The following is a 56,935-nucleotide window of genomic DNA, read 5'->3' as shown; positions in this document are numbered from 1 at the left end:
GGTCCCACCGGTAGACGCGCAGCGTCCGGACGTCCTCGTCGGCCGCCGACTCGGCGGCGATCTCGTCGAGCGCCATGTTCATCGGGCCCGAGCGGGACTCCTCGGTGATCAGCCGCCACTCCCGGTCGGCCAGGTCCATGCGCGCCCTTGGAGCAGTGCCAGGAAATGGGTTGCGTTGCGGACGAGTCAGGACCGGCGAGTCCCCAGAGCGACCGCGACCGCCAGCGCGCCACACAACGCGAACGGGACGGCGACCAGCGGGTGGGTCAGCCGCGAGAGCGCGAACTCGGCGAACTGGAAGAGGAACGGCTGGGCGACCTCGAACCCGAACCAGCGGGCCAGTTCGCCCGTCGTCCGGTCCGTCGAGACACCGGGGACAGGCCGGTGAAGCGGGAGCAGTCGTCGCCCGTACGGCAGGTACAGCAGGAACGTGACGACCAGGGCCGCGAGCAGGCCACCGACGGCCCGGCCGAACGCTCGCAGGACCCAGTCACGCTGCCCCCAGTCGCGCCGTCCCCGGACGCGTGCCGGCGTTCGCGATCGCATTGCTGTACTGAACGTGTCGGCGAGCGGTGATAAGTGCTCGGCCCGGCCGGGTCAGAACGGGCCGGTCGAGACGACGTTTCGCATGACCGAGCGCTCGGCGCGGCGGAGCAGTTCGGCGGCCGTCCCCGGCGCGCAGTCGAGGCGCTCGCCGACCTCCGCGACGGTCCCCTCGCTGGGCGTCTCGTAGTAGCCACAGTCGACCGCGGCCGCGACCGCCTCGAACTGCCGGTCGGTCAGGTCGCTGCCCGCGTCCAGCCGGCGGGCGTCGTACTCCCCGATCTCCAGGACCTCGACGTCCATCCCCTCGGGCGTCTCCTCGACGGCGGTCTGGATCGTCTCAGCCGGCCCCACCGCGGTCAGCCGCACCGTCCCGTCGGCGCGGTACTCGATCGGCATCACCCCGACCAGCCCGGGCTGGGAGAACGCGCCGACGAACTCCCGGCTGTGCTCGGGGATCTCCTCGCGGACGTAGAGGTAGAACGTGTCGTCGGGACAGCGGGATATCTCGTATTCGAGCACGCTGTCGACGGACGCCAGCGCGGGTTCGTAGGGGTCGGGATCGCCGTCGACGTGAAACAGGAACGCCGACCCGCCCTCCCGGACGGGTGTGAACTGGAGCAGTCGCGAGACCGAGTACCCCTCGTGCTCGACGACGTACTGGTGCATCGGGTGGCGTACCGTCGGTTCCTGGTGGACTGCGGCCCGCAGGTAACGCATGGATCGACCGATTCCGAGCGGCCGCATATAAATCCGGCCCACTGGTGAGGCCCAACGGCGAATGGGCGGCCCCGCCAACTCCGCGTATGGCCACGCAGGAACAGGTGGGAACGGGCGCGGGCGAACCGGCCGGAGCGTCGCTCCTCGACGCGGCCCTCGCCGTCGTTCCCGACGACGCCGTGACCGACACCGAACAGCACCTGAACGCCCCCGCGCTGGTCGTCCGCGCGGACCGGGTTCGGGCCGCCCTGACCGCTCTGCGCGACGAGGCCGGCTTCGACCACTGCGCCTGTGTCACCGGCCAGGCGTACGGCGACCGCTACGAGTCTATCTACCACCTCCGGAGCTACGACGACCCGACGCGCGAACTCTCCGTGGTCGTCCCCGTCCCCGCCGACCGGCCGGTCAGCGAGAGCGCCGCGCCGGTGTATCCGACCGCCGACTGGCACGAACGGGAGGCCTACGACCTCGTCGGCGTCGAGTACGAGGACCACCCGGACCTCCGTCGGATCCTCCTGCCCGAGACCTGGCAGGGCCACCCGCTGGACCCGGACTTCGACCAGACCGAACCGCAGATCGTCACCTTCCGCGAACACGAGAACCCGCTGGCCGACGACCACCGGGACGGGGACACCCTGTTCGTCAACGTGGGGCCCCACCACCCGGCGACCCACGGCGTCCTCCACCTCGGCGTCGCCCTCGACGGCGAGTACGTCGCCGACGTGACTCCCGACCTCGGGTACATCCACCGCTGCGAGGAGCAGATGTGCCAGCAGGGCACCTACCGCCACCAGATCATGCCCTACCCCGACCGCTGGGACTGGACCGGCGCCGGCCTCTGCAACGAGTGGGCCTACGCCCGCGTCGCCGAGGACCTGGCCGACATCGAGGTTCCCGAGTACGCCCAGGTCGTCCGGACGATGAGCGCCGAACTCTCGCGGATGCTCGGGCACTTCCTCGCGGTCGCCACCTACGCGCTCGACGTGGTCGGCGAGTTCACCGCCGCGTTCATGTACGGCATCCGCGACCGCGAGATCGTCCAGGACGTCCTCGAAGACCTGACCGGCCAGCGCCTCATGTTCAACTACTTCCGCCTCGGCGGCGTCGCCTGGGACCTGCCCGAGCCCCGCGCGGAGTTCTTCGAGTCGATCCGGGAGTTCGTCGACGGCCTCCCCGCCAAACTCGCCGAGTACCACGACCTGCTGACCGGCAACGAGGTCTTCCAGCTCCGGACCGTCGACACCGGGGAGCTACCCCCCGAGACCGCGAAGGAGTACGGCTGTACCGGGCCGGTCGCCCGCGGGTCGGGCATCGACTACGACCTCCGGCGGGACGACCCGTACGGCTACTACCCGGAACTCGACTGGGACGTCGTCACCGAGGACGGCTGCGACAACTACGCGCGCGTGCTCGTGCGCCTGCGCGAACTGGAACAATCGGCCCGCATCGTCGAACAGTGCGTCGACCTCCTGGAGGACTGGCCCGAGGACGACCGGACGGTCCAGGCGAACGTCCCACGGACGCTCCGCCCGGACCCCGACACCGAGATCTACCGCGCCGTCGAGTCCGCCAAGGGCGAACTCGGCATCTACATCCGCTCGGACGGCACCGACAAACCCGCCCGCTTCAAGATCCGCGGTCCATCGTTCTCGCACGTCTCCGTCCTCGACGAGATCGCTCGCGGCGAGCTCGTTCCGGACCTGATCGCCACCGTCGGCAGTCTCGATCCCATCATGGGCGACGTGGACCGCTGATCCGCTATCGAGGACTTCCACGATCTGGACCGCTGGGCCGTCGTCGGGCGTCCGCCTCGGATCCGGTCGGCCGTCCGCGACGGGTCCGGGCGGCCGCCCGCGGCGGATCCAGTCGGCCGTCCGCATCGAATCCGATCGGCCGCGATCTCGTCGTCTGTCGTGAGGCGACTGCCGTTCACTGCGACTCTCGCCGGTCGGTCTTCCGGACCGGTTCGACCACCGAGTGCCATCTTGCAACGATGACCACGATCGTCGAACGACAGTGCATAATCTGTCGTGAGACCGGTTCTGGACGCTGAAACGCGCCTTTGATCCACCAGCCGACATATAACCCAACGTGAACGATAGGCGGGTATGCGACAGGTTATTGTCACAGTGGCGGTGGTCGCGCTGGTCGTCGTGGCCGGCTGTTCGAGCAGCGGAGGGAGCGCCGACGTGGCGGTCGGCGACGGCGGCGACGGCGGCGGCGCGATAGGCGGAGGTGACGGGGCCAGCGGTGCGATGGGCGGAGGCGACGGCGGCAGCGGAAGCGTCGGCGTCACCGCCGGCGGCGCGCAGGACGCCAACGCCTTCCGGACGAACGTCGAGGAGGGGTACGTCCCGCAACCGACGGACCTCACCTACGAGGGGCTGTTCCACGACTACTACTTCGACACCGGCCAGGACCGGCCGTGCGAGCAGCTGTTCTGCCCGTCCTACAGCACCGCAGTGACGCGCGACCCGCTCTCGAACGACACCGAGCGGTTCGTCACCGTCGGGCTGAACTCGGGCCTCTCGAAGCGCGACTTCGAGCGCAAGCCGCTGAACCTCGTGGTCGTCGTCGACACCTCGGGGTCGATGGAGAGCCAGTTCGACGACTACTACTACGACGGCGGCGAGCGGAAGGAAGTCGAGGAGAACCAGGCCAAGATGGACGCCGCCGGTGACGCCGTCGTCTCGATGCTCGGGAAGCTCGACGGCGACGACCGCGTGGGCGTCGTCGGGTACGACGATACCGCGCGAACCGTCCAGGGGCTCCGGCGCGTCTCCGAGATCGACCGCGGCGACCTGCGGAGCGACGTGCGCAGTCTGAAGGCCGGGGGCGGGACGAACCTCGACGCCGGGATGAGCGAGGCGCGCGACATGCTCGACGAACACGGCAACGACAGCGAGCGCGAGACGCGGGTCGTCTACGTCACCGACGCGATGCCCAACCTCGGCGACACGGACGGCGACTCGCTGGAGTCGCGGCTTCGATCCCAGGCGAATCAGGGGATCCACTCCACGTTCGTCGGCGTCGGCGTCGACTTCAACTCCCGGCTGACCGAGACCATCTCGACGGTCCGGGGCGCGAACTACTACTCCGTCCACTCGCCCGCGGCGTTCGAGGAGCGCATGGACGAGGGCTTCTCGTACATGGTGACGCCGCTGGTGTACAACCTCTCGCTGCGAGTCGCCGGCGACGGCTACGAGATCGAGAACGTCTACGGGTCACCCCAGGCCGACACCGCCAGCGCCCGGTTGATGGAAGTGTCGACGCTGTTCCCCTCTCGGCGCGAGGGCAACAAGACCGAGGGCGGCGTCGTCCTGCTGGAAGTCGAGCGGACCGGCGAGGATCCCACCCTGGGGCTCGTCGCGAGTTACGAGGAACCCGGCGGGAACGCCCACCGGGTGGTCAGGAACGTCTCGTTCGAATCCCGGGAAGCGCCGTACTACGAGTCGACGGGAGTGCGCAAGGCCGTCGCGCTCAGCGAGTACGGGACGCTCATGCGCAACTGGATGGCCCACGAGCGCGCCGACGGCGGGGAGGGCGCGACCGCCGTCGAGCAATCCATCGAGTACCGCGAGTACGACAGCCAGTGGGAGCAGGGATCGGTCGACCTCAGCGTCTCCGAGCCCTACGGCGGCCGGATCGACCGCTTCCTCGAGTACTTCCGCGCCCAGCAGTCCGCGCTCGGTGCCGACCGGATGGACCGCGACGACGCCGTGCTCGAACGGCTCGCTTCGGCGGACGGCGGGGCGGCCGGAGAGGAGGCCGCTGACGACGTCCGGACAGACGTGAGCACCGACCGGACGACGGACGACCGCGAGGCCGTCGCGCCCGCGGACGAGGGCGGCCGGAACGCCGACGCGTCGTCGAACGCCGGGCTGTGGAACCTGTTCGGCGGCAACTTGCCCGTGTTCGGCGCCCTTAACCTGCTCGTCACTCTCTGCGTCGCCGCCTTCGGGATCAGGCAGAAGCGGCGGTCGCGGTCACACGGCGAAGACGCCGTTCGGTGACGGAACGCGGAGGCAGCGGCGTATCCGGTGCGAGCGATCGAGAGTGCGCCCGCGGGCCGCCGGACGCCAGGGGGTTTAAGAGCGGACAGTCCTTGACGAACGAACACGAATCGAGGGGAGCGACCCCGCGACACTCCCGACGATGGAAGGAACACTCTGGCAGGTGCTGGCCGGGACGCGAGGCGGCACCAACCGGGCGCGTATCCTCCGGGCGCTCGAGGAGCGCCCGCGCAACGCCAACCAGCTCGCGGACGCGCTCGATCTCGACTACAAGACGGTCCGTCACCACCTCGACGTCCTCTGCGAGGAAGACCTGATCCGCCGGAGCGGCGACGGCTACGGCGCAATCTACCTGCCGACGGACCGACTGCGGGGGTGCTGGGACACCGCGGAAGAGATAATCGACCGCGTCACCGCGCAGTGACCGTCAGAAGAGGCCGATCCCGACCGCGTAGGGCCAGGCCTGGCCGCCGAGGGCCACGAACGCGAGCGTGCCGCCGGCCAGCGCGACGTTCTTGAGGAACTGCGTCATCTCGGTCTGGGCCTGGTCGTCGGGGACCGCCCAGAAGTCGTGGAACGTCACCGCCGACACCAGCAGGAAGACCGCCGCCGCGCCCGCCGCGATGACTGGCACCACCCCGAGCACGATACCCAGCCCGCTGAAGACGAGCAGGACGCCGGACGCGACTACCGCGAGCTTCGGCGCGGGCAGGCCCTTCGCCCCGGCGTACCCGGCCATCCCCTCGACGTCCGAGAAGTGGTTGAGCCCCGTGAACGCGAGCACGCCCCCGAGCAGCACGCGCGCGAGGAGGAAGAGTATCCCCCCGGCCGCCGTCTCGACGACCATCAGGCGACCGCCCCCGTTCGCGTCCGGCCGTTCAGTTGATCGCTCGGATCGGATCCGTACGGATCTCGTACCACTGTCATCGGTACTCCATACGCCCCCGCCACACATATACGTTATCTGACATTGGTGTCACCGGGAGGCGTGAGTGTTACCACCGGCTGTCGGTATCACCTCGGGGAGACGACGGAGCCGCGACGGCGAACGGGCCCACCGCAGGTGAAGAGGACAATCCGGTTTCGTCGTGATACCCGGTTCGTCAACGAACCACCTAAGTAGCTGCCGGCGGTACAGATATCCATGGCAACGAACGCGGACGCAGAGGCGGCGAACCCCGAGGCGTGTCCGGTGGTCGACTCGCTCGAACAGATCGGTTCCCAGTGGCGGCTGGTCGTCCTCTACGACCTCCAGGGCGACGAGAAGCGGTTCAACGAGCTCAAACGTTCGACCGGCGCCAGTTCGCGGACCCTCTCGCGCGTCCTCGACGACCTGCAAGAACTCGATCTAGTGGACCGGCGCCTCGAAGAGGACGCGCCGGTCGCGACCTTCTACTCGCTGACCGCGAAGGGCGAGTCGCTCTGCCCCGTCTTCGACGCCATCGAGTCGTGGGCCGACGAGTGGCTCGGCGGGGACGCCGACGAGACCGAGGCCATGGCCGCGGTCGAAGCCGTCGCCAACGAGTGACTCGCTCGACGCCGTAGGTTCCGGGGGTCGGCCCATCCCGAGTGCGGTTGCCGTCTCACCTTCTCGCAGAGAATCCCACACGTACCGGCTAGCTCGGCTTGTCTCGACCGATCGAGGCGACCTGCGTTCGGCTGACCTCGCCTGATTTTATATCGCGGTATTCGATTTATCGGCGGTCGATACCCGACGCGTCGGGCTTTTCCCTATCGACGGAGTACGACCGAGTAATGGTCCAGAACGTCGCATCTGTGATAGCCGACCTCGAAGCCGAGGACTTCTATCTCCTCTCGGGGGTCGAACAGGGGATGCGCTTCTCGGAGTACGTCAACCGCGAGAAGCTCCCCGAGTACACGCGCCTGTCGGCCGAGGACGTCGACTACCGGCTGGACCGCTGCGAGGACCGCGGGCTGGTCGAGCGAAAGACCATCCAGTACGAGGGGTTCAAGCTCACCTTCGAGGGGTACGACGCGCTCGCGCTCCACACCTTCGCCGAACGGGAGACCTTCGACGGCGTCGGTGCCCCCCTCGGCGTCGGCAAGGAGAGCGACGTGTACGAGGTGCGCTCGTATCGCCCGCTCGCGCTGAAGTACCACCGCGAGGGGTACACCAACTTCCGGGAAGTGATGAAAGAGCGCGACTACACCGCCGACCGCGACCACGTCTCCTGGCAGTACACCGCGCGCAAGGCCGCCGAGCGCGAGTACGAGGCCCTGGAGTCGCTCTACCCCGACGTGTCTGTCCCCCAGCCGATCGACCACAACCGCCACGCGCTGGTTATGGAGAAGGTCGACGGCGTCGAGCTCTCGCGGACGAAACTCACCGACGAGCAGGTGGTCCCCGTCCTGGAACTGGTGCTCGACGAGATGGCGACGGCCTACGCCGAGGGGTACGTCCACGCCGACATGAGCGAGTACAACGTCTTCGTCACCGAACAGGGGGTCGTCGTCTTCGACTGGCCCCAGGCCGTCCCGACCGACCACGACAACGCGCGCGAACTCCTCGAACGCGACGTCGAGAACGTCGTCGGCTATTTCGGCCGCAAATACCCGAGCCACGTCGACGGGGTCGACGTCCCCGCCCTCGCCGAGGCGCTCGCCGACGACTCCTTCGACTCGGTCGCCGAATTCGCCGAGTGAACCCGATTTCGGGCGATCCATCCTTTTCTGACCATTGTGAAGCAACAGGACCCCAGGATCGTTTCGTACTCGTAAATCACATAACGCGATATCAAATCTACCCCTACTCGGGATCGAACGCGCACGAAATCGGTCAACGCCGACGGGTCGCACTGAACGCAAGCGATTTACAGGACGGCTGAGAGGAATCGGGCACGCATCCTCCACAGATGGGAGACCACTCGCCGGCACCGGACCGCATCGTCGAACTCGTCGAGACCGGATCGGACGAAGCCCGACCCGCGCTCGAACGCCTGGCGGACGCGCCGGCGGCCGAGCGGAACGAGACGCTCCGGACGCTCCGCGCGCTCGCGGACGAGCGGGCCTCCCCGTTGAGCGAACTGCTCCCGGCAGTCGCGCCGTTCCTGACCGACGACGAGCGGTCGGTCCGGCTCGCGACCGCGAAGCTGTTCGTCGCGGTCGCGGAGACCGATCCCGAGGCCGCCGTCCCGACCGTCCAGCCCCTCGCTGACCGCCTCGCCGACGACGACGAGTTCTACTACGTGCGCGCCCGATCGGCCGAGGCGCTCGGGTACGTGGCTCTCGAACGCCCGGACGCGGTGGCCTCGCCCGACCTCCTCGCCGACCTCCGCGTCGGGCTGGCGTTCGACGAACCGGAGGTCAGGGAGAAACTCGCCAAGGCGCTCGAGTTCGTCGCGCTCGGCGACCCCGAACGGCTCCGCCACCAGGTCCCCAGGCTGGCCGAACGGCTGGACGACGAGAACGACCTCGTCAGGTACCACCTCTCGACTGCGCTGGTCGCCGTCGGCTGTGCGGATCCGGACCGCCTGGCCGACGCCGCCGCCGAACTCGACTCGCGGCTCGACGACTCGAACTCGTTCGTGCGGGGACGAGCGGCCGAGGCACTGGGGCTGCTCGGTGCAGCGGACGCCGACGCGCCGGTCCCGACCGGGAGAATCGCTGAACTCACGGACGACGAAGCGGCGTTCGCCGCCGATCGCGCGCGGTTCGCCGCGTCAGTTCGCGACGACGGCGGCACCGGCGGCGACCCGGACGAAGCGGGGATCGGATCGCTGGACGGCGTCCGCGAAGCGACGGCGACGGCCATCGAAGAACTCACCGCGCCGGACGCCGAGGGCGAGTGCCCCCACTGCGGGCTCGAACTCCCGGAGAGCGGGTCGCCGATGTGTCCGCGCTGCGGAGCGCCGCGGTAGCACTCGACGCTCACGACCCGTCTGCGCAGACACCGGCGGTGTCCCGCGGGTACCCGCTCGCCGAGCCCGCATGACAGCGCGGACGACATCGTACGGGACTGTCAGCATTTTTGGCTAGCCTAAATTCCGGAAACGCTTTATGTGATTTAGGTGAGCCTAAATCCATGGTGCGTGATTCCGGCGCGGACGGTGGACCGACGCGCAGAGACTGCGTGAAGTACGGTGGGACGCTCGTGGGTGGCGGGCTTCTGGCCGGTTGCCTGGACGGCGAGGCTGACGGGTCGCCCGAGGGAGACGACACGGGAAGCACCTCGACCCGGGCCGAGACCGGTTCGCCGACGGCGTCGGGGACGTCGGCGAGCGAACCGGACCGGTCCGAGACGGCCACGGCAACCGGCGGCCATTCGGCGGAGATGGCGCCGGTCGGCACCGTCGAGTTCGAGTCGGTCCCCGAGAGCTTCGTCGGCGGGTGGGGCTTCGAGGCCGACGTCATGACGGCGCTCGGCGAGAGCGACAAGCTCGTCGCCGCCGAGGGCAACCAGTTCTGGTACACCGGCTTCTACGACCAGCTTCCGGGAGTGTCCGTCCCCGAGCCCGACTCGGTCGAACTCGTCAGAACGGACGACTGGAGCCTCCGGGAGGAGTTCCTCTACGAACTCGACCCCGACCTGTTGGCGACCGACCCGAATCGCTACGTCTCCTACTACGGGGTCGGCGAGGAGGAGATAGCGGAGCTCCACGACTCCGTGGCGCCGTTCTTCGGCAACTCCAGCCGACGCAAACGCGGCGACGGGTGGCCGACGTGGCCCGGCGGCGAGTCCTACGCCTACTACTCGGTCCCGGAGTTCCTCTCGCGCTACGGCGACGTCTTCCGCAAGTCCGCACAGGCGACGGCGTTCAACGAGTTCTATCGGACCGCCCTCTCGGCGATGCGCTCGAAGGTCCCCCCGCGGGACGACCGACCGGAGGTCGCGCTCCTGAACGCCCAGATAAACCCCGAGACGCAGGGCTTCTTCCGGGCGTACAACCCGCGGACCGCGCTCGACCAGACCTACGGGAAAAAGCAGTACCGCGACCTGGGCGTCGTCGACGCCTTCGCCGGCCAGTACGGCGGCCAGCCGGGGATCAAGGTCGACTACGAGGCGCTGCTGGACGTCGACCCCGACGCTATCGTCTTCCACTTCGGGCTCAACTACCGCGACTGGAACGGCGAGAACGCGCTCCGGAAGAGGGTCGAGGGAATGCGAGACAGCTCACTCGGTACCCAGCTGTCGGCCGTGCAGGACGACGAACTGTACGTCGGCGGCTCGGCGTACCAGGGCCCGATCATCAACCTGTTCCAGACGGAGATGCTCGGGAAGCAGCTCTACCCCGAGGCGTTCGGCGAGTGGCCCGGCGCGGTCACCGACGCCGACCTGCCGGAGATCCCCCCCGGGGAGCGACTGATCGACCGCGAGCGGATGGCTGCTATCGTCAGCGGAGCGTTCTGAAATGGGAGAGAAAGACACAGAGACGACCGACGGACCGAGCCGCAGAGACTACCTGCAGTACGGCGCGGCCCTCGGGGCCGGGCTGGTCGCCGGCTGTACCGGCGGCGGATCCACGCCGACCGACGGTACTGGGGAAGGCGCAGACGACCCCGAGACGGCGTCGCCGTCACCGACCCCGACGGCCACGCCGACGCCCACGACCGGGGACGCCGAGACGGCGGCGACGGACTCGCCGACGCCGACTGACGGCACTCCATACACCGTGGAGATGGCGCCGATGGGCGAGGTCACCTTCGAGGAGGTCCCCCAGACGATCTTCACCCGCCTGACCCACCTCGCGGGGATGGCGTTCGCGGTCGGTCGCGGGAACGACGTGAACGCGATGCACGCGCCGGACTACTACCACGCGCTGTGGAACCAGTTCACGCCGCGACTCCCCGGCGTCGAACTCGACTGGTCGGGGCTGTACTCCTCGTGGGAACCGACGAAAGAGCGGCTCTACGAGCTGGACAGCGACGTCCACCTCGCCGATCCGGCGAGCGTGCTCTCGCTGGGGAGCTGGAACGCGGCCGACGTCGAGGAGGTGCGGGAGAACATCGGGCCGTGGTTCGGGAACCACTACAGCAACCGACACCTCTCGCCGCCGGACGAGTACGCCGACCGCTATCGCTACTACGGCCTCTGGGAGATGTTCGAGAAGGTCGCGCAGGTGTTCCGGGCGGGCGACCGGTACGAGGCGCTCGCGGAGGTGCACGCGACGGTGCGCGAGACGATCGAAGCGAACCTGCCCCCGAAACGCGAGCGACCCACGGCGCTGATGGCGGGGCTGACGGACGTCGAGAGCCCGTGGGTGTACAAGACCGACGCGCCGGGGTTCCTCGCGGCGCACGTCAGACCGCTTGGGGCGCGCGGTGCCCTCGGCGAGGACGTCAGTTCCGGCAGCCAGATCGACATGGAGGGACTGCTGGAGGCCGACCCCGACGTGATCTTCGCGCTCGGCGGGATGCACCCCGACACCGACATGGCGAGGATCCGGCAGGACCTCGAAGACCACTCGGTCGGGAGCCAGATCTCCGCGGTCGAGAACGGCCGCGTCTACGCGCAGGGCGCGCGCTACCAGGGCCCGATCCTGAACCTGTTCCAGCTGGAGATGACCGCCAAGCAGCTGTATCCGGAGACGTTCGGCGAGTGGCCCACCTACGTCGACGGGCCGTACCCGGAGATCCCCGCGGAGGAGCAACTGTTCGACCGCCAGCGCGTCGCGGACGTCATCAACGGAGACATCTGACATGCACGACGACACGAATTCGACGACGGAATCGACGCGGCGAGCACATCTCAAGGCCGTGAGCGCGCTCGTCGCGGGCGCGTCGATCGCCGGCTGTGCCGGCGACGACGGCGCGACGGACGAGCCGGACGGGGCGGACGCGACCGGGACCGGGCCGACTGAGACGGCGGAGGGGTCACAGCGCGCGACGCCGACGCCGGACCCGACCGCAACCGAGACGCAGGCAGAGACGACGGCGATGGCGGAGTCGACGCCCCCGTCGGCGTCCTACTCGGTCACGATCCCGCCCGCGGGGACGGTGACGTTCGAGTCCGTCCCGGAGACGTGGGTCGCTGAGAACGCCAGTTGGGCGGACATGGGCGTCGCGCTCGGGCTGGGCAAGCCCAGCGCGGTCGTGCTCACCGGCGAGTACCGGACGTGGCAGTACGAGGACATCCCGGGACTCTCGACGAGCAAGTCCGGGATGACCTCGCTGTGGCAGGACGGCATCTCGAAGGAACTGCTCTACGACATCGACGCCGACGTCCACTTCATCGACCCGAACTACATGATCAACCTCATCCCCAACTGGGACGAGGCGGACGTCGCGGAGGTGAGCGAGGGCGTCGGGCCGTTCTGCGGCAACACGAGCTTCTCGACGTACCCCTGGCACGAGGGGTACCCGTACCTGAGCCTGTACGAGGCCACGGAGAAAGTTGCGCAGGTGTTCCAGCGGACGGACCGTTACGAGGCGCTCCGGGCGCTCCACGACGAGGTGATCTCGGGCGTGGACGAGCGGCTCCCGCCCGAGAGCGACCGGCCCGCGATCGGGCTCGTGTCGCCGGCGTCGACCGAGCCCGAGGAGTTCTACCCGTACCGCCTCGGGGAGACGACGGCCTACAAGCACTGGCACGACCTCGGCGTCAGCGACGCCTTCGACGGCACCGACATCGCGAGTTTCACGTCGGACCGCGGCTCGATCGACTACGAGTCACTCCTGGAGGTCGATCCGGAGGTGCTGGTGCTGTACACCGACCAGCACCGGCCGCGCTCGGACTTCCGGTCGACGTACCTCGAGTTCATGCGCGAGCACAGCGCGGCGGGCCAGCTCACCGCCGTCCGGAACGGGGACGTCTACCCGGCGGGCGGGATGTACCAGGGACCGATCGCCAACCTCGCGAAGACCGAGCGCGCGGCGGCACAGCTGTACCCCGACGAGTTCGGCCGCGACGAACGGCTCTACGACCGACAGCGGATCGCGGACATCGTGGCCGGGCGACACGGCGAGAACTGAGCGGTCGGGGGACTGCCGTCCGGCGCCCCTCGTTTTGGCGTGCCTAAAAACCGGCAGCTATTTATGCATTTTAGGCTAGCCGAAAACTATGGCACGAGACTCCGGCCCGCGCGGCGGATCGACGCGCAGGAGCTATCTCGGACGCGCCGGCGCGCTCGTCGCCGGCGGGCTGCTGGCCGGGTGTATCGGCGGGTGCGGTCACCGCAGGGAGGACGAGACACGATGATAGGCACGACGCTCACCGACATCCGGGAACGCATCGAGGCGCTCGCCACCGAGGACGGGTCGTACTACGTGGTCTGCGGGCGGACCGGCGAACGACCGGTGCCCGCGGCCGGGCTGCGGTTCGACACCCGCACGGCGGCGCGAGCCGCCGTCCACGCCACCGAGCAGTACCGGAGCGCGCTCAGGCGCTACGATCCGCGGACGCCGCGCTACGACCTGATCGTCTGCGAGGAGGGGGACTCGCTCGACCTGCCCGACGGACTGTCCGAGAGCGATCCGGACGCCGGGGGGACGGCGCCGGGACCCCTCCGCGACGGCGAGGAGCGCCAGCCGGCGCGCCGTCGCCGGATCGAGTTCTGTCACCGGGTCGCCGCCGCGACCTTCGAGACGCTCTCCGACGGGGAGTGCGAGGGCGTCGAGACAGCGATCATGGACACGTACTTCGAGCGCGCGGAGACCGTCGAGGACCCCGACGACCTCTGTCTGTGCCTGCTGGAGAGCATGGCGACCGAGATCGACGAGCGGCTCAGCCCCCGCCGCCAGGCGGACGTGCTGTCGGCCACGGCGGCGCAACTCGGTCCGGGAGAGCGCGCGGACGAGCCCGTGACCGCGGCGCTGCGAGCGCTCCGCCGCCGCGGGCTGGTCGGCGAGTTCACGTGCGCTCCGGCGGCCATCGACCGAGCGAGCGGCGCCCGGTCGGTCCGCACGACGCTCTCGGAGTACGCGCTCTCGCCGCAGGGCGACCGCCTGCCGGTACTCCCGGTCGCGGTCGAACTCTACCGGCACCGGCCCGCGATGGCACCGGCGGCGCTGCGCGTCGCCGCCGCGGACGAGGGGTGGCGAATCACCGTCGAACTCGGCGCCGAGGGGGAACCCGACGGGCTGGCGAGCGCCCCGATCCGTCCGAACGCGTAGCATGTCCGCCGAATCGCACGGTCATCGCGCACACGAGCGCGCCCGGAGCGAACGCGCCGCCTTCGACGCGAAACTGGACACGCCCCGCCTCGTTCGGAGGGCGTGAGTCCCGTGTCCCGACGCCCTGGGCCGGCACGAGCGGAAAGGAGACGGTCCGCACGAACGGAAGGGGTGCCGCCGTGACCGGGGAGGCCCAGTACCTGGTCGCGCTCTACCGCGCCGAGCGGGAGCTGTCCCCGCCGATCCCGCCGAGCCGCGTCGCCGAGACGCTGGACCGGTCGCCCGCCGCGACGACGGAGATGTTACAGCGGCTGGAAGCGCGCGGCCTCGTCTCGCACGAACCGTACGAGGGCGCGACGCTGACGGCCGAGGGCCGGGCGACCGCCGCCGACCTCCACGACACCTACCGGACGCTCGCCCGCTTCTGCCGGGAGGTGCTCGACCTCGACGACTACGAGGAGGAGGCGATGCGGCTCACCGGCAACGTCAGCCCGACGGTTGCGGAGCGACTGGCCACGACGCTCCTCGCAAGCGAGGGCACCGCCGACCAGGAGGTCCCCCCGCAGTCACCGCGGTCCGAGTGACCCGCGACGGCGCTCCGGTACCGATTCGCCCATCGGCGTCCGGCCGGGGCCGCCGCCCCGGCGAACCGAGCCCTTTTTATTTTAGGTGTGCCTAAACACCGCTAATGGCCGCTGGCAGCCAGTCACACACGCGAGAGGGATCCGGACGGGAGCAGACCGACCAGCCCGAGATAACCGTCTGCGAGAGCGCCCCGGGGAGGTCGGTCTTCCTCGAATCGGGGAACACCGACGGGTGGATCGCGAGCGACACGACCCTCGAGGTGTGGCGGTGACGAGACGATGACGGGGGACGCCGAGGACGAGCGGACGACCATCAGAACCGGCAGGGAGTTCGAGCAGGAGTACCGACTGGACGCGAGCGAGGCCGGCGAGTTCCTGATCGAACTGGGCGAACAGCTCCGCGACGGCGACGAGCTCACGATCACCGACGACGAGTGGGAGCTCCCGTTCGCCTTCGGCGAGCCCGTCGAACTGGAAGTGGACTTCGACGGCGTCGGCGAGCCGGAGCTCGAGATCGAACTCGAACTGCCGGGTCGAACCGACGAAAAAGCGCCGCGTATCGAGTGACCGCAGCGGTCAGTTTCTCGGACGGTCTTCGTTATTCGAGCGCGGCCTCGGTGACCAGCGAGTCGTCCTCGAGGTAGTGGTCGAAGTGGTGGGCGTGGTCTTCGAGGTGTTCGAGCTGTTCGCGGAGCATCTGCGCGGTGGCGTGGTCGCCGAGGCCCTCCGCGAGTTCGATGTGCTCGCGGTAGCTCTCGATGACGTCGCCGTACATCTCCAGGTCGTTGGCCAGCGACGTGCGGATGTCGTAGACGTCCTCGTCCTCGGGCTCGACCGTCGCGGCCTCGGAGAGCGCGTCCATGCTCGCGTGGGGAACGCCGCCGAGGGCCTGCAGTCGCTCGGCGATCTCGTCCGCGGCCTCCTCGACCTCCTCGTAGGCCTCCTGGAGGAAGACGTGGATGTCGAGGAACTCCGCGCCCTCGACGTTCCAGTGGTGCTTGTGGAGCTGGTGGTACAGCACGTACGCGTCGGCGAGGTCGGCGTTCAGCGCTTCGATGACCTGTCGGGCCTTCTCCTCGTCGAGCCGAACGGGGTTCGAGCCGACGGTTCCGGCCTCCTGGCGGACGGTCTTCTGGGTGTTCATTACGCACGGTACTCGGTCGCCCAGCGGCTTATAACTTTTCAACACTCGGACAGTTTTCGCCTCGCCTAACTTTTGCTCCGGACCGCGTCGCCCGGACGGCGAGCCGGAAGTGGATCCCGGATCCGGATTCGGCCGTGTAGGGCGCGATCGAGGCCACCACTGGACGCCCCGGGATAGGTTTTGGCACGCCTAAAATCCGGAACGACTAAGTAGTATTTAGGCTAGCCTAAAACATGGCGCGAGACGCCGACACGACGGGAGAACCGACGCGCAGAGAGTTCGTGACCTACGGGACCGCGCTGGTGGGCGCGGGAGCGGTCGCGGGCTGTGCGGCAGACGAGGCGCCGACCGACGCGGCGGACGGCGGTGGCGGCGGCGCCGACGTCGAGGGGGGCACCGACAGCGGGTCCGGCGGCACCGCGACGCAGACGGGCACCGCGACGGACGCGACGACGCCGTACTCGGTGACGATGGCGCCGGTGGGGGAGGTCACCTTCGACGCGGTCCCCGAGGCGTGGATCGCCTACTGCGGCGAGTACGCCGACATGGGCGTCGCACTCGGACAGGCCGACGGGATGACGGGCATCGGCGGCGTGGACCGGTACCACACGGACGTCTACGACGAGTTGCCCGGCGTGAGCGTCGACCGCGAGCCCCTGGAGCGCCACCCCGAGGTCAGGACCAAAGAGCAGTTCTACGAACTGGAGAACGACGTCCACCTCTACGACCCGGGGATGCTGATCAACTGGTTCGACTGGGACCAGTCGGACGTCGACGAGATCGCCGACAACGTGGGGCCGTTCGTCGGGAACCTGATCTTCCGCCGGTCCGACGAGTGGCACGACTACCGCTACTACACGCTCTACGAGGCCTTCGAGAAGGTGGCGACCGTCTTCCAGCAGCGCGAGCGCTTCGAGGCGTTCGAGCGGTTGCACGACGAGTTCATCGCCGATCTGCAGCGCCGGCTCCCGCCCGCGAGCGACCGGCCGAACGTGTTCCTGACCTTCGAGGGCACGAACGAGCCGGAGACCTTCTCGCCGTACCGGCTCAACGACCGCGGGACGAGCAAGAAGCAGTGGCGCGACCTCGGTGTCGCCGACGCACTTGCGGGGACCGGCGTCGAGAACCTCAGCACCGAGAACCGCGGCGAACTGGACTACGAGAACCTGCTGGAGGTCGACCCGGACGTGCTCCTGATCCGCGGCCACGAGCGCAAGTCCGCGACCGAGTTCCGCGACACCGTGGTGGCGTTCATGGAGGACCACCCCGTCGGGAGCCAGCTCTCGGCCGTCCAGAACGGGCGGGTGTACCGCGGCGGCTACCTCCACCAGGGGCCGATCCACAACCTCTTCCTGACCGAGCGGGCCGCGAAGCAGCTCTACCCGGACACCTTCGGAAAGGTGACCGGCGACGCCGAGCTGTTCGACCGCCAGCGGGTGGCCGACATCGTGAACGGCGAATTCGGCGGCGAGTGACGACGCGACGGCGACGGCGGCGTCCGTCCCTCTCGTCTTCGAACGGTCCCGGGCCGACCGCGGCCGGGTCAGTTGGGGACCCGGTAGGTCAGGTCGACCGCGTCGAGCAGGGGGTCGTTCCGGTCGAGGTTCGTCTCCAGTTCGACGTGCAGCGAGTCGAGCATGGTGTCGACCAGATCCTGACGCTCGGCGCTGCTCGACCAGGCGTCGCCGGAGACGGGCGTCCCGATCTCCATCGCGACGCTCTGGTTCGGGTAGATCGTCCGCATGTGGTACGGCTCGTCGTGGTTGGCCAGTCGGACCGCGTACGCCGACAGGCCCTCGTAGTCCGGGTGGAGCACCTCGATGACGTCGCGCTGGGGGTGACCCAGCGACGAGCTCGGGCGGTGAGGGTTGTTCCAGTGGCCGTCGGCCAGGTTCGCCCCGTCGCCCGAGGGGCCCAGCCACCAGATGACGGCGCCGTCCTGGAAGTACGGCACCTCGCTGGTGTTCGTGAGCCGGATGTACTGGTTGAGGTACCCGCCGCCCTGGTCGTGGATCCGGACCTCCGCCTCCATCGGCGCGTTGGCCGTGAATCCGTCGCCCATCGACTCGCCGGTGACGGGGTGGATCTTGTCGGCCGCGGCGTCGAGCACCGGGTTGTCCTCGTTGGTGAGGACGGAGTCGGGCAGGGGCGCCGCGCTCCCCCACTCGCGGCTGTCGTCGTACTGGGGCTGGTCGTGGATCCGGTCGCGCACGCGGACCTCGTCGGGCTGGTACGTCCGCGCGTCCGTCGGCCAGCGGTCCTGGATCAGCTGATCCGGGTCGTTGGTCGCGGCCGTCGGTCCCCCGGTCTCCGCCCAGACGCTCTGGGGCTCGTCGTGGGTTCCCGGGTCTTCGGTCTCGTCGGGCAGCAGCGCCAGCCGCGGGAGGAGTTTGACCGTCGCGTGCGCGGGGAAGTCGTTCTCCGCCAGCTGCTGGACCATCGGTAGCGCCTGGGACCCCAGGTCGCCGAGGGTCAGCGAGCCGTCCTGGACGTTGTTCCGGACCGCCTCGACATCGTAGCCGAACTCCGCGGCCTTCTCTGCGTCCGTCCAGCCGTCGCCCGAGGAGTACTCGTCGGGCATGTAGTCGAGGAAGTCACGCGGCACGTAGTACGGGTCGTCGAAGTGCTCGCACAGCTCCGCGACCGTCGTCTCCGCCGTGATCTCCGCCGGGAGCGTGTCGGGCTCCGGCGGCCGGTCGGGGAACGGCACGTCCCAGCCCGGCCCGGAGTCGGTCGGGGTGTCGGTGCCGTCGTCCGGCGTCTCCGTCCCGTCGTCGGGCGTGTCCGTCGGTGTCGGCGTCGAACCGTCCGTCGGAGGCGCCGTCGTCGTCCCGCCGCCGCTCCCCCCGCCGTCGGGGCCCGTCGAGAACGCGATCCGGTCGATCTCGACCGCGCCCGACGACCCCTCCCAGAAGTTCATGCGCACGGCCTGCGGGTTCGACAGGTCGGCGCCGGCCGCCGCGAGGTCGACCGAGACGGTCGACCACTCGGTCCCGATCGCGTCGTCGGTGAGGTTCGCGAGCAGGTCCTCGGCGCCGCCGACCTTCAGCCGGAAGTGCGACTCCTCGCCGCCCGCGTCCCCCCGAACGCGGAGCGCGAGGTACTGGTAGTCCGAGACGTCTTGCGTCACGTTGCTCGCGAACCAGCCGGCGTTGTCGTACTCCAGACGGAGCGCGCCGTCGGCGACCGCTCCCGAGCCGCTGCCGTTCTCGAAGCTCCCCGCGCCGGCCCAGTTCCCCAGGTCGTTCGACCCCGGATACGCGCCGCCGTCGAACTCGTGGACGGCCAGCGTCGAGTCCTGTCCCAGGACCGTCGACGCCAGCCCCAGACTACCGAATGCGATTCCCCCTTTCAGTACCGTTCGCCTGTCTACCATTGCGGTTTACATGTTCGTTTGATTCCTATTAATGTTAACGAATGATGAAAATAAGTTATCGAATAAAAAAGCTATCCGGACGAGACGGGGTCCGGCGCCGCGAACTGGACGCGTTCACTCGACGCGTCCGATGGGTACGGGAGTCGTCGAAGGGGTCTCCGCCTACTCCAGGCGCACCTCCTCGATTTCGAGCGTGCTACTGCCGCCCTGCCAGAAGTTCAGCCGGAGCGACAGCGACGACGACGAGCGGTCGACGCCGGCCGACGCCATGTCGACGGTTACGTCGGAAGCGCTCGTGCCGACGCTGTCGTCGGTGACGTTCGCGAGCAAAGTGCGGACGCCGCCCATGTCGAAGAGGATTTCAGACTCCTCGCCGCCGTTGGCTCCGCTGACCCGCAGGATCAGCGCCGAGTAGTCCTCGACCGACTGGTTGATCTGCTCCTGGTACCAGCCGCCGTTGTCGTACTCCAGCACCAGCGCGCCGTCGGATACCTCGCCGCCTCCGTTCTGGAACGAGCCCGCACCGCACCACTGCCCGAGGTCGTTGCGGTGGCTCGACCACGCCGGATCCCCGTCGTAGTCGTTCACCACGAGCGCGTCGGCAGGCGGCGTTGCGGTCGGCGTATCCGGCGTGTCGGTGTCCGTCGCCGTGTTCGGCGTGTCCGTGTCCGTCGGCGTGCCGGGCGTGTCGGTCGCCGTCCCGCCGCTGTCGCCGAGTTTGTCGTAGACGACGTCGAAGTAGTCGCTCGTCGCGTACTCGTCGGCGCTGCAGTCGTCGCCCCAGTAGGGGTCGGCCATGTTCATGCCGCCGCCGTCGCCGTTCCAGGACCAGCCGACCACGGGCCAGCCCAGCTCGTTGGCGTGGTCGACGATGGCCGACCAGTCGGCCTGGCCGTCGCTGTTCTCGGGCATGCTGCCGAACTCCCCGACCATGCAGGGGTAGTCCGTCTCGTCCAGCACGTCGAGGTCCTCGGCGGCGAGGTACTCCCCCGTCGTCGCGTTCCAGCCGACGGGGTAGACGTGCGCCGAGAGGATCAGGTCGTCGTCGTCGATAGACTCGACGGCGTCGGCCAGCCGGTAGGTCCCCTGCCCCCAGCCCGGCGCGTCGCAGACGATCGGGCCCGAGTAGCTCGTGCCGTCGCGCACGGTCGAGAGCGCGTCGTTGTACGCCGAGGCGTACTCGTCGGCGGTCACGTCGTGGTTGCCCCACTCGTTCATCAGGTTGATCGTGAACTCGGCGTCCTGCGAGAGGTAGTCGTACTGCTCGACCCACCAGTCGGCCGCGTTCTGGAGGTGGGCCGCGTCGGCCGAGCCGTTGTGCGGGTGGTGGTGGTACGTCGCCAGGACGTCGTACCCGTGCTGGTAGGCCTCGTCGATCCACCGCTTGGCGTCGTCCATCGTTGCCTGGCTCTCGCCCATCGACGGGGGCTCGATCTCGATGCGGACCGTCTCGATGTCCGGGTACTCGCCCATCAGGTCCCAGCCCAGGTCCTGGTCGCCGCTGCAGTAGTACGGGGGCATGAGGTTCACGCCGTCGCCGAAGTCCGCGCCCGCCGCCGTCGACGGGCTCGTCGCGAGCGCCCCCACGGCGCCGAGGGCGACGCCCCCGCCGAGCGCCTGCAGGACCGTCCGCCGCCGGGACGAGGAGAGCGCCCCCGATTCGCCGCCGGCGTCCGCCGTCTCTCCGCGTCGCTTACCGTCCGCCGTCTCTCCGCGCTGTTCGCCGCGCCGTGCGTTCGAAGTCGTGTCGTCGTGTGTCATCTGTCTCGTGTCGGTGTGGGCTGTCGTTCGAGTCGATGCGTCTCGCGAGGTGCCGTGCGTCCGTCTTCAGGAGGGGGTGTCGCTCACCCCCTCGGGAGCGTCGTCCGCGTCGGTCGCGCCGGCCAGAGGGGTGCTCGCAACGGCGGAGTCGCTCGCCGGTGCGAAGGCGATCCGGTCGATCTCCACCGCGCCGGCGTGGCCCTCCCAGAAGTTGAACCGCACCGCGCTGGGCTGGGAGAGGTCCGCGCCGGCCGCCGCGAGGTCGACCGAGACGGTCGACCACTCGGTCCCGATCGCGTCGTCGGTGAGGTTCGCGAGCAGGTCCTCGGCGCCGCCGACCTTCAGGCGGAAGTGCGACTCCTCCCCGCCCGCGTCGCCGCGGACGCGGAGGTGCAGGACCGGTCGATCGGCGACCGACTGGCTGACGTTGCTGGCGAACCAGCCGGCGTCGTCGTACTCCAGGCGGAGCGCGCCGTCCGCGACCGCTCCCGAGCCGCCGCCGTTCTCGAAGCTCCCCGCGCCGGCCCAGTTCCCCAGGTCGTTCGACCCCGGATACGCGCCGCCGTCGAACTCGTGGACGACGAGCGCGTCGCCGCTCCCGCCGTCGTCGGACTCGTCGGTCGTCGCCTCGACGGTCGCCTGCGCGGACTCGTTGCCCGCGCCGTCGACCGCCGTGACCCCGATCTGGTAGGACGTGTCGGCCGACAGCCCGTCGACCGTCGCGGTCGTCATGCCGGCGCCGACCGTCTGGTCCTGCGAGCCGTCGACCGAGACGGCGTAGTGGTCCAGCCCGGAGGTGCCGTTGTCCGTCGAGGCGTCCCACGAGACGGTGACCGTCGAGTCGGTCGTCGACGTGACCGAGAGGTTCGCGGGCGTCGTCGGCGCCTGCGTGTCGCCGCCACCGCCGTCGCCCTCGACGGTGACGGTCACCGTCGTCGTCCCCCCGGCGTCGGTCACGCTCGTCGTGGTCGTCGCGGAGTCGCTGTCGGTGCTGACCGTTATCTCGTGCTCGCCGAGGAACGCCGTCGTCGCGTAGGCGCCCGAGCCGTCGGTGGTCCCGCTGTCGCTGGTCCACCACTCGTCGTAGACCAGCCCGGTCCACACGTCGTAGGCCGGCTTGCGCGACCAGTCGTCGTAGAACAGCGGCGCCTCGTTCTCCCAGTGGCGGCCGTCCCAGAAGCCCCACATGATGAAGTCGTCGACGCCCGGGTGGCTGAACGCGCCTCGCAGGTAGTTCTCCAGCACGTCCGCGCGCTCCTGGTCGGAGTTCCAGTCGTCGCCGTTGTAGGTATCGAACTCGGTGATCTTCACGCGAGCGCCGTGGTCGGCCCACGTGTTGATCTCCGAGACGACTTGGTCGGCGCCGATGCGACCGTCCGGGCTGGAGTTCGTGTCGAACTCGCCCGTGCGCGCGGCGACGTGGGCCTGCAGCCCGACGGTGTCGAGCTGGACCGCGTTCGAGTTGATGTGGTCGATCTCCGACTCGTAGCGGCCGTCGGTGTACGAGTAGGGGAACTGGTTGAAGTCGTTGACGGCGATGCCCAGGTCGAGGTCGTTCTCCTCGATGACCGACGCGGCCCGGCTGTACCAGTCGGCGAGCAGGTCGGAGGTCCAGGGGACGACCTCGCCCGTCCAGGGCTCGTCGGTGTTGATCTGGTCCCCGTAGACGCCGATCTGGAGCTGGTAGGCGTGCATCGCCTCGTTGACGACCTCCCACTCGGTGACGTCCTCGCCGTAGTGGGTGATGACGTCCTCGATGTGCTGCATCGAGCGGTCGCGGATGGTCTGGGCGTCGCCCTCGTCGATGGCCGTCTGGACGTCCGATGGGATGGCGCCGACGCCGTCGCGGCCCCAGATGCAGACGTGCCCGCGCAGGTCCAGCCCCCGGTCGAGGATCCACTGGGTGGCCTCGTCCGCGAGCGCCCGCTCGTTCTCGAAGAACGCCCACTTGTGCCGGTTCTCCATCACCGCCTTGTTGAACAGCTCCGGGATGTACTGGCGGTAGTTGTCGCCCTCGTCGGACTGGTTGATCAGCGTGTCGGCGTTGACGGCCGTGCCGAAGCCGAACTCGTGTTCGACCATCTCGACGGAGACCTCGGCGTCCGAGACGGCCGAGCCGTCGGGATTCTCGACGACGACCTCCAGGTCGCCCGTCCGGTGTTCCCGGATCCGCTCGTCGACGGTCTTCGACGTGTCCGCCGTCTCGGCGGCCGCGCTACCGGTCGCCGCGCTCCCGAGACCGGCCGCTGCCGCCGCGGCCGCGACGGTCCGCAGGTAGTCCCGGCGACCGATCTCGGGGATCGCGCCGTCTCCGAGCGCGTCGGGCTCGTCGCCCCCGTCTGTCGGTTCGTCCGCCGCTGATTCGACCGCCGGTGCGTCGGGGTCGGTCGGTGCCTCGGATCCGCTGTCGTCTGATTTCCGTGCCATGACTCGGTGAGCCGCAGTGTTCGGACGTCTATTCCAGGCGAATTTCCTCGACTTCGAGCGTGCTGGACCCCCCTTGCCAGAAGTTCAGCCGGAGCGACAGCGACGACGAAGTGCGGTCGACGCCCGCCGATTCGAGGTCGACGGTCACGTCGGAGGCGCTCGTGCCGACGCTGTCGTCGGTGACGTTGGCGAGCAAAGTGCGGACGCCGCCCATGTCGAACAGCACTTCGGATTCCTCGCCGCCGTTGGCTCCGCTGACTCGCAGGATCAGCGTCGAGTAGTCGCTCACGTCCCGATTGATCTGCTCCTGGAACCAGCCGCCGTTGTCGTACTCCAGCACCAGCACGCCGCTCTGGACCTCGCCGCTCCCGTTCTGGAACGACCCGGCGCCGCACCACTGCCCGAGGTCGTTCTGGTTGCTCGACCACGCCGGGTCGCCGTCGTAGTCGTTGACGACCAGCGCGCCCCCGCTCCCGTCGTCGGACTGGGCGGTCGTGGCCTCGACGGTCGCGGCGGCGGACTCGTTGCCCGCACCGTCGACCGCCGAGACCCCGATCTGGTAGGTCGCGTTCGCCGACAGCCCGTCGACCGTCGCCGACGTGGTACCGGCGGCGACCGTCTGGTCCTGTGAGCCGTCGACGGAGACGACGTAGTGGTCGAGGCCGCTCCCGCCGGAATCGCTCGCGGCGCTCCAGCCGACGGCGACCGACGAGGCCGTCGTCGAGGAGACAGACAGGTTCGTCGGCGCCGAGGGCGCCGTCGCGTCGTCGCTGGCGCCGGTCGTCGCCGACACCGTCGCCTGCGCGGACTCGTTGCCCGCGCCGTCGACCGCGGCGACGTCGATCTGGTACGACGTGTCGGCCGAGAGACCCTCGATCGTCGCCGACGTGGTACCGGCGGCGACCGTCTGGTCCTGCGAGCCGCCCACGTACACGACGTAGTGGTCGAGACCGCTCCCGCCGGCGTCGCTTGCGGCGCTCCAGGAGACCGACGCGGAGGTGGTCGTGGTGTCGGTCACCGACAGGTCGGTCGGGGCCGACGGCGCCTGCTGGTCGCCGCTCCCGCTCGACTCGCCGAACTCGATCCAGTCGAAGTTCCAGGCGCCGGACTCGGCGGTGACCCGGACGACGTGCTCGCCCGCGGGGAGGTCCAGGTCGCCGACGCGCATCGACTGCCAGTTCGACCAGCCGCCGGTCTGCCAGACGTTGTGCCGCCCGACCTCCTGGCCGTCGACGTCGATGCGGAGCGTGCCCCCGCCGCCGCTCCCGGCTGCCGCGTTGACGTGCGTGGCGTGCGTGCCGCCCGACTCGACCTGGACGGTGTACTCCAGCCACTCGCCGGTCTCGATGTACCCGACGTTGTAGCCAGAGCTCGCCGACGTGCCGATGTCGACGGCCGTGTCCCGGTAGGACGCGCCGCCCTGGTTCGACGGCGTGGTGTCGTTGTACGAGACGCCCTGGCCGCCCTCGTCGAAGTCCTCGGCCTCGATCCGACCGGGGACCGTGTGCGGCCCGTTGTGCGGCGACTGCTCGGCGTCGGTCGCGATGGTCTCGGCGACGACGGTTGCCGGGCTCGACACGTTGTCGGCGTCGTCCTCGGCGGTGAGACTGATCTCGTAGGTCGTCGCGGGCTCCAGCCCGGTGACGGTCGCCGAGGTGGTGCCCGGCAGCGCCTCCTGGTTCTCGGTCCCGTCGACAGAGAGGGTGTAGTGCGAGAGGCCGGCCTCGCCCTCGTCGGTCACGCCGTCCCACGACACGTCGACGCTGATCTCCGTGGCGTCGGTCACGGTGAGGTTGCCGGGCGTCTGCGGCGCCGTCGAGTCGTCGATGGTGCTGACTGGGACGCTGTCGTCTTTCGTCTCCTCCAGCCAGGTCTTGATGTATCCCCCCATCTGGTCGTCGCCGTCTTTCAGCGTCCAGGGCTCGGCCGCCCCGCTGCCGGGCGAACTGAAGAACGTCGGCGCCCACGAGTCGTCGAAGCACCACGAGATCCAGCCCATGTTCTCGTAGCCCTCGGCCCACTGCCGGAACGGCTCGCCCCACCCGGAGGTGGTCCCCTGGTCGACGCTGCCGCCCTCGGGGTCCCAGCCGAACTCCGTGACGACGACCGGCACGTCGTTGGCCGGTTCGCCGTAGTACTGGTCGAACTCGGAGGGCGCCCCGTTGTCGGGGTAGATGTGGGCGGCGTAGATCAGGTTCTCGCCCTCGAAGGGGTACTCCGGGGCCATGTGCGTCACCGAGGTCCACCGGGGCGAGCCGACGATGATCGGGGTGTCGGGCGCGTGCTCGCGGACGAGGTCGACCCACGGCTGGGCCGCGTCGCGCCAGGTCTGCCAGGCGCCCGCGTCGTCCCCGTACATCGTCGGCTGGGTCGGCTCGTTGAACAGCTCGTAGATGACGTGCTCGTCGTCTGCGAACTCGGGGGCGACGGCCTCCCAGAACGTCGTCATCACGTCGTCGATGGGCGAGAGCGTGTCGTCGTTGTTCGAGTTGTACGTCTCTGTCGCCTCCTGGGTGTACGGCCGGATGAGGTGGAAGTCGACCAGCGCGTACACGTCCCGGGAGGCCAGGATGTCGACGGAGGGCCGGACGAACTCCTCGATCACCGTGTCGATGCCGAAGTGGTTCACGCTGTCCTGCGTGATCGGCAGGCGGACCACGTTCGGGTGCCAGCCGTCGGCCGTGTCGGTCGCCCGCCGGAGCACCTCCTCGAAGGACTTGGGGTGGTGACGCCGGTAGAACCCGGGGTCGGCCGTCGCCATCCCCCGGAGCTGGACCTCGTTGCCCTGGGGATCGCGGATCCACCGCCCGTCCGTGTGGAGCCGCGGCGTCGGCACTCCCGCGCTCGCCTGCCCGGCGAAGAGCGTGCCCGCCGCCGCGGCCGCGCCGATGGTCTTGAGCGCCGTCCGCCTGGTCGTCGTCCCGATCGCGGCGTCGGCCGCTGGCCGCCCGCCAGCGCCGTCCGCGTCCGTCGGTGCGTCGCCGACTGCCGCGTCGGCCCTCCGTTCGCCGTTCGCTGTCGTGTCGTCGGATGTCATCTGTGTCGGTGGTCTGTCGTCGTTCGTCGGATCGCGTTCGTCTCGCCGTTCGAATCGGCGATCGGTTCGCCGTTCGTCGCGCTATTCGAGTCGGATCTCATGGATCGAGAGCGTGCTACTGCCGCCCTGCCAGAAGTTCAGGCGCACCGAGAGCCCCGATGCCGACGGGTCGACCCCCGCCGCGTCGAGGTCGACGGCCACGTCCCCGGCGCTCGTCCGGACCGAGTCGCTCGTCACCTCCGAGAGCAGGGCCGTCGCGCCGCCCATGCTGAACTGGACCTCGGACTCCTCGCCGCCCTCGGCGCCGCTGACCCGCAGGACCAGCGTCTCACGGCCGCTCACGTCGCGGTTGATCTGCTCCTGGAGCCAGCCGCCGTTGTCGTACTCCAGCACCAGCGCGCCGTCGGAGACCTCGCCGCTGCCGTTCTCGAACGACCCGGCGCCGCACCACTCGCCGAGGTCGTTGCGGTTCGAGGACCACGCCGGGTCGCCGTCGTAGTCGTTCACCACGAGCGCGTCGCCGGATCCGGGGGTATCGGTGCTCGTCGGTGGCTCCTCCGGGGTGTCGGTGGGCGTGTCCGTCGGCGTCTCGGTGGGCGGGTCCTCCGGCGTGTCCGTCGGCGTCGACGGGGTCGCGGTGGGCGTCGGGGTCCGGTCCCCGCCGTCGCTCCCGCTGGTGTACGTCGACCCGTTGATGGTCACGTCGAACGTCTCGTAGGTCGTCTCGCCGACGCACCCGCCCCAGTACTCGTTGCCGAGTTCGACGCCGGAGAGCCACAGGTCCTCGGCGACGTCGTGCTCGGCGGTGAGGTAGTCGACGACCTCCGTCATGTCGACCTTCCCGCCGTCGTGACCCCCCTGGATCCGGAAGATGTAGAACGTCGCGTCGGTCCCGCCGGAGCCGTACGTCGTCCAGTGGTCGACGGTGTTCCCGTACTGGTCGGTCCAGGCCCCCTCGACGGTGACCGGTCCGTGGTCGTGCTGGTCGTTCCAGTCGAACAGCAGCATGACCTCGTACTGGTGGGTCTCCGTCTGCTGGCTCGGCGGCCGCTCCATCAGCCACCACTCCTCTGCCCAGTCCCACTCGCCGCCGGACTGGCTGTACTCGGCCTCGACGTCGAGCACGAACTCGTCGACGTTCCGCCGGCGGATCGGGAACTCGTCGACGCCGGTGTCCGTGCCCCACGGCTTGGTGCCGACGAGCACCTCGGGGTAGTTGATCCCGCCGCTGGTGTCCGAGGCGTCGAAGTCGTAGCCGTAGCTGCCGTCCTCGTTCAGCCAGATGCACTGGTCGGCCGCCGAGTTGCCCCACTGGTTGTCGAGCAGCGCGAACCCGTCGGCGACCTGGATCTGGCCGTAGTCCTCGGTGTTGCACTTCTCCTGGACGGGCGCGGCCGTCGCCGGTCCCTCCGCGCCGAACGCGAGCGCCCCCGCGCCCAGCGCGGCGCTGGCCGCGAGGAACCCCCGCCGGGACTGCGGGGTCCCGATGGCGCTCTCGCAGCGGACCTTCGCGTCGCGGTCGTCGGTCTGTTCGTCCGTCGTCTGCGTGTCGTCGTGCTGTGTCATAGATCGCGTCGCTCCGTGTGCGTCCCCTGACGGCCGCCAGACGGCCCCGGCCGACGGGTCGAGTCGGTCGCAGTGCTGTTCGATTCGGGGTCCGCCGAGGGATCGACCGCCGTCGTCACCTCCGCCGTCGTCACCGCGACCGTCGCCGGCAGTGACGCCTCGCCCGCCGCGTCGACGGCCGTGACGCCGATCGTGTGCGTCGTCCCCGGCGCCAGGTTGGCGACCGCCGCGCGCCTCGTCCCCCGACTCGCGTCGGCCCGCTTCGTCCCGTCGACGGCGACGGCGTAGTGGTCGAGTCCCCCCTCGTCGGCGTCCGGCGGAGGCGACCACGTCACGGTCGCCGTCACGGCGGTCACGCCGTCGACCGCCAGCCCCGCCGGCGGCGACAGAACGGTCGTCGAGGTTCCCCCCGTCGCCGAGTCGACGTCCGTCGCGCCGGCCCCCTCGCACCCGTCGCTCGCTCCCTGGTCGCGTGGCATGGTTCGCGTGACTCCCGGCGCGGAAACGGTCCGCGCCGTCTCGCCGGCCGACGACCGCGTCCCCCCAGCGGTCCGGCGGGTCCGGACCGCGGGCGACGGCCGACCGCGGCCGTTCGAATCGGGTCGTTACTCCAGTCGGATCTCCTCGATCGTGAGCGTGCTGGCGCCGCCCTGCCAGAAGTTCAGGCGGAGCGACAGCGACGACGAGGTGCGGTCGACGCCCGCAGATTCGAGGTCGACGGCCACGTCGGAAGCGCTCGTACCGATGCTGTCGTCGGTGACGTTCGAGAGCATGGTTCGGACGCCGCCCATGTCGAAGAGGACTTCAGACTCCTCGCCGCCGTTGGCTCCGCTGACTCGCAGGATCAGCGTGGAGTAGTCGCTCACGTCCTGATTGATCTGCTCCTGGAACCAGCCGCCGTTGTCGTACTCCAGCACCAGCGCGCCGTCGGAGACCTCGCCGCTCCCGTTCTGGAAGGACCCGGCGCCGCACCACTGCCCGAGGTCGTTCTGGTTGCTCGACCACGCCGGGTCGCCGTCGTAGTCGTTGACGACCAGCGCGTTCGCCGCCGGCGTGTCCGTCGGCGTGTTCGGCGTGTCCGTCGGGGTCGGCGTCGGCGTGGCAGTACCGGGCGCCGTCGTCGTCGCGGTGGCCGTGTCGGTGTCGGTCGCGTCGTCGCCCGGCAGGTCGTCGTTGCGGTGCTCGTAGAGGAACTCCTGCCACCACTGGCCGGGTCGGGACTGGTAGTCGTGGATCTCCCAGGTGCCGTCCTGGCTCGTCTCGTGGACGAAAAAGGAGGGCTCCCAGGTGTGGTCGAAGTTCCAGCAGATCGGGTGGACCGGGTAGTTCTCGATGAACGTCTCGAAGTCGTCGGCGTACTCGTCGGCCGTGCCTTCGAGGAAGTTGAAGCCGTCGCGGCCGCCGCCCTCGGCCCAGCCGAACTCGCTGAAGAACACCGGCACGTCCTGGGCGGGCGTGCCGAACGAGTCCGACAGCGGCCGCATCGAGTCGTGGGTGTAGACGTGACCGGTGTAACAGATGTCCTCGCCGCTGAACTCGTTGGTCGGCGCCCAGTAGGTGAGCTGGCTCCAGCGGGGCGAGCCGATGGTCAGCAGGTTGTCCGCGTGCTCGCGGACCGTGTCGATCCAGGGCTGGGCGCGGTCGACCCACATGTCCCAGTACTGCTGGTTCTCGCTGGCGTCGTAGGAGGGGTTGCCCTCGCCTTCTTCGCCGGTCGAAGGCATCGATGTCGGCGACCCCCAGTCGCCCGCGTACGGCCCCGTCGGCTCGTTGTACACGTCGTAGATGACGTGCGAGCGGTCGCTGTACCGCGGGGCGACGAAGTTCCAGTACATGTGCAGTTCCTCGTCGAGCTCGGCGGCGTACTCCTCGGTGTAGCCGTCGAGCTGGGAAGCCTGCTCCTCGGAGTGCCAGAGGACGCCGCGCTCGCCGCAGAACCCGAGGTCGTTCGGGAACGTCTCGGAACCGCACTGGTAGTCGCCGATGTCGCTCTCGTGCTGGGGCTGGTGGAAGATCGGGAAGTGGCGGTGGTAGTCGATCATCACGTACAGCCCGCGCTCCTCGGCGGCGTCGACCAGCGGGTCGACGTAGGTCGAGAAGTACGTCTCCAGGTCGGACTCGTCGATCTGGCCGGGGAGCAGCGGCCCCCAGTCGTCGTTGTGCGGCATGCTGCCGACGCTGCCGGTGCCCGCGTCGGCGATGTCCTGGGGCTGGGTCGGGATCCGGATGATCCGGTTGTACCAGCCGCCGTCGTTGGACTCGTCGGTGTTGGTCGCCTTGTCGAAGACGCCCATGGCGTCCTTGCCCCGCCAGCTGCGCGCGCAGCGGGCCGGGTCGGCGATGTTGACCCCGCGGAGGATCACCTTGTTGTCGCTCGGGTCGCGGAGGAGGTTGCCGTCGCGGTGGAGCTGCGGGGTGTCGATCCCGACCGCCGCGGCCGAGCCCATGAGCGTGCTGGCGAACCCGGCCGTGACCGCGGCCGCCCCCGTCGCCTTCAGGACGCTCCGCCGGGAGAACCCGCCGCTGTCGCCCGTCGAATCGTTCGTCGACTGTGCGCCGTCGCGTGAATCGTGGTCTGTCATTTGTGTGGTAGGGTGTGGGTGATCGTGTGCCTATTCGAGCCGTATCTCGTCGATCTCCAGCGTGCTGGCTCCCCCTTGCCAGAAGTTCAGCCGGACCGAGATCGACGAGGACGTGCGGTCGACGCCGGCGGATTCGAGGTCGACGGCCACGTCGGAAGTGCTCGTCCCGATGCTGTCGTCGGTGACGTTCGAGAGCATCGTCCGGACGCCCCCCATGTCGAACAGCACTTCCGACTCTTCGCCGCCGTTGGCGCCGCTGACGCTGAACACGAGCGTCGAGTAGCCGCTCACGTCCTGGTTGATCTGCTCCTGGAACCAGCCGCCGTTGTCGTACTCCAGCACGAGCGCGCCGTTCGAGACCTCGCCGCTTCCGTTCGCGAACGAGCCCGCGCCGCACCACTCGCCGAGGTCGTTCTGGTTGCTCGACCACGCCGGGTCGCCGTCGTAGTCGTTCACGACGAGCGCGTCCGCCGCTGGCGTGTCGGTCGGCGTCTCCGGAGTGTCCGTATCCGTCGGCGTGTCTGTGTCAGTCGGCGTGTCGGTATCGGTGTCGGTCGGCGGTTCGGTGTCGGTGTCCGTCGGGGTGGGCGTGCCCGTCGCGGTGCCCTCGCCGGGGATCCCGTCGTTGCGGTACTGCTCCAGCGCGCTCTTGATGTCGTCGCCCATGTAGCCGCTTCCGGTGGTGAGCGACCACTCGCAGGGCAGGTCCGAGCAGGCCTCCGGTACCGTACCGTTGTACGGGTCGCCGACGGAGTCGTTCGCGTTGTCGGCGAACGGCCGGTCGAACATGACCGGGCGCCAGACGGGGTCCGCGATCCAGGCCGTCCAGTGGATCGCCGGGCTCTTCTCGAGGAAGTCCATGAACGCGTTGCCGAAGTCGTCGGTCCCCCCGATGTACTGGCCCGCGTTCTGTTCCCAGCCGAACTCGGTGACGAACAGCGGCGCCTGCTCGTAGACCCCGGCGACCCCCTCGCCGTTCCGGGAGGCGTCCTCCCAGTCCTGAGCCCTGCTCGAGTTGTGACCGGGGTAGATGTGGTAGGTGTAGGCGATGTCCTCGCCGTCGAATTCCTCGACGAGCGCGCCCTCCGGGCTCTGGGACCAGCTGGGCGAGCCCATCAGGATCAGGTTGTCCGCGTGGCTCCGGATCGTGTCGACCCACGGCTGGGCCATCTCGAGCCAGAGCCGCCAGACGTCGGCCACCCACTGGGTGGTGGTCGGGTCCTCCCACATCCCGGGCTCTGTGGGCTCGTTGTACACCTCGTAGAGGACGTGCGTGTCCTCGGCGTACCGCGGCGCCACGGTGTCCCAGAACATGTCGACCTCGTCCTGGAGATCCGTGTTGACCGGGCCGTCCTGGCCCTCCGCCCACTGGACGTCGCGGTGGCGGTGGTAGTCGATGATGCAGTAGACGCCGCGCTCCTTGCACCGCTGGACGACCTCGTCGAGGTGGTTCGTGAGGTACCTCTCCAGCTGGGTGCGGTCGAACGCCGGCACTGGCGGGCCCGAACCGGGCTCGTACTCGCCGATGTCGACGGGCTGGACCGGGACGCGGATCATCCGCGGGTACCAGCCGTTGCTCGCGTCGGTGAGCATGTCGATCACCTGCACGGCGTCTTTCCCGCGGGCCTGCGAGGTGACGTTGATCCGCTTGGGGTCGGCGATGTTCACCCCGCGCAGCGTGACCGTGTTGCCGTCGGGGTCTTTGATCAGGTTACCGTCGCGGTGGAGCCGCGGCGTCGGGATGCCGGCCGAAGCCGACCCGATCGCTCCAGCCCCCACGCCGAGCGCGACGGCGCCCGCCGCCGCGCTCCCTTTCAGGAAGTCCCGCCGGGACGGTCCCCCGCCGTCCCCGCTCGACTCCCCGGATAGCGATTCCTCTCGTCCCCCCTCCGGGGGTTGCCGTTTGTCCGTCATTTCTACCTCCGATACACACCGGATGGTGTGTATCACGTACATCGTATGACCGGTATAAAACGTTTTTCTAGGCCGAGAGGTAATAATTATCTACACCACCGATACGAAGTTTTTAGGCCTCAATAACCGATAATTTTCCATATTCGACGTTCGTTAACACTATATAATAATACTGTTAGGTCATGGTAGAGAATCTGATTGGTAAGCGATCCGTCTCGATCGGTCGAAACGAGAATTTCCGGTGACATCGGGAGAGGCCCCACGTCGTCAGCGGGCCCGGATATTTTTACTCCAGTTAATACAATTAGTTTATACTTCTGTACGATATGACTCGCTGACACTATTGAACGGGCGGAGAACGGGGAGATCAATCTCGGAGTGAATCCACCGCGGTGGCCGGCGACGCCGGGCTGATCCGGCGGTCGCGGCGACGGCCAACTGCGCCCGTCTGATCCGGCGGCCGCGGCGGAGGCCGCCGCTACGACGTCGCCCACTCGATCGCATCGACGGTGATGCGGTGGGCTTCGAGGTCCTCGATGAGCGCGCCCCAACTCCCGACCGTGCACCCCCCTTTCGGCGTCCAAAGGGTGACCGTCGCCTGGCCCGCGAGTTCGAGCAGCGTCGGGTGTTTCGGCGTCCTCGCGGAGTCGGCGGAGTAGTGGACGTCGACGAGAACGCCGGATATCTCCCGGTCGCGCCCGGAGCCGGTCTCGGTCCCCCTGACGGTCACGGAGACGATCGCGTCGTCCCACCAGACGGGGTAGACGTCTCTGATGAACGCCTCCAGGCAGACGTAGACGGGCTGGTCCTGCGGTCGCCGCGAGACAGTGTCCCACACCTCCCAGAGGCAGGTCTCGAAGTACCAGCGGAAGATGAACGGGACGATGTCGTCGTCGATGACGACGCCGTACGGCTCCGGCATGCGCGTCGTGGGCGCGAGGCAGGCCTTGGTCCTGTCCGCGAGCACGCAGAACGGGCCGGGGAGCGGTCGCTCGCGGATCTCCGTCACCAGCTCGGAGACCGGGTGGTCCGCGAGGTCGATCCCCTCCGTCGGGACGACCGACGCCCGGACGACCACGCCGTTGTCCATGGCGTCCGCGAGAGCGCGCTCGTAGGCGACCAGTTGCTCGTCGGTGAGCGCGAGGTCGACGCTCGAATCGGCCTCGCGGATCAGGTCCTCGGCGTGGTCGACGACCGTCTCCACCCGCTTTGTCACGTTCATCTTGTTGTCCCCCAGCGGCGAGGCCTCCCAGCGCTCCTCGATCTCCTCGGCGACCTCCGAGATCCGGTCGCTCCGCTCGTGGAGGTCCTGAACGAACTCCGCCGGCTCGCGCGCCCGCGCGTGTAGCTTCTCCCTGTCCAGCGTCTCCGCGTACCCCATCTGCTCCAGTTCGTTGAGGACGTCGTAGATCCGCGGCACCGGGATCGAGCAGTTCCGCGCCACGTCGACCGCCGGCGACACCCCCATGTCGAGCAGCGTCAGGTACGCCTCGGCCTGATACGACGTCAGTCCCGCGTCCTCAAGTCCCCCCAAGAGGTCGTCGCGCTCCATCGTGTCCTTCGGAATTAAATACAAACGTATAATAATGTATGTATGACACCAGTTGGTCCGTCTACACGTCCTCGCCGCGGGAGTTCGGATCCCTTAAGGGCGCGAACGCGGAACTCGCAATCAACTCGCTGGGCGGTCGGGCACCAGCGGGCGCCTGCCTGTGCAGGTCGGGATGTGATCGCCGGCGACGGTCGCCGGAGGTTGAACCATGCAACGCCCGGCGGTGAACACCCATGGCAAAGAGCTTCTACACCTACATCCGGGACGCCTGGAAGGACCCGGACGACGGCAAGCTGGCGGAGTTGCAGTGGCAGCGAAAACAGGACTGGCGCGAGGAAGGCGCCATCGAGCGCATCGAGCGACCGACGCGCCTCGACCGCGCGCGCTCGCTCGGCTACAAGGCCAAGCAGGGCGTGATCGTGGTCCGCGCGAGCATCCGCAAGGGCGGCGCCCGCAAGCAGCGCTTCACGGCCGGTCGCCGCTCGAAGCGACAGGGCGTCACGCGGATCACCCGCCGGAAGAACCTCCAGCGCGTCGCGGAGGAGCGCTCGACGCGCGTCTACCCGAACCTGCGCGTGCTCAACTCCTACCCGGTCGGGCAGGACGGGAGCCAGAAGTGGTTCGAAGTGATCCTCGTCGACCCCGAGCACCCCGCGATCGAAAACGACGACGACCTCAACTGGATCTGCGAGGACCAGCACACCGACCGCTCGCTGCGCGGCCTCACCAGCGCCGGTCGCCGCAACCGCGGCCTCAACAAGCGCGGGAAGGGCTCCGAGCGAACGCGCCCGAGCCTCTCCAGCAACGAGAACCGCGGCCGGTAGACTCGCGGACCCGTTCTTTCACGGTCGAAACCCGGAGAGCGACAGCGATAGCGACCGCGAACGGGCGACGACGGCGGTATCGTCTCTCCACGTCTCCGGTCTGAACCCGATCCGGTCAGGCCGTGTCTCCAGTCAGGCCGCGTATCCGGTCGTGCCGTCGGTCTCGACGCCGTCGCCGTCACCCTCGCCGCCCCGCGAGACGGCGCTGACCGCGTAGAAGGTGGCTTCCGGGTCGCGGTGGCGGCGCCAGTGGACCCACGTCCTGACGAGCAGGTACCCCCGGCGCAGTCGGCCGAGTTCCGGGGTCTCCGAGAGCACGTCGTAGTCGCGGGACCGGATCAGTCGGTGGTGCTCGGCGTAGAACACCGCCGCGAGGAGGACCCCGAACTGGCAGTCTTCGGGCAGCAGTCGGATCCCGGCGACGCCCTCGCGGTAGCGCCGCTCCGTGCGCTGGAGTTCGTGGCGCATCGCCGCGACGAACCCGTCGGTGACGGTCGCGTCGGCGAGGTCCGACTCGGCGACCCCGTATCGGTCGAGGGTTTCCTGCGGGAGGTAGACCCGGCCGTAGTCGCGGATGTCCTCGCGGACGTCCCGCAGGAAGTTGGTCAACTGGAACGCTTCTGCGAGGGCCGCCGCGTGCGGGCGGGCCCTTTCACGCTCGGCCGCGGGCATCTCCATCGCCGCCATCATCATGTTCGCGACGGCGACCGAGGACCCGCGCATGTACGCTTCGAGGTCCGCGTACGTCTCGTACCGGGCGGTCTCGATGTCCTGGAGCATCGCGTCGACGAACACCGCGATCTCGTCGTCGGCGATGCCCTTCTCGTCGGCCAGCGACCGGAACGCCTCGAGCACGGCTCGTTCGTCGTCGGGCAGGTCGGTCCCGTCGACGGGGTCGCCCAGGGCGGCCGCACGCATCGATTCGAGTCGGCGCCGCTGGGCGTCCGGGTCGGGGTCGTCGGTCCGGTCGACGACCTCGTCGGCGATCCGGAAGAAGGCGTAGAGGACGTACGTCGCTTCCCGCACCCGTTCGGGCAGGAGCTTCGTCGCGACGTAGAACGTCCGCCCCGTCCGCTTGTGGATCTGCCTGCTCGTGTCGATTTGATCGGTCTCGGGCATGATTGATGCGAAATCGCCGGTAGACTCCGGTCCGCGCGGCGCTCGCGGGGGACCGCGACGCCAACGGTCGTTTCTACCCGTACGTTCGTGAGATATTTAATAAAGAGCCCACCAAACTGGTTCGGTCCGGCGAGGTGATCGCCGAACACTCGCCTTACCGGACGTTCGGCGACTTCGAGGAACCGAACGAACGTGTCGTCGAGAACTACTGTGCTAGCGAAAACCCGGAACAAGCGTCACTTACCGACCGCGACTGCGACCGGGCGGGTTGACGAACAGGCCGTCGGCGACGGCGAGCGCGCCGACGATCGACGCGCCCGCGACGAACGCCGACGTCGGTAGCGACGACACGGTCGATCCCACGAGCGCCAGCAGGAACGCCGCGGGTATCACCAGTAACAGGAGGTCGTACCGGGAGAGTCGGCGGTCGGCAGTGCTGTGCTCCCGCGCTCCGCGAGTCCTGTCGCTGGTGGCCATCGGTTCATCACCTCTCCATCGATCCTTCGACCGAGGCCCACTAAAATTTTATGCCAGATCAGTTCTTCGAACACACGCCAAACGCCCAGTAACCAGCTACCGACTATTTCTAAATTACATCTATAAGTTACGAGGATAAGAGGGCGCGCGGAGTGACGGGGAGCGCGGCGTTCGGCGCGTGAGCTATCGCGATCGGAAACACCCTCTGGAGAGAGTCCCCGAAAGTCGGGGTCGAGGCGATCGAAGAACGGGTGCGACGGAGGGACGGTCAGAGAATCGATCGGGCGGCGGTCAGTCCTCGTCGTCGACGACTTCGAGCCCGCGGTTGTTGACCGCGTGGGGGTCGAGGCCGACCTCCTGGATGAACTGCTTGTACTCGCGTTCGCACTGCTCGCCGTCTTTCTGCTTGTCCGAGGCGTGCTTGCAGAGCGCGGCGAGGTCCTCGGGCACGTCGTTGGTGGCGACGATCCAGTGGTTGATGAGGTCAGAGAGTCGACGGATGGGCGAGGTGAAGTGGCCGTAGATCTCGAAGTTCAGGGCGTGGTGACCGCCGAAGGGGTCGCTCATGTACTTCGCGCGGGGCATCACGAACATCACGGCGCGCTGGATCTTCGAGAGCTGGCGACCGGGCGCCTGTTCGAGCGTCGCGTTGACGGCCTTCCGCGGGTCGTCCCAGGAGTCGCCGGGGATCGAGACGCCGCCCAGGTCCTGGATCTCCCGCAGCGCCTCGTCCCACTCGTCCGGCGAGGGCTGTGGGTGGACGCGGTACATCGCTTCGACGCCGCGGTCCCACATGAGCTCGTGCGTGACGGCCTTGTTGGCCTTGAGCATGCACTCCTCGATGATGGTGTGGGCGCGGTCGCGGGCGGGGTTGAGGACGAGCGAGCCGTCCTCCTTGCGCTGTTCGTGCATCCGGTCGGCGAGTTCCCAGACGAGTTCGGTCTTCTCGGCGAGGTCGACGTCCGTGTCTTCGAGCAGGTCGTCGGCGCTGTCGGGGTCGTCGAGGATCTCCTCGCACTCGGAGTACGTGAGCCGCGCGTCGGACTCGATGACGGACTTGTAGATGTCGATCTCCTCGTAGGAGAGCGTCTCGGGGTCGAGGTGCATCTCGACGGTGTGGGCAAGTCGGTCCTCGTTGGGGACCAGCGAGCAGACGGTCTCGGCGAGGATCGGCGGCAGCATGTGGACGGTGTACGCCGGGAGGTAGACGGTGTTGGCTCGCTCGACGGCCTCTTCCCACATCGCCGTGCCGGGGGTGACGTAGTGGGTCACGTCGGCGATGTGGACCCAGAGGACGTACTCGTCGTCGCGCTTCTCGACGGAGATCGCGTCGTCGAAGTCCTGCGCGTCGATGGGGTCGGTCGTCCACGTCGTCATGTCCCGCAGGTCGCGGCGCTCGTCGACCTCATCCTGGATCTCCTGCTGGACATCCTCGGTGCGTTCCTCGGCTTCCTGCATCACTTCCGCGGGGAACTCGTCGCGGATCTCGAACTTCTCGAAGAGTTCTTCGCGCTTGTTCGCCAGGTGGCGGGCCATCTCCTCGTCGATCTCGACGGGTCCCTGGCCCTCGACGGTGCCGGCCTGGGCCTGCTCGTCCTCGGTAGTCATGTGCCGGGCTATGACGACGGTACTGATAGTCTTTCTGTGGTCCGGACGCCGGCCGAGCGAGGGGCCTCGAACGCGGACGCGGGCGTCCGGACGGAGACCGCGCGGCTATCGGTCGCCGACGGAATCGCGGCCCTCGGTGAGTTCGAGATACGTGGCGAGAAAGGCGTCACGGCCGGTCCCGACGGTGTTCGACTCGACGTCTTCGAGCAGGGCTTCGAGGTCGCCGCGGGGCTGGTGGCAGCGGTCGCGGTCACACGGCTTGCAGAGGTACTCGAACTCCTTGCCCTGGCGGTCCCAGCGGTCGCCGAACTTGTCGTACTCCCTGGCGTCGGACCGGGGGACGTCGTCGCCGCAGGCGATACACGTCACCTGGCTCTGCCCCCGTTTCGAGGAGCGCCACATGTCCCCCGCTTCGAGGGACGACCACTTATCCCTTCGCGCTGATCATTGAGGCCGAATTAAAGGGGTGACCGAGCGGGTCTGTACCGGCCGATCAGTCCGACCCGTCGCCGGCCGCCTGCGGCTGATCGACCAGTTCCAACAGGTCGTCCCACCCCTCGTCGGCGGGAAGTTGGTCCCGGAGATCGTCCAGCTGTCCCTCCTGCGTGGCCTCCGCGACGACGGTGAGGACCGAGCGCGCGTGGTGGGCCACGCCCGCGCGGTCGTCCGGCGCGGTCTGGGCTTCACGGTCGGCCACGCGGTCGAGGAACTCGTCCCAGTCGAAGTGCTGACCGTGGTCGGCGACCGCGCCCGTCAGATAGTAGTCGATCTCCATCGGGAGCGCGCCGGCCAGGTCCGTCGCCTCCCCCTCCTGGATGCGTTCGCCGAGCGTCGTCAGCGTCGCGCGGATCGCGCGGACGGCTTCCCCCGTCCCCGGTAGTTCGAGCCGATTCTGTACCGTTCCGGTGAACTCGTCGTAGTTCATCGTTCCCCCCGTCGGACTACTCCGTAGAGCGGGAAAAACGGCCGACCGGCAGACGCCGGCCGGACGAGCTGCCCGTCGCTTGCCGAGGCGAGGAACTGTCGGTGTGGTCGCTGCTCGCCCGGCCGACAATCGGTCAGGACCGTCCTGCTCGCAGTCCGAAATCCCGTCCACCGCCGCGTTCAACCGCTGAATCGTCGTATCGGCCGTCTCAGAACGACTCCAGTTCGGTGGAGCGATAGACCCCGATATACTGTATATCGCTATATCAAATCCAGTGTAGGCCGCTCAACTGGGGTCGCTATCGCATCGGCTGATCGGCGCCGTCGCGGCGCTGTGGCGTGGGTCCGCTTCTCGGCACTCGACACAGAACCCGAGAAATATGGGGCCCGAGACCCTGGTTCGGGCGCCTCTGCGATAGGCGGCGACATCCGGGCACGCGCTTATTATGCCGACGGACGTACCGTCTGGCATGACTGATGCGACCCACGTCGAGCTGGGGGACGACGAAGTCGACGAGTTCCTCGGGAGCGGGGGGACCGGTGTACTCGCGCTGTCGACGCTGGGCGACGAACCGCCCGACGCCGTCCCGGTGTCGTACGGCTACGACCAGCCCGACCGAGTCTTGTACTTCCGGGTCTCGGTCGGCCACGAGGACGACCCCGTGGAACTGGCCGACCGACCGGTCACGTTCGTCGCCTACGGGACCGAGGGCGAGGACGACAGGTGGACCAGCGTCGTCGCGCGCGGCCGGCTTCAGGACACCGACGAGAAAGGGGTCGGAACGGACGTGCTCGCCGAGATGGAACGGATCGACATCCCGCTCGTCGACGTCTTCGAGGAGCCGTTGCGGATGGTGTCGTTCGACTTCTTCCGGCTCGATCCCACGGATCTGTACGGCCGCACGGAGTCGCTCGTCAACGACTGACTCGTCCGACAGCACGTCTTTCCCTCGCGGAGCCCTACGTAGCACGATGACGCTGTCCGTCACGGTCGCAGACGTCCATCAGATGACGCCCGACGTGAAGCAGTTCCGGCTGGTCGCCGACGACCACGAGTTCAGGTACGAGCCGGGCCAGCACACCGCCGTCCACTTCGAGCTCGACGGGGACGAGGAGACGCGCCCCTACACGGCCGCGAACCTCCCCGGGACGAACGAGCTCGTCCTCGCCATCAAGCGCTACGACGACGGCAACGGCTCCGTCTACATGCACGAGCGGTCCCCGGGCGACGAGATCGAGATCGACCCCGTCGACGGGGACCTCTCCGTCCGGCACTTCGACCGCGACGCCGTCTTCGTCGCGACCGGCACCGGTATCACGCCGCTGTATCCCATGCTCAAGCAGTACGTTCGCGTCGGCGTCGGCGACGCCCACTTCGTGTTCGGCGAGCGCGACCGGGAACACCTGCTCTTCCGCGAGAGCCTCGACCAGCTGAACGCCGAACACGAGAACCTCTCCGTCGACTACGTCCTCTCCGACGCCGACGAGGAGTGGACGGGACGGACGGGGCACGTCCAGGACCACCTCCCCGAGGCCCTCGCCGTGGGGCTCGACGAGACAGATTTCTACCTCTGCGGCGTCCCCGAGATGGTCGTCGAGACGGGGGAACTGCTGGAGTCCGAAGGGGTCGACGAGGCGCGGATCGTCACCGAGGGATGGGAAGCTGACGAGGTTGAATCGAACTGACCCGCGGGAGTCAGTCCGCCTCCGGGCACTCCTCGGACTCGCGGAGCCACCCCAGCGAGATCATCGCGACGGCGACCCCGCCACCCCCGAGGAGCGTCGGCCCGGAGGTGGCGACCCGGTAGACGAGGACGGCCGCGCCGGCGACCGGCGCGACGGCGTCGGTGCCGGCGGCCAGCAGCGCGACCAGCGCCACGTCGACGCCGCTTCCGCCCGGTGCCGGGACGACGGCCGCGGCGACCGCGGCCGGGACGACCGCCAGCAGGACGCCCACCGACACCGGCTGGCCGACCGCGCGAAAGGAGAGCCAGAGCGCGACGACGGTCGCGGCGTGCGCAGCGGCGAGGAGGGCGACCAGCGCGGCGATCTCTCGGGGCGAACCCGCGCGGAGCCGAGCGAGCGAGGCGCGGAACCGCGCGACTCGGTCCGCGACCCCGTCGCGATCGGGCGGTGCGACGCGTGGGACGACGCGGAGGACGCGGCCGACCGTCGCGGTGGCGGAAACGACGCGATCGGACGCCCGGTCGCGGACCCGCCAGAGCCCGGCCACGCCGAGGACCGCCAGGCCGAACAAACCGACGCCCAGCGCCGCGAGCGGTGCCACGTCGCCGCCGCCCGCCGTCGCCAGGAGGTACCCGACGCCGACGACCCCGAACAGCCCGACGAGGAGGTTCGTGAGCGCGTTGACGGCGACGAACGCCGCGAGGGCGTCCTCGTAGTCCGCCTCCGAGGAGCGTGCGACCAGCAGGCCGTTGACCGGCGCGCCGGCGGCCTGGCCGCCCGGGGCGAGCGTGCTGACGACCGCCGTCGCGGCGTACGCGCCGACCGCGCGACCCACTGGCGCGCGGTGACCGAGGAGTGCGAGCGAAACGCGGAGCGCCAGGCCCCTGAGGACCAGCACGGCCACAGCCACGCCGGCGACGAGCGCGACCGCCCCCGGTTCGGTACCGGCGAGGGCCGCGCGCACCGTGTCGACGCCGACGACAGCGGCCGCCCCGCCGAAGACGACCGCCGTCCCCGCCAGCGCGACGGCCGTGCGAGCGAGGCGTCCCGGGTCGGCGCTCGCCCGGTCGATAGCTCGACTCACGCGATCACCTCTCGGTCTCGGCCCTGCCGCGGCGGCGGACTGTGCAGCCGGTCCGACCGCTCCGGAGATCGACCGGTCGTTCGGATGCCGTCCTGCCGGATCGGCCGCCCTCCGTTCGTCAGTCGGCTAGTGGAATCTATCACGTGGATCGCCCGTCCGTGTCGCTGCAGGATGGTGGCCACAGTAGGGCTCGAACGACGATAACCCTGACGCGGGCGACGACGAGCGGGGCAGCGCGCAGCGGATGTGAGCGACGCAACACTTACCCGGGAACCGGGTGTATCGGGAGGACGTACCCGACAGCCGGTCGGACCGCCGCCTCGCGGCGGTCGCGCGACCGCGAACTACCACCCCGTTCCGCCGACGATCCCGCTCCGCATGTCCTCCCGAACGCTCCGCCGCTGGGCGGCCAGCGCCTGTTTCGCCCTCGCGACGGTCGCCGTCGTCACCGTCGGATTCGTCCAGGGGCAGATCGCGATCACGCTCCCCCTGTTCGTCGGACTGGACGGCGTGTCGGTCCTGAACGCGACCGTCGCCGCGCTGAGTTTCACCGTTACGCTGCTCGTTTCCGGCGCGATCTTCGCCGTCGAGGTGCTCCGCGAGCGCGACCGCGGCCCGTACCCGACCACTGGGCCGGAGATAGCGGCCGTCGTCCCCTCGTACGGCGACGCGAGCGCGCTCCACCGGAGCGTCGAGAGCCTGCTCGACTCGGACTACGCGGACGTGCGAGTCTACGTGGTCTGCGAGCCCGGCGACGACGCGACGCTCGACCGGGCCCGCTCGCTGGCCGAGCGCGGCCGCGTCACCTGTCTGGTCAACGACCGCGACCCGGGATCGAAAGCCGCCGCTGTCACCTACGCCGTCGACCGGACCGACGCCCCCTACCTCGGCGTGTTCGACGCCGACGAGCGCGTCCACCCGACCTTCCTCGCGGCCGCCGCCGCCGGTCTCGACGACCACGAGGTCGTGCAGGGGCGGACCTTCCCCCGACCGGACGGACTTCTGGAGAGCATTACGTACTACGAGTCGGTCGTCCTGGGGTATCTCAGCCACCGCCTCGTCTCGCACCTGACCGACTTCGACATGGTGGCGAGCAACGCCCTCGCGATGCGTCGGGAGACCTACGACCGGGTCGGCGGCTACGACCCGCGGATGCTCACCGAGGACTTCGACTTCGCCTTCCGGTGTTACGAGGACCGCGTCTCGGTCCGGTCGTCGTTCGCCTACCCCTCGGAGATCGAGGGGGCACACACCCTCCGGGACTGGTGGGGTCAGCGAAAGCGCTGGATGACCGGCTACGCCCAGGTGTTCCACCGCCGGATCGGTCGGTTCCACCCGGTCGCGAGCCCTCGCAGCGCCACGTCGCTGGTCTTCTGCGCCGGGGCTATCTTCGGGAACTTCGTCGTCCTGTCGCTGGTCCCGCAGCTGGCCGTCCTCGCGGCGGTCGGCGCCTCGGCCGTCCTGGCGGTGACCGTGGGCACGCTCTGGGGAATCTGCCTCGGGGTCCGCCTGCTGGACGCCCGCCTCGGCGTCGTAGACGGCGTCGGCCTGGCCTGGCTGCTCGTCCCCGTCGCGCTCCCGTTCTACAGCCTCGCGGCGATCAAGGGGATCGTCGAGTACCCGCTCTCCTGGGAGGGCGAGTGGTTCCGCGTCGAGAAAGAGGGATAGCTCCCGACGCAACCGATATCCGCGTGCCGGTCGTCACTCCGGGCAGATGACCGACTCCGGCCGCGTCGACGCGCTCCTCGCGGAACTGACCCTCGACGAGACGCTCCGGCTGGTCCGCGGGCGCTCGGACCCGACGGGACGCGCCACCGGCTATCTCCCCGGTATCGAGCGACTGGGGGTCCCGCCGTTGGGACTCGTCGACGGACCGCTCGGCGTCCGCGACCGCGAGGCGACGGCGTTCCCGGCGACGCTCGCGCTCGGCGCCTCCTGGGACCCCGGGCTCGCGCGCCGGGCCGGACGCGCGCTGGCGGCCGAGACCCGCGCGCGCGGCCACGACGTGGTCCTCGCGCCCGGGCTGAACGTCGTCCGCGTCCCGACCTGCGGGCGCAACTTCGAGTACCTGAGCGAGGACCCCCGACTCACCGCGGCCGTCGGCGCGGGACACGTCGAGGGCATCGAGCGCGCGGGCGTCGCCGCGACGGCCAAGCACTTCGTGGCGAACAACCAGGAGCGCCGGCGCGACAAGATCGACGCAGTCGTCGGCGAGCGCGCCCTCCGAGAGGTGTACCTGCCCGCGTTCCGCGCCGCGGTCGGCGGCGGCGCGTCCGCGGTGATGACCGCGTACAACAGAGTCAACGGCCCCTACATGAGCGAACACCGCGACCTGATCGAGGGCGTCCTGCGGGACGAGTGGGGCTTCGACGGCGTCGTGATGTCCGACTGGTGGGGGACCCACGACGCGGTCGCCGCGGCGGAGGGCGGCCTCGACCTGGAGATGCCGGGGGCCTCGCCCGTCGACCGGTTAGCACCCCACAGCCGGGCGCTCCGCGCGATACTCCGCGTGGGGCTCTCCGACCGCCTGGGCGTCGACCCGCCGCTGTCGTGGCGCCTGTTCGACGGCTTCGTCGCCGACGACGGCCAGCCCGACCCTTACCCCTACGACTTCTTCGGGGACCGACTCCGCCGCGCCGTCGTCGACGGCACCGTCGCCGAGTCCACGCTCGACCGGAAGGTCCGTCACGTCCTCGGACTCTACGAGCGGCTCGGGATGCTCGACGGCGAGCGGCCGGCCCCGCCCGCCGTCGACTGGAGAGCACACCACGACCTCGCGCGGGAGGTCGCCCGTAGCGGGACTGTCCTCCTCGCAACCGGCGGGGCCCTGCCGCTCGACGGCGACGAAGCGCTGGCGGTCGTCGGACCGAACGCCGACGGCGCGAAGGTGGGCGGCGGCGGCAGTTCGGAGGTGACGCCCACGCGGACCGTGAGCCCGGTCGCCGGTCTCCGCGAGCGGGCGGCCCGGGCCACCTTCGAACGCGGCGTCAGGCCGGTTTCGAGCCCGTCGATGTACGACCTGCCCGGATCGCGACTGCGACGGCGACTGGGTCCCAAGCCGGACTTCGACGCGGCCGTCGACGCGGCGGCCGCGGCGGACGTCGCGGTCGTCGTGGTCCAGGACGGCGCGACCGAGGGCGAAGACCGGGACTCGATGGCCCTGCCAGGCGGCCAGGACCGACTCGTCGCGGCAGTGGCCGCGGCGAACCCGCGGACGGTCGTCGTCTGCCGGACGAGCGGCCCCGTCGAGATGCCCTGGGCGGACGACGTTGCCGCTATCGTCCAGACGTGGTACCCGGGCCAGGCCGACGGCGCGGCGCTCGCGGACGCGCTCTACGGGGCCGACCCCGGCGGGCGACTCCCGGTGACGTTCGGACGCCGGTTCGCGGACTACCCGGTCGGCGGCGACGAGCGCCGCTACCCCGGCGTCCACGAGCACGTCCACTACGACGAGGGCGTCTTCGTCGGCTACCGCGGGTTCGACCGCGACGGCGTCGACCCGCTGTTCCCGTTCGGCCACGGCCGCTCGTACGCCGAGTTCGCCTACGAAGAGTTGGCCGTCGAGCGCGCGCAGGAGAGCGGCGGGACGGACGGCGATGGACGCGGCTCCGGGTTCGAGGCCACCGTCACTGTCGAGAACAGCGCCGACCGCCCTGGCCGCGAGGTCGTCCAGACGTACGTCGAACCGCCCCCGGCGCCGGGGACCGTCGCCCGGCCCGAGCGCGAACTCGCCGGGTTCGCGGCCGTGGAACTCGACGCGGGCGAGCGTCGGCAGGTTTCGCTCACGGTCCCCCGGCGTGCGCTGGAGCGCTACGACGAGCGCGACGGCTGGACCGTCGACCCCGGCGAGTACGTCGTCGCCGTCGGCCGCTCCTCGCGGGACCTCCGGCTACGGGCGGCCGTCGCGGTCGACTGAGTCTCTCGATGCCGGGCGGCGGCGAGGGCCGCGGTCAGTACTGCCCCAGCGCGCCGTGGTAGAACTCGTGGTGGTCGTAGTGGTCGGTCACGTCCTCGCGGATGTCCTCGTAGTAGCGCTCGACGGTCCGTCTCTTCCGGTCGCCCATCGCGAAGTCGTTGGACTCGTAGAACGCCGAACTCGCGCCCATATTCCGTATCAGCGTGTAGAACCCCCACGGTGGGAAGAAGAGCAGATCGTCGAACTCGGCGCTGTTGGCCACCGGGTCTACGTGCGCGTCGAACCCGTGCCGGTCGAACTGCTCGACGAGGAACGCCGCCCGCGGACTGATGTCGATCGACCGGGCCGCCTCCCAGAACGCTGTTTCGCCGTCGGCGTACGCGTAGTGGAGACTGATGAAGTCGAAGACGGCGCGCCAGGCGCGATCGACCCACCGGTTGTAGGTGTCGCGGATCCAGTCGTCCTGGACCTGCCCGTGGCCGGACAGCAGGGTCGCCAGCGTGACCGCCGCCTTCGCGTTGACGGTCAGCCCCGTCGACTGGAGCGGTTCGACGAACCCCTCGGCGTTCCCGATGGCGACGCAGTTGTCCACCCACGCCCGCTCGAAGTACCCCGGCGTGAACTCGTATTTCACCACGTCGTCGGCGTCGATCCCCTCGCAGTGGTCGAGAAACTCCTCGCGGGCCGCGCCCTCGGAGACGAACTCGGAGGCGTAGACGTATCCGCGGTCGCGGTTGTCGAACGTGTCGATCTGCCAGAACCACCCGTGGTCGCCGGTGTCGATGACCGTCGCCGGGACGACCTCCGCCAGGTCTAGGTCCGCCCGCGCGTTGAGCGCCGTGTCCAGCGGCAGGTCGAACTCGTGGAACGCGTCGCTCTGCTCGCTCTTGAGCACCCGCGAGAAGCCGGTCGCGTCGACGAACAGGTCCGACTCGTACGCCCGGTTCCTGCTACGGAGCCGCTTGATCCGGTCGCCCGCCACGTCGACGGTGACGACCTCGTCGTCGATCAGCGCGACGCCCCGGTCGCGGCACAGCTCCCGCAGGTAGGCGTTGAACCGCTCGGTGTTGAGGTGATAGGCGACGTTGTCGTACATCGACAGGCCGCCCTTGCCGGGATCGAAGTACCACGGCGATTTCCGCTCGCTGACGATCCGCTCGCACTTCGTCTGGTACTCCGCGCTGTTGTGGCCCTCCTCGTAGAAGAAGTAGTACCCCTCGTAGGTGTCCGACTCGTCCGGGTTCGGGAAGTTCCGGTTCGTGTCGAACGGGTAGTGGAACGGGGGGCGGCCACACCAGTCCCGGAAGTACACCGACGCCTTCCAGACCGGCTTGACCTCCGTGACGAACTCCCGTTCGTCGATCCCCAGCACCCCGTGCAGGATGTTCCGGATCGCGCGGAACGTGCTCTTTCCCACCTGCGGGACCTCCGCCTCGAAGTCGTCGACCACGGACACGTCGACGCCGGGGTTCACCCGCTTCACCGCGAGCGCGGTCAACAGCCCCGAGTCCCCACCCCCGACCACGGTAACGTCCTCGATCCGATTGCCCATTTCTCCTTCAGCATGTGAGGGAGGGACATATGAACTTTATTTTAGTTTTAGAACAGCTTTGCCGCCGCAGTTCGGCGAAGAGATCGCCGTTCATCGACCGAACGGCGGGCGTCGCGTGTCGCCACTAGCTGTCGGTTATTCGATCTCACCGACGTACAACGCGGCGGCCACTGGGCCGCTCGTCGCGAAACGAGTCCGCGGGGACTGAGCGAACCCGCAGGGTTCGCAAGGGTCAGCGGGCTCGGGGATTGCGGAGCGAAGCGACGAAGGAGACGAGCCCGCGGGGATTTGAACCGGAGGAAGACAGTCCTGCTCGCCTCGCTTCGCTCGACTGCGCGGGCTGTGACTTCCAGGGCTCAAATCCCGGCCGACTGCACACGAAATCGAGAGCTGCGCGGATACGAGACTCCACGCCGTCAGGATTTCGAGAGCGAGCCCGCGGGGATTTGAACCCCGGACAACTTGGTCCGGAACCAAGCACTCTGTCCACTGAGCTACGGGCCCTCGTATCGACATACCGCGGTCCCGTCCTTAACGGTTGTGAGACGCGGAGAGAACGGGAGCGTCCAAACGCTCAGGGCTGCTCGCCGGTTTCGAGCGTGAAGTCGTCGATGGGGTAGGCGACACAGGTCAGGCAGTAGCCGTCGTCCATGTCGTCGTCGAACAGCGCCTCGTTGTGTTCGTGGCGGATGTAGTCGCCGGCGGGGCCGTCCTGGATCTGCCCGGCACAGGAGACGCACTGGCCCTGTCGGCAGGCGTAGGGCAGGTCCCAGCCTTCCTCTTCGCCGACGTCGAGGATGTTCTCGTTGTTGGCGATCTCGATGGTCTCGCCTTCCTTGGCGAACTCGACCTCGTAGTACTCGACCTCGTCGTCCGGGATCGCCTCGGGGTCGAACCCTTCCTCCTCGTCGCCGCCTTCCTCGCCCTCTTCCAGTTCGGCGCCGCCCTCGCCGGCGGGGATCGCGCCCGCGGCGCCGCCGCCGATGGAGCGGTTCATGGGCTCGGGGAAGTCCGTCTCGGGCACCGCCGCCGCTCGCCGTTCGAGGACCTCCTGGGAGATGTCCGCCGGCGGCTCCCAGCCGGTCCCGCGAGCGTAGTGAATCGCGACGACGATGAGCGTCAACCCGGCCCCGAGCGCGACACTCATTTGGTCGACCATGTATCTGGCTTCGGAACGCCCGTATAATTAGGTGACGCTTCATTCCGGGACAGCGACCGGGCAGCGGCCCCGAACGTGTTCAGTTCCCGAGAACTCACTCCTCGCGCCGCGGCACGTCGTGCCGACCGAACCCGTAGCGCAGACGGTTGGCGAGCCGCCGCGAGAACCGGCCCGGGCCCTCGCCGCCCGACGAGCGCGAGTCGAAGCGCTCGGCCAGCGCCTGGTAGATGAGCGGCACCGGCACCTCCTGTTCGAGCGCCTCCTGGACCGTCCAGGTGCCGGTCGACCCGCCCTCGACGCGGTCGGCGACCGTCCCGAGGTGGTTGCCCTCCTCGCGGAACGCCTCCTCGCAGAGTTCGAGCAGCCACGAGCGGATGACCGCGCCGTTGTTCCACGTGCGCGCGACCGACTCCAGGTCGAGGTCGTACCGGCCGTTGGCGAGCAGTTCGAACCCCTCGCCGTAGGTCTGCATGAGCGCGTACTCGACGCCGTTGTGGACCATCTTGACGTAGTGGCCCGAGCCCGCGGACCCCATGCGGTCGTGGCCGTCCGGGCCCGTCGCGACGGCGTCGAACACCGGCACGAGTTCCTCGTAGGCCCACTCCGGGCCGCCGACCATCAGCGAGAAGCCCTCCTCGGCGCTGGCGGGCCCGCCGGAGGTCCCGCAGTCGAGGTACGCGGCGTCGGTCGACTCGGCGCGGCGGACCGAGTCCTCGAAGTAGGAGTTGCCGCCGTCGACGACGACGTCGTCGCCGTCGAGGTGAGGATCGAGGTCGTCGAGCGCGGCGTCGACGGGCTCCCCAGCGGGGACCATCAGCCAGATCCGCTTATCGTCGCCGAGGCGTTCGGCGAGGTCGACGACCGACTCGGCCGGCGTCGCGCCCGCGTCGGCCGCCGTCGCGACCGCTTCCTCGTCGAGGTCGAAAGCCACCACGTCGTGGCCCGCCTCCAGCGAGCGGTCGACGACTATCTGCCCCATCCGTCCGAGTCCGATGACGCCCAGTTGCATACTCCCCGACTCTCCGGGCGCGCAAGTAGGGGTTGTGGTTCGCGGCGGGTGCTTCGGTCCCGTCTGACGGCCGTTTCAGTCTCGCACGGCGGCAATATCGACCGAACGGCGGGTGATTCGATGGGGAGAGTATCACTCGCGACGGAGCGTTTCGTATAGCGCGTCGTCGTTTACGGGTCCGATCACTCGCCGATGGCGGCGTCGGTCTGCAGCCGGGCCGCTTCGACGGTGTTGTTGTGGAGCATCACCCGGGTCATCGGGCCGACGCCGCCGGGAACGGGAGCGAAGTAGTCGGCTTTCGGTTCCACGCTCTCGGCGTCCACGTCGCCGACGAGTTCGTATCCCTTATCCGTATCGGCCGGGACGCGACCGATCCCGACGTCGATCACCGTCGTTCCCTCGCTGACCATCGAACCGTCGAGGAATCGCGGGCTGTCCACCGCGACGACGAGGACGTCGGCGGCCCGCGTCTTCGCCGCGAGGTCCGCCGTCCGGGAGTGACAGACCGTCACCGTCGCGTCTCCGCCGTCGCCCCGCTGGGTCGCCAGCGCCGCCAGCGGTTTGCCGACGATCATCGACCGGTTCACCACGACCACGTCCGCGCCCACGAGGCCGATCTCGTACTCGGCGAGGAGCCGCTGGATCCCCAGCGGCGTGCAGGGGACGAACCGGGGCTCGCCCGCGACGAGCCGGCCGACGTTCTCGGGGTGGAGCCCGTCGATGTCCTTCTCGGGATCGATGCGGCGGACGGCCGCCTGCCAGTCGACGTAGTCGGGTACGTCGTCCTGGACCAGGATCCCGTGGACGGTCGGGTCGGCGTTGAGATCCGCGAGGACGTCGTGGAGGGTCGAGGCGGGCGCGTCGGGATCGAGGTCGACGTGCGTCCCGTCGATGCCGAGCTCGTCGCAGTCGCGCCGTTTCATCGCGACGTAGGACTCGGCGGCGGGGTCGTCGCCCATGTGGATGGTCGCCAGTCCGGGCCGAACGCCCGCGTCCGCGAGCAGTTCGACGGACTCTTGTAGATCCTCCCGGAGTCGAGCCGCCAGCGCCTCGCCGTCGAGGGTCGTCGCCATGCTCGAACGCGACAGTTGTCGGGCGGTAAGTACTCCGTTGTGGCGATGGCGACGTCGACACAGTGTCGAGAGTCAGGACCGTGTCGCGCAGCGCCGCTGGCCACCGGCCGGATGCGACCGGCTCCGCGTCCCCAGGGACGACCGGACCCCGTTCCAGCGATCGATCTGTGGGCGCGGTCACCCGGTTCGATATATCGGCATGGCCTTGACAGCGTCAGACATCGGCGTCAGCGACACCACGCCGGAGAGCGGCGAGAATCAGCGCGAGCGGGGCGATATCCGCGACTTTCGGGCGTTCGGAGTGACTTGATCGAAGACATCTGCGGGACAGCCTCCCGGTAACTACTCGTCAGAAGCGGTCTGCTCGGACGAAGAAACCGACTCGCTTCGGGCGGCGGCGGTCGGTTTCTCCCCGTATAGTCGGTCGACGACCGCCATCGCGTCACTCGCCCACACGAGCAGCCCCTCGCGGTGGCGCTGGCGGAGTTCGTCGAGCGAGACCGACGAGTACCGCTTGACTCGACCGCCGCCAGCGACCGGTTCCTCACGGCACTCGACGACGCCGAGTTCCCGCAACTGGGCGAGTTGGCGGGAGACGGTACTCCGGTTGACGCCGACGTCCGAGGCGATGTCCGTCGCGGTCGCTTCGCCTCGCTCCAGGAGCGAGACGCAGATGTCCACGCTGCTCCCGGAGAGGCCGTAGACGTGGTGCAACAGGACCGAGAGGTCCGGGTCGTTGATGGCGTCGGTCTCGACCGCCCGCATTTCCTCCTCGCAGCACTCGGGGGGCGTCTCGGCCAGCGCGACGGTATCACAGTCCCGACAGACGTACCCGGTGAGCCGCGGATCACTCGTACTGGCGGTCACGTCACAGGGCAGGGATACCACGAGCAAAAGTCATCGCTCCCTACCGAGACGCCGAGCGGGAAAAGCCGTCCCTACCGATGGCGTTCGGGACTGACGGGTTCGTTCTGGAGAGACGGTTCTCCGCCGAGCGCCTGTGTGCACTCCGAACACGACCGGTTCGGAAATGCACTGATATCCCACAAACGATACTCGCGCCCTAAGTCCCGTCCATCCTCGCAGACAGATGGACAATACGATGACAGCAAACGACCAGGCCGATCCGAGCGAGCACACTGACACCGACGAATCACCGGCCACGTTCTTCAGGCGTGTCGGAACGAAACTGACGCGGCGCTCCCTGTTGCGTAACTCCGCGACTGCGGGTGCAGGCGCGCTGGCGCTCTCCGCGGGTGGCGGGACCGCAGCGGCCGGCGACCAGGACGAAGAGGACGGGGAGGACCACGGCAACGGCGGTAAAAAGGGGAACGAGGGCAAGAACGGGACGGACGACGACGAGGGGATCACGGACGTCGACGTCCTCAACTTCGCCCTGACCCTCGAGCAACTCGAGTACGAGTTCTACAGAGGCGGTCTCGAGACGTTCGACGACGAGCAGATCGCGAACTCGGAGGCGGCCACCCGCGTGGCCGGAGACGACGCCGCGGCGTCGATCCGCGACCGACTCACCGACATCCGGAACCACGAGGAAGCCCACGTCAACGTCCTCACGGCTGTCCTCGAAGCGCTGGGCGCCGAACCGGTCTCGGATCTCGAGTTCGAGTTCCCGTACGAGACCTTCGACGAGTTCATCAGCCTGGCCGCGGTGTTCGAGCCGCTGGGGGTCGACGCCTACGCGGGCGCCGCGCCGTTCATCGACACGCAGTTGCTGATCCCCACGGCGCTGAGCATCCACAGCGTCGAGGCGAACCACGCGGCCTATCTCCGGGACCTCAACGGCGAGAACCCGGTGCCGCAGGCGTTCAACAGCCCGGCGCCGATGGACTCCGTGGTCGCTCGCGCGAGCCAGTTCATCGTCGGCCTGGGCGACGACCAGCAACTGTTCGCGGTGACCATCGAGAACGTCTCCGATTCCGATACGCTGAACACGACCAAGGGCGCCCAGCCGGTCCCGCTGTCGCCGGGCGCGTACGCGGTACACACCGGCGAGAACCCGATCTACGTGCCCGGGGAGTCGGCCTCCGACGCGCTGGAGCGGATCGCCGAAGACGGGTTCCCCATCCCGCTCGTCAACGAGATGGAGACGTCGGTGGTGACCGAGCTCGCGGGCGCGGAGAACGTGACCGCGAGCGGGCACTTCGCCTCGCTCCAGGGCGGTCTCCCGGCGATCGGCCCGGGCGAGTCGACGACCTTCTACGTCAACGCGACGAAAGACGAGGCGCTCTCGTTCGCGACGATGTTCGTCCCCTCGAACGACCTCTTCATCGGGCCCTGTCAGGACGGGGACGCCATCAGCCTCTACTCGGACGGCTCGCCCATCAGCGGCGAGGTGACGGACAAGCTCAAGATCTACGACGCCGGCACCGAGGAGAACCAGCCGCCCGGGACCGGCGAAGACATCAAACCCAACCAGCCGCTGACGGCCATCGACGTCGGGCCGGACGAGGACCGACCGATCCGCCCGATCGAAGAGGTCGACGACGAGTTCGAGTACCCGGCCGTCTCCGACGTCATCTCCGTGACGATCGAGCCGCAGTAACCCGACTGTCAGCACTCTGTGACGGCCCGAACGGGCCGTTCGGGCCATTCTGTCGGGACGTCGGCGACAGCGCCAGCCGCCGTCGAACCGGTAGAGACACCGAATAAACGTACAGATCGGCCAGGAACAGTCGCCGGGGCGAAGAAACCGAGTTCAGAGGTGGACGTCGGCGCCGGCGTCGTCGTGGAGCGGTCGCAGCGGCGTGATCTGCGGGCCCAGATCGGTCTGGGTGACCGTCGCTTCGATGCCGAACACGTCGGCGAGCATCTCCTCGGTGATCACCTCTTCGGGCTGGCCCCGACCGTGGACGGCGCCGTCCTTGAGCGCGACCACGTGGTCGGCGAGGCGCGCGGCCTGCTGGAGGTCGTGGAGGACGACGACGACGGTCTTCTCGCTCTCGTCGCGCAGCCGTTCGACGATCTCCATCACTTCGAGCTGGTGGTGCATGTCGAGGAACGTCGTCGGCTCGTCGAGCAGGAGCACGTCGGTCTCCTGGGCGAGGACCATGGCGATCCAGACGAGCTGTTTCTGCCCGCCGCTGAGACTGCCGACGTCGCGGTCGCGGATGTGGTCGACGCCCGCGAGGTCGATGGCGCGGTCGATGGCCGCGCGGTCCTCGTCTGTGAGCCCGTCGAAAAAGCCCCGGTGCGGGTACCGGCCGTGAGAGACGAGCTTCTCGACGGTGATGCTCTCGGGGGCGACGTTCTCCTGGGAGAGCAGGCCGAGCCGTCGCGCGAGGTCCTTCGAGTCCATGGACTCGACCTCGTCGCCGTCGAGGAGGACCGAGCCGGCGTCGGCCGCGAGCTGGCTCGCCATCGCCTTCAGGAGGGTGCTCTTGCCGCTGCCGTTCGGGCCGACGAGGGCGGTCACCTTCCCGGGCGGCGCGACGAGCGACTCGCCGTCGACGACGGGCTCCTCCGAGGTGGGGTAGCCGACGACCAGATCCTCGGCGGAGAACGGCGTTCCGTCGCCGCCGTCGGAGGCGGCCACGGCGGGACTGGTGAGGTCGGTCTGGGCCTCCGGCGCCTCGTCGCACTCGCTGTGGACGTCTTCGTCGCGGCGGTGCTCGATCGGGGTCGGGGTGGGGTCGCTCTTGCTCATATCTCTCCGAGTTGCTCCTGTTTGCGCATCAGGTAGAGGAAGTACGGGCCGCCGATCAGGCCCGTGACGATGCCGACGGGCATCTGCCCGCTCCCGCCCATGACGACGGGGATCGCGAGCCGCGCGCCCACGTCGGCGGCGACCAACAGCGCCGGGCCCGCGAACAGGCAGCCGACGACGAGTCGCTTGTAGTCGCTGCCGACCACGTTGCGGACGACGTGTGGGACGATGAGGCCGACGAAGCCGACGATGCCGGCGACGGCGATGCTCGCGGCCGCGGCCAGCACGCCCACCACCGAGAGGGCGAAGCGCATCCGCTCGACGTTCATCCCGAGCGACGACGCGGTCCGCTCGCCGAGCAGGAGGACGTTCAGCTGGCGGGCGCCGACGAGCGCGAGGAACATCGCGACGATCGTCCACGGGAGCGCGGTGCGGACCTGCTCCCAGTCGGTCCCCGTCAGCGACCCCGTCGTCCACGCGATGGCCGACTGGACGACGCCGATGTTGTCGGCGAAGAAGAACAGGCCGGTCTGCATGCTCTGGAAGACGGTGCCGACGATGACGCCCGCGAGGACGAGCCGCACGGGCGAAGTGCCGCCCTTCCAGGCGATGGCGTAGACGAGCACGAACGCACCCATCCCGCCCATGGCGGCGATGAGCGGGAGCACGGCCGCCATCGCCGGGAAGACGACGAGCGTCAGGAGGATGAGCAGGCCCGCGCCCGAGGAGACGCCGAGGATGAACGGACTCGCGAGTTCGTTCCGGGTGACCGCCTGGAAGATGGCGCCGGAGACGGCGAGGTTCATCCCGACGATCATCGCGACGAACACCCGCGGCAGGCGGATGTTCCAGACGATGAGCGTCGTCGTCGGCAGCTCCGGAAGCGCGCCCTCGAAGCCGGTGACCGTCCGCATGAGCCCCTCGCCGAGCAGGAAGTTGAGCAGCCAGTGCGGGTTCAGTAGCACCGCCGGGTCGAGCACCGACTGCCACGCCTGGGTGACCGACATCGAGTACGACCCGAAGCTCACCTGCACGAGCCCGGCGACGACGGTGATAGCCAGGCTCGCGAGACACAGCGACACCAGCTTTCTGTCGACCCAGGCGAGGCGGGCGCTCTCGCCCGTGGCCCTCCCCGTGCTCGACGCGACGTCCTCGGCCATCTGATTGTTTTAGGTTTACCTAAACACCGACTTAGTAATTCCGGTTCGAGAACGGCTGTCGGATCGAGGCCGCGGGCGCTATCCGTCGGATCCGGCGCGTTCGGCCTCGATCTCGGCGGCGCGTTCGAGGACGAGGTCGTCGTCGAGGTGGGCGAGCAGGCGGCGGTGCGCGCGCTCGGTCAGGTCGGCGACCTCCTCGGGGCTCCGGTGGGTGTCGAACGCGCGGTCGACGTACTCCTCGCGCAGTTCGGCGAGTCGCTCCTCGCTCGCGTCGTGGTCGTCGGGGACGCGCTCGTCGAACCACGCCTCCCAGCGCTCGCGGTCGCCCCACTCGCCCTCGAACTCGCTGTCGGGTCGGACCCAGTCGTAGTGGCGGGCGAGTTCGCGGGGATAGCCGCGGTCGGTCCGGCGGTCTTCCAGCAGCGTCCGGGCGACGTGGGCGCCGCGCCCGGCGGCGACGACGGCCTGCACGTCCCGCTGACCGGAGGGCGAGGCGACGTAGAGCCCCTCGATCTCCGTCCGGCCGTCCTCGTCCGGGTAGTCGCGGTCGAAGTGCTCGTGTTCCTCGCCGCCGTGCTCGTGGGTCTCGAACATCTCGTCGCCCCCGAGCGGGCGGAGGTACTCGCCGTCGTACCGGGTCGCCGCGACGACGCGGTCGGCGACGACTCGGCGACCGTCCTGCGTCTCGACGACGAAGCGGGCATCGTCGCCGGTCGACGCGTCGGTCGAGTCGGCGACTGCCGTGCCGTCGGTGTCGGCGTCGTCACCCCGCCGGACCGACTCGACGAGGTCGGCGACGTACGTACAGCCCGCCTCGCGCGCGTGGTCGCGGAGCAGCTCCTGGAAGGTCTCGACGTCGATGCCGGCCGGAAACCCGGGATAGTTCCCCAGGAACGCACAGCGGTCGAGCGAGGCGGACCCCCGGTCGAAGACGACGGCGTCGAGCCCGTACCGGGCGAGGAAGACGCCGGCGGCCGCACCGGCCGGCCCGCACCCGACGACGACGACGTCGCAGCGGTCCGGACCGGTGTCGCCTCCCGACTCGTCGCTCCACTCCGCGTTCGCGTCGCCGGCGTCGCTCATCTACAGGTCCCCCGCGACGATCTCGGCGACGCGCTCGCGGTCGAACAGCTCCGCGTCGGCGCCGTAGAGCTGATTCGCGGTCCGCTCGGTCAGGACCATGTTCGTGATCGGCCCCTGGTAGAGGCCGCCGGCGCGGTAGACGTCGCCGTTCTGGACGGCGGTCAGCGCGCTCGCCGTCTGGTGGTCTTCGAGGAACGAGACGACCGTGTCCTGGAATTTCCCCGCGTCCATCGCCTCGTAGCCCCGCAGCATGAGGACCTCGGGGTCGACTTCCAGCAGCGTCTCCAGATCGATGGCCGCGCGCGAACC

At 69.1% G+C, this 56,935-nt stretch carries 50 protein-coding genes and 1 tRNA gene (2 of these 51 only partly in view); 21 read left to right on the top strand and 30 right to left on the bottom strand.

What is annotated here, in order from left to right; translation table 11 throughout:
* The 3 genes in view from PSC72_RS07545 to PSC72_RS07535 are tightly spaced (at most 51 nt apart) and all read right to left on the bottom strand, a layout consistent with a single transcriptional unit that may run on beyond the window.
* On the bottom strand, positions 1-139 hold the 5' end (the start) of the coding sequence (locus tag PSC72_RS07545; RefSeq protein WP_274325279.1) for a lipoate--protein ligase family protein. The gene continues 674 nt to the left of window position 1, outside the view; only the first 139 of its 813 coding nucleotides appear in the window; the start codon lies at positions 137-139; its stop codon lies beyond the left edge, outside the window.
* 47 nt (positions 140-186) lie between these two features.
* Positions 187-546 (bottom strand): hypothetical protein, encoded by a 360-nt coding sequence (locus PSC72_RS07540; protein WP_274325278.1) that lies wholly within the window; start codon positions 544-546, stop codon positions 187-189.
* Positions 547-597: 51 nt separating this feature from the next.
* Positions 598-1,263 carry a helix-turn-helix domain-containing protein gene (locus tag PSC72_RS07535; RefSeq protein WP_274325277.1) on the bottom strand — a complete coding sequence of 222 codons (666 nt, stop codon included), beginning with the start codon at positions 1,261-1,263 and terminating at the stop codon, positions 598-600.
* An 86-nt stretch (positions 1,264-1,349) separates the two neighbouring features.
* Between PSC72_RS07535 and PSC72_RS07530 the strand changes: the two genes are divergently transcribed.
* The 3 genes from PSC72_RS07530 to PSC72_RS07520 all read left to right on the top strand — a co-directional run bounded on the left by PSC72_RS07530 (position 1,350) and on the right by PSC72_RS07520 (position 5,700).
* Entirely contained in the window at positions 1,350-3,017 is a 1,668-nt protein-coding gene (locus PSC72_RS07530; protein ID WP_274325276.1) for an NADH-quinone oxidoreductase subunit D, read from the top strand.
* A gap of 354 nt (positions 3,018-3,371) precedes the next feature.
* Positions 3,372-5,276 carry a vWA domain-containing protein gene (locus PSC72_RS07525; RefSeq protein ID WP_274325275.1) on the top strand — a complete coding sequence of 635 codons (1,905 nt, stop codon included), beginning with the start codon at positions 3,372-3,374 and terminating at the stop codon, positions 5,274-5,276.
* 142 nt (positions 5,277-5,418) lie between these two features.
* Positions 5,419-5,700, top strand: a complete 282-nt coding sequence (locus PSC72_RS07520) for an ArsR/SmtB family transcription factor (protein WP_274325274.1) — start codon at positions 5,419-5,421, stop codon at positions 5,698-5,700.
* Positions 5,701-5,703: 3 nt separating this feature from the next.
* Here the strand turns inward: PSC72_RS07520 and PSC72_RS07515 are convergent, their stop codons facing one another.
* The gene (locus tag PSC72_RS07515) at positions 5,704-6,123 is read right to left on the bottom strand and encodes a DoxX family protein (protein WP_274325273.1); all 420 of its coding nucleotides are present in this window, start codon (positions 6,121-6,123) and stop codon (positions 5,704-5,706) included.
* Positions 6,124-6,420: 297 nt separating this feature from the next.
* On the opposite strand from PSC72_RS07515, the gene PSC72_RS07510 reads away from it, so the two are divergent.
* From PSC72_RS07510 to PSC72_RS07460, 11 genes are all read left to right on the top strand, one after another.
* Entirely contained in the window at positions 6,421-6,804 is a 384-nt protein-coding gene (locus PSC72_RS07510) for a winged helix-turn-helix transcriptional regulator (RefSeq protein ID WP_274325272.1), read from the top strand.
* Between the two features lie 227 nt (positions 6,805-7,031).
* Positions 7,032-7,940: a serine/threonine-protein kinase RIO2 gene (locus tag PSC72_RS07505; RefSeq protein ID WP_274325271.1), complete on the top strand. Its 909-nt coding sequence runs from the start codon at positions 7,032-7,034 to the stop codon at positions 7,938-7,940.
* 209 nt (positions 7,941-8,149) lie between these two features.
* Entirely contained in the window at positions 8,150-9,154 is a 1,005-nt protein-coding gene (locus PSC72_RS07500; protein WP_274325270.1) for a HEAT repeat domain-containing protein, read from the top strand.
* Positions 9,155-9,318: 164 nt separating this feature from the next.
* Positions 9,319-10,644, top strand: a complete 1,326-nt coding sequence (locus PSC72_RS07495; protein ID WP_274325269.1) for an ABC transporter substrate-binding protein — start codon at positions 9,319-9,321, stop codon at positions 10,642-10,644.
* A gap of 1 nt (position 10,645) precedes the next feature.
* Positions 10,646-11,932, top strand: coding sequence for an ABC transporter substrate-binding protein (locus PSC72_RS07490; RefSeq protein ID WP_274325268.1), 1,287 nt, complete (start codon positions 10,646-10,648; stop codon positions 11,930-11,932).
* 1 nt (position 11,933) lies between these two features.
* On the top strand, positions 11,934-13,205 hold the full coding sequence (locus PSC72_RS07485) for an ABC transporter substrate-binding protein (protein ID WP_274325267.1): 1,272 nt from the start codon (positions 11,934-11,936) through the stop codon (positions 13,203-13,205).
* Positions 13,206-13,293: 88 nt separating this feature from the next.
* Positions 13,294-13,431: a hypothetical protein gene (locus PSC72_RS07480; protein WP_274325266.1), complete on the top strand. Its 138-nt coding sequence runs from the start codon at positions 13,294-13,296 to the stop codon at positions 13,429-13,431.
* Positions 13,428-14,345, top strand: a complete 918-nt coding sequence (locus tag PSC72_RS07475) for a DUF7551 domain-containing protein (protein ID WP_274325265.1) — start codon at positions 13,428-13,430, stop codon at positions 14,343-14,345. The genes PSC72_RS07480 and PSC72_RS07475 overlap by 4 nt, the downstream gene beginning before the upstream one ends.
* Before the next feature lie 179 nt (positions 14,346-14,524).
* Complete coding sequence (locus PSC72_RS07470; protein WP_274325264.1) at positions 14,525-14,929, top strand: metal-dependent transcriptional regulator; 405 nt, start codon at positions 14,525-14,527, stop codon at positions 14,927-14,929.
* Positions 14,930-15,033: 104 nt separating this feature from the next.
* Entirely contained in the window at positions 15,034-15,201 is a 168-nt protein-coding gene (locus tag PSC72_RS07465; RefSeq protein ID WP_274325263.1) for a hypothetical protein, read from the top strand.
* 7 nt (positions 15,202-15,208) lie between these two features.
* On the top strand, positions 15,209-15,496 hold the full coding sequence (locus PSC72_RS07460; protein ID WP_274325262.1) for an amphi-Trp domain-containing protein: 288 nt from the start codon (positions 15,209-15,211) through the stop codon (positions 15,494-15,496).
* Between the two features lie 31 nt (positions 15,497-15,527).
* Here PSC72_RS07460 and dpsA read toward each other — a convergent pair whose 3' ends face one another.
* Positions 15,528-16,073 (bottom strand): DNA starvation/stationary phase protection protein DpsA, encoded by a 546-nt coding sequence (gene dpsA / locus PSC72_RS07455; RefSeq protein ID WP_274325261.1) that lies wholly within the window; start codon positions 16,071-16,073, stop codon positions 15,528-15,530.
* A 233-nt stretch (positions 16,074-16,306) separates the two neighbouring features.
* Between dpsA and PSC72_RS07450 the strand changes: the two genes are divergently transcribed.
* A complete protein-coding gene (locus PSC72_RS07450; protein WP_274325260.1) occupies positions 16,307-17,548 on the top strand; it encodes an ABC transporter substrate-binding protein in 1,242 nt (413 codons plus the stop codon).
* Positions 17,549-17,616: 68 nt separating this feature from the next.
* On the opposite strand, the gene PSC72_RS07445 is transcribed toward PSC72_RS07450, so the two are convergent.
* The 9 genes from PSC72_RS07445 to PSC72_RS07400 all read right to left on the bottom strand — a co-directional run bounded on the left by PSC72_RS07445 (position 17,617) and on the right by PSC72_RS07400 (position 34,288).
* Positions 17,617-19,449, bottom strand: a complete 1,833-nt coding sequence (locus tag PSC72_RS07445; protein ID WP_274325259.1) for a hypothetical protein — start codon at positions 19,447-19,449, stop codon at positions 17,617-17,619.
* Positions 19,450-19,611: 162 nt separating this feature from the next.
* On the bottom strand, positions 19,612-21,210 hold the full coding sequence (locus tag PSC72_RS07440) for a cellulase family glycosylhydrolase (RefSeq protein ID WP_274325258.1): 1,599 nt from the start codon (positions 21,208-21,210) through the stop codon (positions 19,612-19,614).
* A gap of 66 nt (positions 21,211-21,276) precedes the next feature.
* Entirely contained in the window at positions 21,277-23,637 is a 2,361-nt protein-coding gene (locus tag PSC72_RS07435; RefSeq protein WP_274325257.1) for an endo-1,4-beta-xylanase, read from the bottom strand.
* 28 nt (positions 23,638-23,665) lie between these two features.
* Positions 23,666-26,674 carry a fibronectin type III domain-containing protein gene (locus PSC72_RS07430; RefSeq protein WP_274325256.1) on the bottom strand — a complete coding sequence of 1,003 codons (3,009 nt, stop codon included), beginning with the start codon at positions 26,672-26,674 and terminating at the stop codon, positions 23,666-23,668.
* 81 nt (positions 26,675-26,755) lie between these two features.
* The gene (locus tag PSC72_RS25580) at positions 26,756-28,240 is read right to left on the bottom strand and encodes a glycoside hydrolase family 12 protein (RefSeq protein ID WP_382261408.1); all 1,485 of its coding nucleotides are present in this window, start codon (positions 28,238-28,240) and stop codon (positions 26,756-26,758) included.
* A complete protein-coding gene (locus PSC72_RS07415) occupies positions 28,237-28,719 on the bottom strand; it encodes a fibronectin type III domain-containing protein (RefSeq protein ID WP_274325255.1) in 483 nt (160 codons plus the stop codon). The genes PSC72_RS25580 and PSC72_RS07415 overlap by 4 nt, the downstream gene beginning before the upstream one ends.
* A gap of 126 nt (positions 28,720-28,845) precedes the next feature.
* Positions 28,846-30,822: a glycoside hydrolase family 5 protein gene (locus PSC72_RS07410; RefSeq protein WP_274325254.1), complete on the bottom strand. Its 1,977-nt coding sequence runs from the start codon at positions 30,820-30,822 to the stop codon at positions 28,846-28,848.
* A gap of 30 nt (positions 30,823-30,852) precedes the next feature.
* A complete protein-coding gene (locus PSC72_RS07405) occupies positions 30,853-32,736 on the bottom strand; it encodes a glycoside hydrolase family 5 protein (protein ID WP_274325253.1) in 1,884 nt (627 codons plus the stop codon).
* Between the two features lie 478 nt (positions 32,737-33,214).
* On the bottom strand, positions 33,215-34,288 hold the full coding sequence (locus PSC72_RS07400; RefSeq protein WP_274325252.1) for a TrmB family transcriptional regulator: 1,074 nt from the start codon (positions 34,286-34,288) through the stop codon (positions 33,215-33,217).
* A gap of 233 nt (positions 34,289-34,521) precedes the next feature.
* Here PSC72_RS07400 and PSC72_RS07395 point away from each other — a divergent pair, with 233 nt between their 5' ends.
* A complete protein-coding gene (locus tag PSC72_RS07395; RefSeq protein ID WP_274325251.1) occupies positions 34,522-35,112 on the top strand; it encodes a 50S ribosomal protein L15e in 591 nt (196 codons plus the stop codon).
* 132 nt (positions 35,113-35,244) lie between these two features.
* Here the strand turns inward: PSC72_RS07395 and PSC72_RS07390 are convergent, their stop codons facing one another.
* From PSC72_RS07390 to PSC72_RS07370, 5 genes are all read right to left on the bottom strand, one after another.
* A complete protein-coding gene (locus tag PSC72_RS07390) occupies positions 35,245-36,231 on the bottom strand; it encodes a phytoene/squalene synthase family protein (protein ID WP_274325250.1) in 987 nt (328 codons plus the stop codon).
* Positions 36,232-36,471: 240 nt separating this feature from the next.
* Positions 36,472-36,708 (bottom strand): hypothetical protein, encoded by a 237-nt coding sequence (locus PSC72_RS07385; RefSeq protein ID WP_274325249.1) that lies wholly within the window; start codon positions 36,706-36,708, stop codon positions 36,472-36,474.
* Between the two features lie 291 nt (positions 36,709-36,999).
* Positions 37,000-38,316: an RNB domain-containing ribonuclease gene (locus tag PSC72_RS07380; protein ID WP_274325248.1), complete on the bottom strand. Its 1,317-nt coding sequence runs from the start codon at positions 38,314-38,316 to the stop codon at positions 37,000-37,002.
* Between the two features lie 105 nt (positions 38,317-38,421).
* Positions 38,422-38,718 (bottom strand): DUF7562 family protein, encoded by a 297-nt coding sequence (locus tag PSC72_RS07375; protein WP_274325247.1) that lies wholly within the window; start codon positions 38,716-38,718, stop codon positions 38,422-38,424.
* A 91-nt stretch (positions 38,719-38,809) separates the two neighbouring features.
* Positions 38,810-39,241: a DUF2267 domain-containing protein gene (locus PSC72_RS07370; RefSeq protein WP_274325246.1), complete on the bottom strand. Its 432-nt coding sequence runs from the start codon at positions 39,239-39,241 to the stop codon at positions 38,810-38,812.
* Between the two features lie 469 nt (positions 39,242-39,710).
* Between PSC72_RS07370 and PSC72_RS07365 the strand changes: the two genes are divergently transcribed.
* Positions 39,711-40,166, top strand: a complete 456-nt coding sequence (locus PSC72_RS07365; RefSeq protein ID WP_274325245.1) for a pyridoxamine 5'-phosphate oxidase family protein — start codon at positions 39,711-39,713, stop codon at positions 40,164-40,166.
* Between the two features lie 46 nt (positions 40,167-40,212).
* Positions 40,213-40,926 carry a ferredoxin--NADP reductase gene (locus PSC72_RS07360; RefSeq protein ID WP_274325244.1) on the top strand — a complete coding sequence of 238 codons (714 nt, stop codon included), beginning with the start codon at positions 40,213-40,215 and terminating at the stop codon, positions 40,924-40,926.
* A 10-nt stretch (positions 40,927-40,936) separates the two neighbouring features.
* On the opposite strand, the gene PSC72_RS07355 is transcribed toward PSC72_RS07360, so the two are convergent.
* Entirely contained in the window at positions 40,937-42,010 is a 1,074-nt protein-coding gene (locus PSC72_RS07355; protein WP_274325243.1) for a lysylphosphatidylglycerol synthase domain-containing protein, read from the bottom strand.
* A gap of 378 nt (positions 42,011-42,388) precedes the next feature.
* Between PSC72_RS07355 and PSC72_RS07350 the strand changes: the two genes are divergently transcribed.
* Together PSC72_RS07350 and PSC72_RS07345 are read left to right on the top strand one after the other, a co-directional pair.
* Positions 42,389-43,678 carry a glycosyltransferase gene (locus PSC72_RS07350; RefSeq protein ID WP_274325242.1) on the top strand — a complete coding sequence of 430 codons (1,290 nt, stop codon included), beginning with the start codon at positions 42,389-42,391 and terminating at the stop codon, positions 43,676-43,678.
* Between the two features lie 46 nt (positions 43,679-43,724).
* Complete coding sequence (locus PSC72_RS07345; RefSeq protein ID WP_274325241.1) at positions 43,725-45,926, top strand: beta-glucosidase; 2,202 nt, start codon at positions 43,725-43,727, stop codon at positions 45,924-45,926.
* A 34-nt stretch (positions 45,927-45,960) separates the two neighbouring features.
* Here PSC72_RS07345 and PSC72_RS07340 read toward each other — a convergent pair whose 3' ends face one another.
* The 6 genes from PSC72_RS07340 to PSC72_RS07315 all read right to left on the bottom strand — a co-directional run bounded on the left by PSC72_RS07340 (position 45,961) and on the right by PSC72_RS07315 (position 51,586).
* Positions 45,961-47,478, bottom strand: a complete 1,518-nt coding sequence (locus PSC72_RS07340; RefSeq protein ID WP_274325240.1) for an FAD-dependent oxidoreductase — start codon at positions 47,476-47,478, stop codon at positions 45,961-45,963.
* Positions 47,479-47,909: 431 nt separating this feature from the next.
* A tRNA-Arg gene (locus tag PSC72_RS07335) sits at positions 47,910-47,982 on the bottom strand.
* Between the two features lie 70 nt (positions 47,983-48,052).
* Positions 48,053-48,637 carry a 2Fe-2S iron-sulfur cluster-binding protein gene (locus PSC72_RS07330; protein WP_274325239.1) on the bottom strand — a complete coding sequence of 195 codons (585 nt, stop codon included), beginning with the start codon at positions 48,635-48,637 and terminating at the stop codon, positions 48,053-48,055.
* A 94-nt stretch (positions 48,638-48,731) separates the two neighbouring features.
* Positions 48,732-49,646, bottom strand: coding sequence for an NADP-dependent phosphogluconate dehydrogenase (locus PSC72_RS07325; RefSeq protein ID WP_274325238.1), 915 nt, complete (start codon positions 49,644-49,646; stop codon positions 48,732-48,734).
* 182 nt (positions 49,647-49,828) lie between these two features.
* Positions 49,829-50,719 (bottom strand): bifunctional 5,10-methylenetetrahydrofolate dehydrogenase/5,10-methenyltetrahydrofolate cyclohydrolase, encoded by an 891-nt coding sequence (locus PSC72_RS07320; RefSeq protein WP_274325237.1) that lies wholly within the window; start codon positions 50,717-50,719, stop codon positions 49,829-49,831.
* A gap of 342 nt (positions 50,720-51,061) precedes the next feature.
* On the bottom strand, positions 51,062-51,586 hold the full coding sequence (locus PSC72_RS07315) for a helix-turn-helix domain-containing protein (RefSeq protein ID WP_274325236.1): 525 nt from the start codon (positions 51,584-51,586) through the stop codon (positions 51,062-51,064).
* Positions 51,587-51,821: 235 nt separating this feature from the next.
* Between PSC72_RS07315 and PSC72_RS07310 the strand changes: the two genes are divergently transcribed.
* Positions 51,822-53,282 carry a spondin domain-containing protein gene (locus PSC72_RS07310; protein WP_274325235.1) on the top strand — a complete coding sequence of 487 codons (1,461 nt, stop codon included), beginning with the start codon at positions 51,822-51,824 and terminating at the stop codon, positions 53,280-53,282.
* 153 nt (positions 53,283-53,435) lie between these two features.
* Here the strand turns inward: PSC72_RS07310 and PSC72_RS07305 are convergent, their stop codons facing one another.
* The 4 genes from PSC72_RS07305 to PSC72_RS07290 all read right to left on the bottom strand — a co-directional run.
* The gene (locus tag PSC72_RS07305) at positions 53,436-54,383 is read right to left on the bottom strand and encodes an ABC transporter ATP-binding protein (protein ID WP_274325234.1); all 948 of its coding nucleotides are present in this window, start codon (positions 54,381-54,383) and stop codon (positions 53,436-53,438) included.
* Positions 54,380-55,543 (bottom strand): FecCD family ABC transporter permease, encoded by a 1,164-nt coding sequence (locus PSC72_RS07300; RefSeq protein WP_274325233.1) that lies wholly within the window; start codon positions 55,541-55,543, stop codon positions 54,380-54,382. Before PSC72_RS07300 ends, PSC72_RS07305 begins: the two co-directional genes overlap by 4 nt.
* Before the next feature lie 78 nt (positions 55,544-55,621).
* Positions 55,622-56,626, bottom strand: coding sequence for an FAD-dependent monooxygenase (locus PSC72_RS07295; protein ID WP_274325232.1), 1,005 nt, complete (start codon positions 56,624-56,626; stop codon positions 55,622-55,624).
* Positions 56,627-56,935, bottom strand: partial view of an ABC transporter substrate-binding protein gene (locus tag PSC72_RS07290; RefSeq protein ID WP_274325231.1) — the end only. It continues 906 nt past the right edge of the window; 309 of the gene's 1,215 nt are visible here — the last part of the coding sequence; the start codon falls outside the window, past its right edge — the gene reads right to left on this strand; the stop codon is at positions 56,627-56,629.

The organism is Halosimplex aquaticum (assembly GCF_028747785.1).
Taxonomy (GTDB): domain Archaea; phylum Halobacteriota; class Halobacteria; order Halobacteriales; family Haloarculaceae; genus Halosimplex; species Halosimplex aquaticum.
This window is presented reverse-complemented; position numbering and strand designations above follow the sequence as displayed.

Bases quoted from the DNA above. Each gene is read 5' to 3' on its own strand.
- PSC72_RS07540 (WP_274325278.1), bottom strand. From the start codon at position 546: ATGCGATCGCGAACGCCGGCACGCGTCCGGGGACGGCGCGACTGGGGG.
- PSC72_RS07535 (WP_274325277.1), bottom strand. From the start codon at position 1,263: ATGCGTTACCTGCGGGCCGCAGTCCACCAGGAACCGACGGTACGCCAC.
- PSC72_RS07530 (WP_274325276.1), top strand. From the start codon at position 1,350: ATGGCCACGCAGGAACAGGTGGGAACGGGCGCGGGCGAACCGGCCGGA.
- PSC72_RS07525 (WP_274325275.1), top strand. From the start codon at position 3,372: ATGCGACAGGTTATTGTCACAGTGGCGGTGGTCGCGCTGGTCGTCGTG.
- PSC72_RS07520 (WP_274325274.1), top strand. From the start codon at position 5,419: ATGGAAGGAACACTCTGGCAGGTGCTGGCCGGGACGCGAGGCGGCACC.
- PSC72_RS07515 (WP_274325273.1), bottom strand. From the start codon at position 6,123: ATGGTCGTCGAGACGGCGGCCGGGGGGATACTCTTCCTCCTCGCGCGC.
- PSC72_RS07510 (WP_274325272.1), top strand. From the start codon at position 6,421: ATGGCAACGAACGCGGACGCAGAGGCGGCGAACCCCGAGGCGTGTCCG.
- PSC72_RS07505 (WP_274325271.1), top strand. From the start codon at position 7,032: ATGGTCCAGAACGTCGCATCTGTGATAGCCGACCTCGAAGCCGAGGAC.
- PSC72_RS07500 (WP_274325270.1), top strand. From the start codon at position 8,150: ATGGGAGACCACTCGCCGGCACCGGACCGCATCGTCGAACTCGTCGAG.
- PSC72_RS07495 (WP_274325269.1), top strand. From the start codon at position 9,319: ATGGTGCGTGATTCCGGCGCGGACGGTGGACCGACGCGCAGAGACTGC.
- PSC72_RS07490 (WP_274325268.1), top strand. From the start codon at position 10,646: ATGGGAGAGAAAGACACAGAGACGACCGACGGACCGAGCCGCAGAGAC.
- PSC72_RS07485 (WP_274325267.1), top strand. From the start codon at position 11,934: ATGCACGACGACACGAATTCGACGACGGAATCGACGCGGCGAGCACAT.
- PSC72_RS07480 (WP_274325266.1), top strand. From the start codon at position 13,294: ATGGCACGAGACTCCGGCCCGCGCGGCGGATCGACGCGCAGGAGCTAT.
- PSC72_RS07475 (WP_274325265.1), top strand. From the start codon at position 13,428: ATGATAGGCACGACGCTCACCGACATCCGGGAACGCATCGAGGCGCTC.
- PSC72_RS07465 (WP_274325263.1), top strand. From the start codon at position 15,034: ATGGCCGCTGGCAGCCAGTCACACACGCGAGAGGGATCCGGACGGGAG.
- PSC72_RS07460 (WP_274325262.1), top strand. From the start codon at position 15,209: ATGACGGGGGACGCCGAGGACGAGCGGACGACCATCAGAACCGGCAGG.
- dpsA (WP_274325261.1), bottom strand. From the start codon at position 16,073: ATGAACACCCAGAAGACCGTCCGCCAGGAGGCCGGAACCGTCGGCTCG.
- PSC72_RS07450 (WP_274325260.1), top strand. From the start codon at position 16,307: ATGGCGCGAGACGCCGACACGACGGGAGAACCGACGCGCAGAGAGTTC.
- PSC72_RS07445 (WP_274325259.1), bottom strand. From the start codon at position 19,449: ATGGTAGACAGGCGAACGGTACTGAAAGGGGGAATCGCATTCGGTAGT.
- PSC72_RS07440 (WP_274325258.1), bottom strand. From the start codon at position 21,210: ATGACACACGACGACACGACTTCGAACGCACGGCGCGGCGAACAGCGC.
- PSC72_RS07435 (WP_274325257.1), bottom strand. From the start codon at position 23,637: ATGGCACGGAAATCAGACGACAGCGGATCCGAGGCACCGACCGACCCC.
- PSC72_RS07430 (WP_274325256.1), bottom strand. From the start codon at position 26,674: ATGACATCCGACGACACGACAGCGAACGGCGAACGGAGGGCCGACGCG.
- PSC72_RS25580 (WP_382261408.1), bottom strand. From the start codon at position 28,240: ATGACACAGCACGACGACACGCAGACGACGGACGAACAGACCGACGAC.
- PSC72_RS07415 (WP_274325255.1), bottom strand. From the start codon at position 28,719: ATGCCACGCGACCAGGGAGCGAGCGACGGGTGCGAGGGGGCCGGCGCG.
- PSC72_RS07410 (WP_274325254.1), bottom strand. From the start codon at position 30,822: ATGACAGACCACGATTCACGCGACGGCGCACAGTCGACGAACGATTCG.
- PSC72_RS07405 (WP_274325253.1), bottom strand. From the start codon at position 32,736: ATGACGGACAAACGGCAACCCCCGGAGGGGGGACGAGAGGAATCGCTA.
- PSC72_RS07400 (WP_274325252.1), bottom strand. From the start codon at position 34,288: ATGGAGCGCGACGACCTCTTGGGGGGACTTGAGGACGCGGGACTGACG.
- PSC72_RS07395 (WP_274325251.1), top strand. From the start codon at position 34,522: ATGGCAAAGAGCTTCTACACCTACATCCGGGACGCCTGGAAGGACCCG.
- PSC72_RS07390 (WP_274325250.1), bottom strand. From the start codon at position 36,231: ATGCCCGAGACCGATCAAATCGACACGAGCAGGCAGATCCACAAGCGG.
- PSC72_RS07385 (WP_274325249.1), bottom strand. From the start codon at position 36,708: ATGGCCACCAGCGACAGGACTCGCGGAGCGCGGGAGCACAGCACTGCC.
- PSC72_RS07380 (WP_274325248.1), bottom strand. From the start codon at position 38,316: ATGACTACCGAGGACGAGCAGGCCCAGGCCGGCACCGTCGAGGGCCAG.
- PSC72_RS07375 (WP_274325247.1), bottom strand. From the start codon at position 38,718: ATGTGGCGCTCCTCGAAACGGGGGCAGAGCCAGGTGACGTGTATCGCC.
- PSC72_RS07370 (WP_274325246.1), bottom strand. From the start codon at position 39,241: ATGAACTACGACGAGTTCACCGGAACGGTACAGAATCGGCTCGAACTA.
- PSC72_RS07365 (WP_274325245.1), top strand. From the start codon at position 39,711: ATGACTGATGCGACCCACGTCGAGCTGGGGGACGACGAAGTCGACGAG.
- PSC72_RS07360 (WP_274325244.1), top strand. From the start codon at position 40,213: ATGACGCTGTCCGTCACGGTCGCAGACGTCCATCAGATGACGCCCGAC.
- PSC72_RS07350 (WP_274325242.1), top strand. From the start codon at position 42,389: ATGTCCTCCCGAACGCTCCGCCGCTGGGCGGCCAGCGCCTGTTTCGCC.
- PSC72_RS07345 (WP_274325241.1), top strand. From the start codon at position 43,725: ATGACCGACTCCGGCCGCGTCGACGCGCTCCTCGCGGAACTGACCCTC.
- PSC72_RS07340 (WP_274325240.1), bottom strand. From the start codon at position 47,478: ATGGGCAATCGGATCGAGGACGTTACCGTGGTCGGGGGTGGGGACTCG.
- PSC72_RS07330 (WP_274325239.1), bottom strand. From the start codon at position 48,637: ATGGTCGACCAAATGAGTGTCGCGCTCGGGGCCGGGTTGACGCTCATC.
- PSC72_RS07325 (WP_274325238.1), bottom strand. From the start codon at position 49,646: ATGCAACTGGGCGTCATCGGACTCGGACGGATGGGGCAGATAGTCGTC.
- PSC72_RS07320 (WP_274325237.1), bottom strand. From the start codon at position 50,719: ATGGCGACGACCCTCGACGGCGAGGCGCTGGCGGCTCGACTCCGGGAG.
- PSC72_RS07310 (WP_274325235.1), top strand. From the start codon at position 51,822: ATGACAGCAAACGACCAGGCCGATCCGAGCGAGCACACTGACACCGAC.
- PSC72_RS07305 (WP_274325234.1), bottom strand. From the start codon at position 54,383: ATGAGCAAGAGCGACCCCACCCCGACCCCGATCGAGCACCGCCGCGAC.
- PSC72_RS07300 (WP_274325233.1), bottom strand. From the start codon at position 55,543: ATGGCCGAGGACGTCGCGTCGAGCACGGGGAGGGCCACGGGCGAGAGC.
- PSC72_RS07295 (WP_274325232.1), bottom strand. From the start codon at position 56,626: ATGAGCGACGCCGGCGACGCGAACGCGGAGTGGAGCGACGAGTCGGGA.